At 67.7% G+C, this 57,671-nt stretch carries 51 protein-coding genes (2 of these 51 cut by a window edge); 30 read left to right on the top strand and 21 right to left on the bottom strand.

Translation table 11 applies throughout. From position 1 onward, the window contains the following. The 5 genes from rpoB to VFQ64_RS12150 all read left to right on the top strand — a co-directional run. Positions 1-3,173: the 3' portion of a DNA-directed RNA polymerase subunit beta gene (rpoB, locus tag VFQ64_RS12170; RefSeq protein ID WP_325103591.1), read on the top strand. The gene continues 1,006 nt to the left of window position 1, outside the view; 3,173 of the gene's 4,179 nt are visible here — the last part of the coding sequence; its start codon lies off the left edge, out of view; it ends in the stop codon at positions 3,171-3,173. Positions 3,174-3,330: 157 nt separating this feature from the next. Then, positions 3,331-7,620 carry a DNA-directed RNA polymerase subunit beta' gene (gene rpoC / locus VFQ64_RS12165; protein WP_325103590.1) on the top strand — a complete coding sequence of 1,430 codons (4,290 nt, stop codon included), beginning with the start codon at positions 3,331-3,333 and terminating at the stop codon, positions 7,618-7,620. Between the two features lie 173 nt (positions 7,621-7,793). Continuing rightward, positions 7,794-10,595 carry a TonB-dependent receptor gene (locus tag VFQ64_RS12160; RefSeq protein ID WP_325103589.1) on the top strand — a complete coding sequence of 934 codons (2,802 nt, stop codon included), beginning with the start codon at positions 7,794-7,796 and terminating at the stop codon, positions 10,593-10,595. Continuing rightward, the gene (locus tag VFQ64_RS12155) at positions 10,592-11,605 is read left to right on the top strand and encodes a phytase (RefSeq protein WP_325103588.1); all 1,014 of its coding nucleotides are present in this window, start codon (positions 10,592-10,594) and stop codon (positions 11,603-11,605) included. The genes VFQ64_RS12160 and VFQ64_RS12155 overlap by 4 nt, the downstream gene beginning before the upstream one ends. Positions 11,606-11,691: 86 nt before the next feature. Continuing rightward, positions 11,692-13,014 (top strand): alginate export family protein, encoded by a 1,323-nt coding sequence (locus VFQ64_RS12150; RefSeq protein WP_325103587.1) that lies wholly within the window; start codon positions 11,692-11,694, stop codon positions 13,012-13,014. 46 nt (positions 13,015-13,060) lie between these two features. Here the strand turns inward: VFQ64_RS12150 and VFQ64_RS12145 are convergent, their stop codons facing one another. After that, positions 13,061-13,522 carry a PaaI family thioesterase gene (locus VFQ64_RS12145; protein WP_325103586.1) on the bottom strand — a complete coding sequence of 154 codons (462 nt, stop codon included), beginning with the start codon at positions 13,520-13,522 and terminating at the stop codon, positions 13,061-13,063. A 47-nt stretch (positions 13,523-13,569) separates the two neighbouring features. Here VFQ64_RS12145 and VFQ64_RS12140 point away from each other — a divergent pair, with 47 nt between their 5' ends. Continuing rightward, positions 13,570-14,349, top strand: a complete 780-nt coding sequence (locus tag VFQ64_RS12140; protein WP_325103585.1) for an ion transporter — start codon at positions 13,570-13,572, stop codon at positions 14,347-14,349. 18 nt (positions 14,350-14,367) lie between these two features. Beyond that, a complete protein-coding gene (locus tag VFQ64_RS12135) occupies positions 14,368-15,666 on the top strand; it encodes an erythromycin esterase family protein (protein ID WP_325103584.1) in 1,299 nt (432 codons plus the stop codon). Between the two features lie 47 nt (positions 15,667-15,713). Here VFQ64_RS12135 and VFQ64_RS12130 read toward each other — a convergent pair whose 3' ends face one another. The 4 genes from VFQ64_RS12130 to VFQ64_RS12115 form a co-directional block, all read right to left on the bottom strand. After that, complete coding sequence (locus VFQ64_RS12130) at positions 15,714-16,493, bottom strand: metallophosphoesterase (RefSeq protein ID WP_325103583.1); 780 nt, start codon at positions 16,491-16,493, stop codon at positions 15,714-15,716. Positions 16,494-16,579: 86 nt separating this feature from the next. Continuing rightward, entirely contained in the window at positions 16,580-17,668 is a 1,089-nt protein-coding gene (locus VFQ64_RS12125) for a catalase family protein (protein WP_325103582.1), read from the bottom strand. 59 nt (positions 17,669-17,727) lie between these two features. Continuing rightward, positions 17,728-19,113 carry a DUF1501 domain-containing protein gene (locus tag VFQ64_RS12120; RefSeq protein ID WP_325103581.1) on the bottom strand — a complete coding sequence of 462 codons (1,386 nt, stop codon included), beginning with the start codon at positions 19,111-19,113 and terminating at the stop codon, positions 17,728-17,730. Between the two features lies 1 nt (position 19,114). Next, positions 19,115-20,821, bottom strand: coding sequence for a DUF1800 domain-containing protein (locus VFQ64_RS12115; RefSeq protein WP_325103580.1), 1,707 nt, complete (start codon positions 20,819-20,821; stop codon positions 19,115-19,117). A 280-nt stretch (positions 20,822-21,101) separates the two neighbouring features. On the opposite strand from VFQ64_RS12115, the gene VFQ64_RS12110 reads away from it, so the two are divergent. The 4 genes from VFQ64_RS12110 to VFQ64_RS12095 are packed head-to-tail and all read left to right on the top strand — an operon-like array spanning position 21,102 to position 25,291. Beyond that, a complete protein-coding gene (locus VFQ64_RS12110; RefSeq protein WP_325103579.1) occupies positions 21,102-22,454 on the top strand; it encodes an exopolysaccharide biosynthesis polyprenyl glycosylphosphotransferase in 1,353 nt (450 codons plus the stop codon). Next, complete coding sequence (gene fcl / locus VFQ64_RS12105; RefSeq protein WP_325103578.1) at positions 22,444-23,418, top strand: GDP-L-fucose synthase; 975 nt, start codon at positions 22,444-22,446, stop codon at positions 23,416-23,418. Before VFQ64_RS12110 ends, fcl begins: the two co-directional genes overlap by 11 nt. Further along, the gene (locus VFQ64_RS12100; protein ID WP_325103577.1) at positions 23,415-24,704 is read left to right on the top strand and encodes a WcaI family glycosyltransferase; all 1,290 of its coding nucleotides are present in this window, start codon (positions 23,415-23,417) and stop codon (positions 24,702-24,704) included. The genes fcl and VFQ64_RS12100 overlap by 4 nt, the downstream gene beginning before the upstream one ends. Beyond that, positions 24,701-25,291, top strand: coding sequence for a hypothetical protein (locus VFQ64_RS12095; RefSeq protein ID WP_325103576.1), 591 nt, complete (start codon positions 24,701-24,703; stop codon positions 25,289-25,291). The genes VFQ64_RS12100 and VFQ64_RS12095 overlap by 4 nt, the downstream gene beginning before the upstream one ends. On the opposite strand, the gene VFQ64_RS12090 is transcribed toward VFQ64_RS12095, so the two are convergent. Further along, on the bottom strand, positions 25,272-25,520 hold the full coding sequence (locus tag VFQ64_RS12090) for a hypothetical protein (RefSeq protein WP_325103575.1): 249 nt from the start codon (positions 25,518-25,520) through the stop codon (positions 25,272-25,274). The genes VFQ64_RS12095 and VFQ64_RS12090 overlap by 20 nt on opposite strands. Before the next feature lie 119 nt (positions 25,521-25,639). Here VFQ64_RS12090 and VFQ64_RS12085 point away from each other — a divergent pair, with 119 nt between their 5' ends. Further along, positions 25,640-26,974, top strand: a complete 1,335-nt coding sequence (locus tag VFQ64_RS12085; RefSeq protein WP_325103574.1) for a hypothetical protein — start codon at positions 25,640-25,642, stop codon at positions 26,972-26,974. Positions 26,975-26,981: 7 nt separating this feature from the next. On the opposite strand, the gene VFQ64_RS12080 is transcribed toward VFQ64_RS12085, so the two are convergent. The 5 genes from VFQ64_RS12080 to VFQ64_RS12060 all read right to left on the bottom strand — a co-directional run bounded on the left by VFQ64_RS12080 (position 26,982) and on the right by VFQ64_RS12060 (position 31,481). Next, positions 26,982-28,382 carry an RNB domain-containing ribonuclease gene (locus VFQ64_RS12080; protein WP_325103573.1) on the bottom strand — a complete coding sequence of 467 codons (1,401 nt, stop codon included), beginning with the start codon at positions 28,380-28,382 and terminating at the stop codon, positions 26,982-26,984. 118 nt (positions 28,383-28,500) lie between these two features. Beyond that, entirely contained in the window at positions 28,501-29,490 is a 990-nt protein-coding gene (locus VFQ64_RS12075; protein ID WP_325103614.1) for an inorganic phosphate transporter, read from the bottom strand. A gap of 28 nt (positions 29,491-29,518) precedes the next feature. Beyond that, a complete protein-coding gene (locus tag VFQ64_RS12070; RefSeq protein WP_325103572.1) occupies positions 29,519-30,631 on the bottom strand; it encodes a DUF47 family protein in 1,113 nt (370 codons plus the stop codon). 39 nt (positions 30,632-30,670) lie between these two features. Then, positions 30,671-31,027 carry a PilZ domain-containing protein gene (locus VFQ64_RS12065; RefSeq protein WP_325103571.1) on the bottom strand — a complete coding sequence of 119 codons (357 nt, stop codon included), beginning with the start codon at positions 31,025-31,027 and terminating at the stop codon, positions 30,671-30,673. A 76-nt stretch (positions 31,028-31,103) separates the two neighbouring features. Continuing rightward, positions 31,104-31,481, bottom strand: coding sequence for a response regulator (locus tag VFQ64_RS12060; protein WP_325103570.1), 378 nt, complete (start codon positions 31,479-31,481; stop codon positions 31,104-31,106). Positions 31,482-31,597: 116 nt separating this feature from the next. Here VFQ64_RS12060 and VFQ64_RS12055 point away from each other — a divergent pair, with 116 nt between their 5' ends. Next, the gene (locus VFQ64_RS12055) at positions 31,598-31,807 is read left to right on the top strand and encodes a hypothetical protein (RefSeq protein WP_325103569.1); all 210 of its coding nucleotides are present in this window, start codon (positions 31,598-31,600) and stop codon (positions 31,805-31,807) included. Between the two features lie 12 nt (positions 31,808-31,819). Here the strand turns inward: VFQ64_RS12055 and VFQ64_RS12050 are convergent, their stop codons facing one another. The 3 genes from VFQ64_RS12050 to VFQ64_RS12040 all read right to left on the bottom strand — a co-directional run bounded on the left by VFQ64_RS12050 (position 31,820) and on the right by VFQ64_RS12040 (position 33,719). Beyond that, complete coding sequence (locus VFQ64_RS12050; protein WP_325103568.1) at positions 31,820-32,398, bottom strand: PRC-barrel domain containing protein; 579 nt, start codon at positions 32,396-32,398, stop codon at positions 31,820-31,822. An 88-nt stretch (positions 32,399-32,486) separates the two neighbouring features. After that, complete coding sequence (locus VFQ64_RS12045; RefSeq protein ID WP_325103567.1) at positions 32,487-33,344, bottom strand: DUF2171 domain-containing protein; 858 nt, start codon at positions 33,342-33,344, stop codon at positions 32,487-32,489. Positions 33,345-33,449: 105 nt separating this feature from the next. After that, the gene (locus VFQ64_RS12040; RefSeq protein ID WP_325103566.1) at positions 33,450-33,719 is read right to left on the bottom strand and encodes a GlsB/YeaQ/YmgE family stress response membrane protein; all 270 of its coding nucleotides are present in this window, start codon (positions 33,717-33,719) and stop codon (positions 33,450-33,452) included. Positions 33,720-33,913: 194 nt separating this feature from the next. Between VFQ64_RS12040 and VFQ64_RS12035 the strand changes: the two genes are divergently transcribed. The 5 genes from VFQ64_RS12035 to VFQ64_RS12015 all read left to right on the top strand — a co-directional run bounded on the left by VFQ64_RS12035 (position 33,914) and on the right by VFQ64_RS12015 (position 37,726). Next, a complete protein-coding gene (locus VFQ64_RS12035) occupies positions 33,914-35,386 on the top strand; it encodes a PAS domain S-box protein (RefSeq protein ID WP_325103565.1) in 1,473 nt (490 codons plus the stop codon). Positions 35,387-35,469: 83 nt separating this feature from the next. Beyond that, entirely contained in the window at positions 35,470-36,066 is a 597-nt protein-coding gene (locus VFQ64_RS12030) for a sigma-70 family RNA polymerase sigma factor (protein WP_325103613.1), read from the top strand. Next, positions 36,063-36,743 carry an anti-sigma factor gene (locus tag VFQ64_RS12025; protein WP_325103564.1) on the top strand — a complete coding sequence of 227 codons (681 nt, stop codon included), beginning with the start codon at positions 36,063-36,065 and terminating at the stop codon, positions 36,741-36,743. The genes VFQ64_RS12030 and VFQ64_RS12025 overlap by 4 nt, the downstream gene beginning before the upstream one ends. Before the next feature lie 81 nt (positions 36,744-36,824). After that, positions 36,825-37,379 carry a fasciclin domain-containing protein gene (locus VFQ64_RS12020; RefSeq protein WP_325103612.1) on the top strand — a complete coding sequence of 185 codons (555 nt, stop codon included), beginning with the start codon at positions 36,825-36,827 and terminating at the stop codon, positions 37,377-37,379. A gap of 56 nt (positions 37,380-37,435) precedes the next feature. Then, positions 37,436-37,726, top strand: coding sequence for a hypothetical protein (locus VFQ64_RS12015; RefSeq protein ID WP_325103563.1), 291 nt, complete (start codon positions 37,436-37,438; stop codon positions 37,724-37,726). 8 nt (positions 37,727-37,734) lie between these two features. On the opposite strand, the gene VFQ64_RS12010 is transcribed toward VFQ64_RS12015, so the two are convergent. Next, positions 37,735-38,181: a GreA/GreB family elongation factor gene (locus tag VFQ64_RS12010; RefSeq protein ID WP_325103562.1), complete on the bottom strand. Its 447-nt coding sequence runs from the start codon at positions 38,179-38,181 to the stop codon at positions 37,735-37,737. A gap of 148 nt (positions 38,182-38,329) precedes the next feature. Between VFQ64_RS12010 and VFQ64_RS12005 the strand changes: the two genes are divergently transcribed. Further along, the gene (locus tag VFQ64_RS12005) at positions 38,330-39,643 is read left to right on the top strand and encodes a cation:proton antiporter (protein ID WP_325103561.1); all 1,314 of its coding nucleotides are present in this window, start codon (positions 38,330-38,332) and stop codon (positions 39,641-39,643) included. On the opposite strand, the gene VFQ64_RS12000 is transcribed toward VFQ64_RS12005, so the two are convergent. Genes VFQ64_RS12000 through VFQ64_RS11980 form a run of 5 tightly spaced genes read right to left on the bottom strand, consistent with a single transcriptional unit; the run spans position 39,633 to position 44,873 of the window. Then, positions 39,633-40,289 carry an HAD family hydrolase gene (locus VFQ64_RS12000; RefSeq protein WP_325103560.1) on the bottom strand — a complete coding sequence of 219 codons (657 nt, stop codon included), beginning with the start codon at positions 40,287-40,289 and terminating at the stop codon, positions 39,633-39,635. The genes VFQ64_RS12005 and VFQ64_RS12000 overlap by 11 nt on opposite strands. 35 nt (positions 40,290-40,324) lie before the next feature. After that, complete coding sequence (locus tag VFQ64_RS11995; protein WP_325103559.1) at positions 40,325-41,842, bottom strand: DUF3482 domain-containing protein; 1,518 nt, start codon at positions 41,840-41,842, stop codon at positions 40,325-40,327. Then, entirely contained in the window at positions 41,839-43,290 is a 1,452-nt protein-coding gene (locus tag VFQ64_RS11990; protein WP_325103558.1) for a DUF2868 domain-containing protein, read from the bottom strand. The genes VFQ64_RS11995 and VFQ64_RS11990 overlap by 4 nt, the downstream gene beginning before the upstream one ends. Before the next feature lie 6 nt (positions 43,291-43,296). Next, on the bottom strand, positions 43,297-43,542 hold the full coding sequence (locus VFQ64_RS11985) for a glutaredoxin domain-containing protein (protein ID WP_325103557.1): 246 nt from the start codon (positions 43,540-43,542) through the stop codon (positions 43,297-43,299). 47 nt (positions 43,543-43,589) lie between these two features. Then, entirely contained in the window at positions 43,590-44,873 is a 1,284-nt protein-coding gene (locus VFQ64_RS11980) for an MFS family transporter (RefSeq protein ID WP_325103556.1), read from the bottom strand. Between the two features lie 116 nt (positions 44,874-44,989). Between VFQ64_RS11980 and VFQ64_RS11975 the strand changes: the two genes are divergently transcribed. Beyond that, entirely contained in the window at positions 44,990-45,889 is a 900-nt protein-coding gene (locus VFQ64_RS11975) for a dienelactone hydrolase family protein (protein WP_325103555.1), read from the top strand. On the opposite strand, the gene VFQ64_RS11970 is transcribed toward VFQ64_RS11975, so the two are convergent. Next, positions 45,886-47,214: an MFS transporter gene (locus tag VFQ64_RS11970; protein WP_325103554.1), complete on the bottom strand. Its 1,329-nt coding sequence runs from the start codon at positions 47,212-47,214 to the stop codon at positions 45,886-45,888. The genes VFQ64_RS11975 and VFQ64_RS11970 overlap by 4 nt on opposite strands. 112 nt (positions 47,215-47,326) lie before the next feature. Here VFQ64_RS11970 and cyoA point away from each other — a divergent pair, with 112 nt between their 5' ends. The 10 genes from cyoA to VFQ64_RS11920 form a co-directional block, all read left to right on the top strand. Beyond that, on the top strand, positions 47,327-48,472 hold the full coding sequence (gene cyoA, locus VFQ64_RS11965; RefSeq protein ID WP_325103553.1) for a ubiquinol oxidase subunit II: 1,146 nt from the start codon (positions 47,327-47,329) through the stop codon (positions 48,470-48,472). Further along, entirely contained in the window at positions 48,459-50,456 is a 1,998-nt protein-coding gene (cyoB, locus tag VFQ64_RS11960) for a cytochrome o ubiquinol oxidase subunit I (protein WP_325103552.1), read from the top strand. Before cyoA ends, cyoB begins: the two co-directional genes overlap by 14 nt. Before the next feature lie 4 nt (positions 50,457-50,460). Further along, positions 50,461-51,114 (top strand): cytochrome o ubiquinol oxidase subunit III, encoded by a 654-nt coding sequence (gene cyoC / locus VFQ64_RS11955; protein WP_325103551.1) that lies wholly within the window; start codon positions 50,461-50,463, stop codon positions 51,112-51,114. Next, positions 51,111-51,446, top strand: coding sequence for a cytochrome o ubiquinol oxidase subunit IV (gene cyoD, locus VFQ64_RS11950; RefSeq protein WP_325103550.1), 336 nt, complete (start codon positions 51,111-51,113; stop codon positions 51,444-51,446). The genes cyoC and cyoD overlap by 4 nt, the downstream gene beginning before the upstream one ends. After that, positions 51,443-52,117 (top strand): SURF1 family protein, encoded by a 675-nt coding sequence (locus VFQ64_RS11945; RefSeq protein ID WP_325103549.1) that lies wholly within the window; start codon positions 51,443-51,445, stop codon positions 52,115-52,117. Before cyoD ends, VFQ64_RS11945 begins: the two co-directional genes overlap by 4 nt. After that, positions 52,117-53,430 carry an ATP-binding protein gene (locus VFQ64_RS11940; RefSeq protein WP_325103548.1) on the top strand — a complete coding sequence of 438 codons (1,314 nt, stop codon included), beginning with the start codon at positions 52,117-52,119 and terminating at the stop codon, positions 53,428-53,430. The genes VFQ64_RS11945 and VFQ64_RS11940 overlap by 1 nt, the downstream gene beginning before the upstream one ends. Then, positions 53,427-53,957: a response regulator transcription factor gene (locus VFQ64_RS11935; protein ID WP_325103547.1), complete on the top strand. Its 531-nt coding sequence runs from the start codon at positions 53,427-53,429 to the stop codon at positions 53,955-53,957. Before VFQ64_RS11940 ends, VFQ64_RS11935 begins: the two co-directional genes overlap by 4 nt. Before the next feature lie 13 nt (positions 53,958-53,970). Next, on the top strand, positions 53,971-55,839 hold the full coding sequence (locus VFQ64_RS11930; RefSeq protein ID WP_325103546.1) for an ABC-F family ATP-binding cassette domain-containing protein: 1,869 nt from the start codon (positions 53,971-53,973) through the stop codon (positions 55,837-55,839). A 107-nt stretch (positions 55,840-55,946) separates the two neighbouring features. Continuing rightward, on the top strand, positions 55,947-57,278 hold the full coding sequence (locus VFQ64_RS11925; RefSeq protein ID WP_325103545.1) for a surface lipoprotein assembly modifier: 1,332 nt from the start codon (positions 55,947-55,949) through the stop codon (positions 57,276-57,278). A 17-nt stretch (positions 57,279-57,295) separates the two neighbouring features. Next, positions 57,296-57,671 carry the start of a hypothetical protein gene (locus VFQ64_RS11920; protein ID WP_325103544.1) on the top strand. The gene runs 5,501 nt beyond the window's last position, so only the first 376 of its 5,877 coding nucleotides appear in the window; it begins with the start codon at positions 57,296-57,298; its stop codon lies beyond the right edge, outside the window.

Raw genomic sequence — 57,671 nt, 5'->3', positions numbered from 1 at the left:
GGCCGGAGAACCTCGAGAAGCTGGACAAGGCGGGGATCGAGCGCATCGAGCTGCTCGACATCGACCATGTCTCGACCGGTCCCTGGATCCGCAACACGCTGAAGGCCGACAAGGCCGAGGAGCGCGAGCAGGCGCTGAGCGACATCTATCGCGTCATGCGTCCCGGCGAGCCGCCGACGCTGGAGACGGCGGAGTCGCTGTTCGCTGGCCTGTTCTTCGATCCGGATCGCTACGATCTGTCGGCGGTCGGTCGCGTCAAGCTCAACATGCGCCTGGGCCTCGATGTCGAGGACACCGTGACGACGCTGCGCACGGAGGACATTCTGGAGGTCGTCAAGACGCTGGTCGGCCTGAAGGACGGCAAGGGCGAGATCGACGACATCGACAATCTCGGCAACCGCCGTGTGCGTTCGGTGGGCGAGCTGCTGGAGAACCAGTATCGCGTCGGGCTGCTGCGCATGGAGCGCGCGGTCAAGGAGCGCATGTCGAGCGTCGACGTGTCGACGGTGATGCCGAACGACCTGATCAACGCCAAGCCCGCGGTCGCCGCGGTGCGCGAATTCTTCGGCTCGTCGCAGCTGTCGCAGTTCATGGATCAGACCAATCCGCTCTCCGAAGTCACGCACAAGCGTCGCGTCTCGGCGCTCGGGCCGGGTGGTCTGACGCGTGAGCGCGCGGGCTTCGAGGTCCGCGACGTTCATCCGACGCATTACGGCCGTATCTGCCCGATCGAGACGCCGGAAGGCCCGAACATCGGCCTGATCAACTCGCTAGCGAGCTTCAGCCGCGTCAACAAGTACGGCTTCATCGAGACGCCGTACCGCAAGATCGTCGATCACAAGGTGACGCAGGACGTCGTCTATCTGTCGGCAATGGAGGAGGCCAAGCACACGATCGCGCAGGCGTCCGCCGAGCTCGACGGCGAGGGTCGTTTCACCGAGGAGCTGGTGTCCTCGCGTCAGGCGGGCGAGTTCCTGAACGCGCTGCCCGACACGGTGACGCTGATGGACGTCAGCCCCAAGCAGCTGGTCTCGGTCGCGGCCTCGCTCATCCCCTTCCTGGAGAATGACGACGCCAACCGCGCGCTGATGGGCTCGAACATGCAGCGCCAAGCGGTGCCGCTGGTCAAGGCCGAGGCGCCGTTCGTCGGCACCGGCATGGAAGAGACCGTGGCGCGCGACTCGGGCGCCGCTATCGCCGCCAAGCGCGCCGGCATCGTCGATCAGGTCGATGCCAGCCGCATCGTGGTGCGCGCAACCGGCGAGGTCGATGCCGGCCGCTCGGGCGTCGACATCTATACGCTGATGAAGTTCCAGCGCTCGAACCAGTCGACCTGCATCAACCAGCGCCCGCTGGTGAAGGTGGGTGACGTGGTGCAGGCCGGCGACGTCATCGCCGATGGTCCGTCGACCGAGTTCGGCGAGCTGGCGCTGGGCCGGAACGCGCTCGTCGCGTTCATGCCGTGGAACGGGTACAATTATGAGGACTCGATCCTCATCTCCGAGCGGATCGTGAAGGATGACGTGTTCACGTCGATCCACATCGACGAGTTCGAGGTCATGGCCCGCGACACCAAGCTGGGGCCGGAGGACATCACCCGCGACATCCCGAATGTCGGCGAGGAGGCGCTGCGCAACCTGGACGAGGCGGGCATCGTCTATATCGGCGCGGAGGTGGAGCCGGGCGATATCCTGGTCGGCAAGATCACGCCCAAGGGCGAGAGCCCGATGACGCCGGAGGAGAAGCTGCTCCGCGCCATTTTCGGCGAGAAGGCGTCGGACGTGCGCGACACGTCGCTGAAGCTGCCGCCAGGTGTGTCGGGGACGATCGTCGACGTGCGCGTCTTCAATCGCCACGGCATCGACAAGGACGAGCGCGCGATGGCGATCGAGCGCGAGGAGATCGAGCGCCTGAAGAAGGATTCGGACGACGAGCGCACGATCCTCAACCGCGCCACCTGGAGCCGCTTGCGCGAGATGCTGCTCGACCAGACCGCGACGGCGGTGCCTAAGGGGCTGAAGAAGGGCAGCAAGATCGATCAGGACCTGCTCGACAGCGTCGATCGCCACGAGTGGTGGAAGTTCGCCGTTGCCGACGACGCCGTCCAGGCGAACCTGGAAGCGGTCAAGGTCCAGTATGACGATGCCGCCAAGCTGATCACCGACAAGTTCCACGACCGTCGCGAGAAGCTGGAGCGGGGCGACGAGCTGCCGCCGGGCGTGCTCAAGATGGTCAAGGTCTTCGTCGCGGTGAAGCGCAAGCTGCAGCCGGGCGACAAGATGGCCGGCCGTCACGGCAACAAGGGCGTGATCAGCCGCATCCTGCCGCAGGAGGACATGCCCTTCCTCGCGGACGGGACGCCGGTCGATCTGGTCTTGAACCCGCTGGGCGTGCCGAGCCGCATGAACGTCGGGCAGATCTTCGAGACGCATCTGGGCTGGGCCGCGCGCGGCCTGGGCCAGCAGATCGCGGCGCAGCTCGACGAGTGGCGTGAAGCGAACCCAGACGCCAAGGCGGGGGCGATGCCCGATGCGGTCAAGACGCGGCTGCAAGAGGTCTATGGCGGCCATTATCTCGAGGACATCAACACTCGCTCCGCGGACGAGATCATCGAGCTGGCCGAAAACCTGCGCGGCGGCGTACCGATGGGCACCCCGGTGTTCGACGGCGCGGTCGAGAAGGACGTGACCGACATGCTGGCGCTGGCGGGGCTCGACTCCTCGGGTCAGTCGGACCTGTTCGACGGTCGCACCGGCGAGATGTTCGACCGCAAGGTAACGGTGGGCATCATCTACATGCTCAAGCTTCACCATCTGGTCGACGACAAGATCCACGCGCGTTCGATCGGGCCGTACTCGCTCGTCACCCAGCAGCCGCTCGGCGGCAAGGCGCAGTTTGGCGGCCAGCGCTTCGGCGAGATGGAGGTGTGGGCGCTGCAGGCGTACGGCGCCGCCTATACGCTGCAGGAGATGCTGACGGTGAAGTCCGACGACGTGGTCGGGCGCACCAAGGTCTATGAGGCGATCGTCAAGGGCGACGACACGTTCGAGGCCGGCATCCCCGAAAGCTTCAACGTGCTGGTCAAGGAGATGCGGTCGCTGGGCCTCAACGTCGACCTCAAGTCGATCGAGGACGCCAAGGACGACGACGGTCTCGCGATCGCGGCAGAGTAGCAGCGCCGCCTTGAATACTCCGTCACCCTGAACTTGTTTCAGGGTCCATGCGAGACAGCTGACGTCGGGTGTGACGCTGATGGTTCGCATGGATGCTGAAACAAGTTCAGCATGACGGAAGTGAAATTTACCTAAGCCCCAGGCTTCGGAGCAAAACATGAACGACATGACCCCCTTCGCCAATCCGGTCGCCAAGGCCGAGACGTTCGACCAGATCCAGATCGGCATCGCGTCGCCCGACAAGATTCGCTCGTGGTCGTTCGGCGAGATCAAGAAGCCCGAGACCATCAACTATCGCACGTTCAAGCCCGAGCGTGACGGCCTGTTCTGCGCGCGCATCTTCGGTCCGATTAAAGACTACGAGTGCCTGTGCGGCAAGTACAAGCGCATGAAGTACAAGGGCATCGTCTGCGAGAAGTGCGGCGTCGAGGTCACGGTGTCGAAGGTCCGCCGCGAGCGGATGGGCCATATCGAGCTCGCTGCCCCGGTGGCGCATATCTGGTTCCTGAAGTCGCTGCCGTCGCGCATCGGCCTGCTGCTCGACATGCAGCTCAAGCAGCTCGAGCGGGTGCTGTACTTTGAAGCGTATATCGTCATCGAGCCGGGGCTGACGCCGCTGGAGAAGTATTCGCTCCTCACCGAGGACGAGCTGCTCGAGGCGCAGGACGAATATGGCGAGGACGCGTTCTCGGCCGGCATCGGCGCCGAGGCGGTGCGGATCATGCTCGAGAACCTCGATCTCGAGGGCGAACGCAAGGAGCTGCTGGAAGAGCTGGCGGTCACCAAGTCCGAGCTCAAGCCCAAGAAGATCATCAAGCGGCTGAAGGTCGTCGAGAGCTTCATCGATTCGGGCAACCGGCCCGAGTGGATGATCCTGGAGGTGGTGCCGGTCATCCCGCCCGAGCTGCGCCCGCTGGTGCCGCTGGACGGCGGCCGTTTCGCGACGTCCGACCTCAACGACCTGTATCGCCGCGTCATCAACCGCAACAACCGCCTGAAGCGGCTGATGGAGCTGCGCGCGCCGGACATCATCGTCCGTAACGAGAAGCGCATGCTGCAGGAGGCGGTGGACGCGCTGTTCGACAATGGTCGCCGCGGGCGCACGATCACGGGTGCCAACAAGCGTCCGCTGAAGTCGCTGTCCGACATGCTCAAGGGCAAGCAGGGCCGCTTCCGCCAGAATCTGCTCGGCAAGCGCGTCGACTATTCGGGTCGTTCGGTCATCGTCACCGGCCCCGAGCTGAAGCTGCACCAGTGCGGCCTGCCCAAGAAGATGGCGCTCGAGCTGTTCAAGCCGTTCATCTACGCGCGCCTCGACGCCAAGGGTCTGTCCATGACCCTCAAGCAGGCGAAGAAGTGGGTCGAGAAGGAGCGCAAGGAGGTCTGGGACATCCTGGACGAGGTGATCCGCGAGCATCCGGTGATGCTGAACCGCGCGCCGACGCTCCACCGTCTTGGCATCCAGGCGTTCGAGCCGGTGCTGATCGAGGGCAAGGCGATCCAGCTCCATCCGCTGGTCTGCTCCGCGTTCAATGCGGATTTCGACGGCGACCAGATGGCCGTCCACGTCCCGCTGAGCCTCGAGGCGCAGCTGGAAGCTCGCGTGCTGATGATGTCGACCAACAACATCCTCTCGCCCGCCAACGGCAAGCCGATCATCGTGCCGTCGCAGGACATGGTGCTGGGCCTCTATTATCTGTCGATGATGAAGGAGGGTGAGCCCGGCGAGGGCATGCTGCTCGGCGACATGGCGGAGGTGCACCAGGCACTCGAGATGGGCGCGGTGACGCTGCACACCAAGATCACCAGTCGCGTTCCGCAGACGGACGAGGCCGGCAAACAGTACCTCAAGCGTTTTGAGACGACGCCGGGCCGCATGCTGCTGGGCGAGACGCTGCCGAAGTCGTCCAAGGTGCCGTTCGAGACCGTCAACCGCCTCCTCACCAAGAAGGACGTCGGCGACGTGATCGACGAGGTCTATCGTCACACCGGCCAGAAGGAGACGGTGCTGTTCGCCGACGCGATTATGGCACTGGGTTTCCGTCACGCCTTCAAGGCAGGCATCTCGTTCGGCATGGACGACATGATCATCGCGCCGGACAAGGACAAGCTGGTCGACGAGACCCGCGACTTCGTGAAGGACTTCGAGCAGCAGTATCAGGACGGCCTGATCACGCAGCAGGAGAAGTACAACAAGGTGATCGACGCTTGGAGCCGCTGCGGCGACCAGGTGGCGAACTCGATGATGAACGAGATCAAGGCTGTCCGCCGCTATGAAGATGGTCCCAACAAGGGCCGCGAGAAGGACATCAACTCGATCTACATGATGGCGCACTCGGGTGCCCGTGGCTCGCAGGCGCAGATCAAGCAGCTCGCCGGCATGCGCGGGCTGATGGCCAAGCCGTCGGGCGAGATCATCGAGACGCCGATCATCTCGAACTTCAAGGAAGGTCTGACCGTTCTGGAGTACTTCAACTCCACCCACGGCGCCCGCAAGGGTCTCGCGGACACGGCGTTGAAGACCGCCAACTCGGGCTACCTCACCCGCCGCCTCGTCGACGTGTCGCAGGATTGCGTCATCATCGAGGAGGATTGCGGCACCGAGCGAATGCTCGAGATGAAGGCGATCGTGCAGGGCGGCTCGGTCATCGCGTCGCTCGGCGAGCGCATCCTGGGTCGCACTACGGCCGAGGACGTGGTCGACGCCAAGACGAGCAAGGTCATCATCCCGTCGGGCACGCTGCTCGACGAGGCGATGGTCGCGCGGATCGAGGCGACCGGGCTGCAGGGCATGAAGATCCGCTCGCCGCTGGTCTGCGAGAGCAAGATCGGCGTCTGCGGCAAGTGCTATGGCCGCGACCTTGCGCGCGGCACGCCGGTCAACATCGGCGAGGCGGTGGGTGTCATCGCCGCGCAGTCGATCGGTGAGCCGGGCACGCAGCTGACGATGCGGACCTTCCACATCGGTGGTGCAGCACAGCTCAACGAGACGTCCAACCTGGAGGCGCCGGTCGACGGTACGGCGACGTACCGTGACCTGCGCACCATCACCGACCAGCGCGGCCGCAAGGTCGTGCTGAGCCGGTCGGGCGAGATCGTCATCTCCGACATGGACGGTCGCGAGCTGTCGACGCACCGCATCCCCTATGGCGCCTATATCCTGTTCGACGACGGCCACGTCGTCGAGCGTGGCGACCGGATGGCGGAGTGGGATCCCTTCACCATGCCGGTGATCACCGAGACCGCCGGTATCGTGAAGTACCAGGATCTGATCGAGAACAAGACGCTGACCGAGCAGACCGACGAAGCGACGGGCATCGCCCAGCGCGTCGTCATCGAGTATCGTCCGACGACCAAGTCGAAGGAGGATCTGCGTCCCCGCCTGACCCTGATGGGCCAGGAGGAGAGCGAGGCGGCGCGCTATATGCTCGCTTCGGGCGCGACGCTGTCGGTCGAGGACAATGCGCAGGTGCAGGCCGGCGACGTGCTCGCCCGCGTCTCCCGCGAGTCCGCCAAGACGCGTGACATCACCGGCGGTCTGCCGCGCGTGGCGGAGCTGTTCGAGGCGCGCGTGCCCAAGGATTCGGCGGTCATCGCCAAGGTCTCGGGCCGCGTCGTGTTCGGCAAGGACTACAAGGCCAAGCGCAAGATCGGCATCCAGCCGGACGAGGGCGAGGTCGTGGAGTATCTGATCCCGAAGTCGAAGGTGATCGACGTTCAGGAAGGCGACTATGTCAAGCGTGGCGACAACCTGATCGGCGGCAGCCCCGATCCGCACGACATCCTGGAGACGATGGGCATCGAGCCGCTGGCCGAATACCTCGTTAGCGAGATCCAGGAGGTCTATCGTCTGCAGGGCGTGAAGATCAACGACAAGCACATCGAGGTGATCGTTCGCCAAATGCTGCAGAAGGTGGAGATCACCGATGGCGGCGACACCACGCTTCTGAAGGGCGAGCAGCTCGACCGTGACGAGATGGATGCGGTCAATGCCAAGCTCGTGTCCGGCCAGGCGCCGGCGCAAGGCAAGCCGATCCTGCTCGGCATCACCAAGGCGTCGCTGCAGACCCGGTCGTTCATCTCGGCCGCGTCGTTCCAGGAGACCACCCGCGTCCTCACGGAAGCGGCGGTCCAGGGCAAGCAGGACACGCTGATGGGCCTGAAGGAGAATGTCATCGTCGGCCGCCTGATCCCGGCGGGCACCGGCGCGGGCATGAACCGGCTGCGCGTGGCGGCGACCAGCCGCGACGCGGCGCTGCGCGCGCAGCAGCGGGCGATGGCGGCGGTGCTGGTTGCGCCGGACTCGGCCGAGGAACTGCGGGCGGCGGAGAAGGCGCGGACTCCGCGGGAGGATGTCGGCACGGGCGACGATGCCCTGGCCGAGGTCGTCACCAGCGGCACCGGGACCGACGAGGATGCGGGCGAGTATCTGAACACCCCCGAATAAGTGGGGTTCTTACCCGAATTAGGCGAAGCCGCCGTCCGGGGAGACCCGGGCGGCGGTTTTGCGTCGGGCGCTTGCAACAACTCTGCAACGCCCAAGTCACGGACCCGACATGCCCGCCGCCTAGGCGGGCTCCCGAGAGCGCGCGGGGAGCGCGCCACCCCGGGGGACTAGCCATGATCGTTACCGTCGCGCGCCGGCGTCTTGCGCTGCGCTTTGCGTCCTTCGCCACCGTCTCACTTTCAGCCTTGTTGGCGGCCGAGGCGAACGCCCGGCAGGCGGCGACACCCGCGACTGCGGAGTCCGTCGCCGAGGCGCAGACCGGCGATGCGCAGGTTCAAGATGTCGTGGTCCGCGCCTCCCGGCCGATCGCCGAATCCGAGGCGGCGGCGCTGCGCATCCAGCGCAACTCCGACTCGCTGGTGACGGTCGCCGCCGCGGACGCGGTCGGTCGGCTGCCGGACCAGAATATCGCGCAGGCGACCGGCCGGCTGCCCGGCGTCAGCGTCGAGCGCGATCAGGGCCAAGCGCGCTACGTCAACCTGCGCGGCGCGCCCAAGACCTGGACGACGCTGTCGTTCGACGGCATCAACGTCGTCAGCCCCGAGGGCCGCGACTCGCGCTTCGACAGCATCCCGTCGGCGATCGCCTCGCAGATCATCGTGTCCAAGGCGGTGACCCCCGACATGCCGGGGGAGACCATCTCCGGCAATGTCAACGTCGTGACCCGCTCGGCGTTCGACTATCGCGGCTTCCATCTCGGCGCCAAGGTGGGCGGTGGACTGGTCGATCTCGGGAATCGCGAGGAGTTCGAGGGCGCGCTGGTCGTGTCGAACAATTACGACACGGGTGTCGGGCGGATCGGCTGGGTCGTGTCGGGCAGCTATTATCAGCGCAACATGATCACCGACAATTTCGAGAATGACTGGGAGCAGGTCGCGCAGGATCGACGCCCGGGCTTCGAGGACCGCTACTGGGTCCGCGAGACCGAGAACAAGCTGTACCGGTTGACGCGCAAGAACTGGTCGCTGTCGGGGCGGCTCGACTGGCAGCCGAGTGCGGACACCGACCTGTCGCTGCGGTCCATCTACACGATCTTCACCGACGATGAGGCCCGCGACAACTACATCTTAGATCTCGACGACCGGCAGGGCGATCTCGTCGCCAGCACCGCCCCCTGCCCAGCCGCGCCGACGCCGCCGACGACGTCGGCCTATGCGGATGTGTGCACAGGCAACTCGCCGGTGCTGGGCACCGTCTATGGCGTCGACATCAACCAACGTTCGACGCTGCGCGCGTTCCGGCAGTCGATCTTCACCAATACCGCCTCGCTCGACCAACGGTTTGGTGACGGCTGGGGGCTGAAGCTGACGGGCAATTACACGCGATCGATCGACGATCGTTCGGTGACGGGCGAGAACCGCTTCGATAGTCCGTCGACGCGGACCGCACGGCCGACGGTCGCCTATGACTTCCGCGATTCGCAGCTGGCGCGGGTGCGGCTGTTCACGTCGCTGCAAAGCGGCGGCGTGTTCTCCGCCGCGACGCCGGTGACCGACATCGACAGCTTTACCAAACCGCTGACCTCGTTCCGCACACTGGACGCGGTGGACACGACCGAGGCCTATACCGGCCGGGCCGAGCTGCGTCGCGAGATCGGCCTGTTCGGGGGCGAGGCGACGCTGCGCGCGGGCTTCCAGTTCGATCAGCGCACCAAGACCGCCGACGAGAGCGAGATCCTGCTCAGCACGGCAGCGCAATTCGCCGCAGCGGGCTTTCCGGCCACCACCTATCGGCCGCTGTCGATCGACGGTCCGTTCAAGGGCGAGATTCCGCTCGGCTATACCTTCCGCTACTTCAGCGTCGATGCGATGCGCGACCTTCAGGAGCGGGCGGAGAAGGCGTTCCCCTATACGCCCGTCACCGGCAACAACTATGCGGTGCGCGAGCGCATCTATGCCGGCTATCTGATGGGCACGGTGCGCTATAACTGGGGCAGCGTGGTCGGCGGTGCACGCGTCGAGAAGGTGGAGAACCGTGGCCGCGCGGTCGGGACGGTGGCCGGGGTGGTCGTCCCCGTGGAGGCGGAGGCGAGTTCGACGCTGGTGTTCCCGTCGCTGCACGTCAACGCCAATGTCGGCGCCAACGCCAAGCTGCGCGTCGGCTTCACCAGCGGCGCGGCGCGCGCCGATTACGACCAGTTGCGGCCCAACGTCGTCGTCAACGACTCCAACCTGTCGATCAACGGCGGCAATCCGGGCGTGAAGCCGGAGCGCGCCTACGGCGTCGACGCATATCTGGAATATTACGCCCAGCCGCAGGGCTTCTTCATGATCGGCGCCTATTACAAGCGCGTCGAGGATGTGCTGTTCAACTCCTCGCGCACCTTCGGCTCCGATGCGCTCAATAGCGGCGGCGTCGACCGCTCGGGCTATACCTTCAGCGGCATCGTCAATGGCGGCAGCGGCTATCTGCTCGGCGCCGAAGCGGCGGCGCAGCAGCAGCTGGAGCCCTATGCGGCAAAGCTCGGCCTGCCGGCATGGGCAGGGGGCTTCGGCATCTCCGCGAACGTCACGCTCAACAAGAGCGAGGTGACCAAGCCCGCGATCCCCGGCACCATCGGCGAGCGGAAGCTGCGGCTGCCGGGCACGTCGGACGTGGTGGTGAACGCGGGCGGTTATTACGAGAAGTACGGGCTGTCGCTGCGGCTGCAGTATCAGATGCGCACCGATTGGCTCGACACGGTCGCGGATACGCTGGTCGACGCCGGCGACACCTATTGGGCGCTCGACACCGAGCTGGACTTCTCCGCCCGGTACGAGCTGCGCCGCGGGGTCGAGATCTATTTCGACGCCGCCAACCTGCTCAACCAGCCGGGGCGCCGCTATTCCGACATCTTCCGGCGCGACCGCAGCCGCACCATCGAGTGGGAGCGGTTCGGGCGGCGGTACACGGGCGGCGTGCGGGTGACGCTGTGAAGCGCATAGCCCTGATCGCGGCGGCCCTGACGGGATGCACCACCCTCCCCGCCACCGCGCCGACCGGCACGGGCGCGGTGACGGCATTGCGCGAGACGACGGCGGTCGCAACCGCCAACGCGGACGCCGCCGACGATCCGGCGATCTGGGCCGATCGGCGCAATCCGGCGCGCAGCCTGATCGTCGCGACCGACAAGCGCGCAGGCCTCAATGTCTATGGCGTCGACGGGCGGCTGCGCTCGAGCTTCCCGGCGGGACGGGTCAACAATGTCGATCTGCGTGAGTGGCGCGGGCGGATCGTAGTCGCCGCCAGCGACCGCAACGATCCCGCCAACGGCAAGCTGGCGCTGTTCACGCTCGATCCCGTCGCTGCGACGCTAACGCCACTGGGGGTGGTACCCGCCGGGCCGGGCGAGGCTTACGGCCTGTGCATGACCCGGCGTGCCGATGCGCTGTATGCGTTCGTGGTGATGAAGGACGGGATGATCGTCCAGCTCCGCCTCGGCGCGGACGCACGCTCGGCCACAGTGGTGCGGCGGATGAAGCTGGCGACGCAGAGCGAGGGTTGCGTCGTCGATGACCGCAACGGGCAGCTGTTCGTCGGCGAGGAGAATGTCGGCATCTGGCGCTTCGACGCGGCGCCCGGCGGCAGCGTCGAGCCGATCGCCGTGGCGCGCGGCGACGGCATCCGGCTGATCCCCGACGTCGAGGGTCTCGCCATCGCCGCGCAGGGTCGTCGGGGCGGCTATCTGGTCGCGTCGAGCCAAGGCGATAACGCCTATGCGCTGTGGCGCCTGCCCGATCTCACCTATGCGGGGCGCGTCCGGGTCGTCGCGGGCGGCGCGATCGACGGCACCTCCGAGACCGACGGCATCGACGTGTCGACCGCGACTGTTCCGGGCTTTCCCGGCGGATTGCTGGTGGTCCAGGACGGCGACAACGCACCCGAAGCGCAGAACTTCAAGCTGATCGCCTGGCACGACGTGCTCAGCAGGGTGGAGCACCGCTAAGGGCAAGCTCCGCTAAACACCGCCGGTGGAACGCTTGCTGGCGATTTGAGGGTTAGCACGCCAGGACGGCCGGCGGAGGGGCGTCGATGCGGGTTGCGGGGGTGTTGGCCGGAGCGATGGCGGCGATGCTACCCGGCGTCGCCGAGGGTCAGGCGCGGCCCGACGGCTTCGACCTGAGCGCAACCACCCGGTTGCGCTACGAGACGATCGATGGGCAGGCGCGCGCCGGGTTCAACGAAGCAGACGATCTGCTCAATCTCCGCACGACCGTGCTCGCGGAATATCGCGACGGTCCCGTCCGCCTCGTGGCGGAGCTGTGGGACAGCCGGGTGTACCTGGCCGAGCAGGGTACGCCGGTCACAACCGGCGAGGTCAACACACTGGAGCTGGTGCAGGCGTTCGTGGAGGTAAAGGCGAGCCGCACGGTGGCGGTGCAGGCCGGGCGATTCCTGCTCAACCTGGGATCACGGCGGCTGGTCGCGGCGGATGATTACCGCAACACGACCAACGGCTATACCGGGTTGCGGGTAGACCTGGCGCCAGCGCTGGGGTGGAAGGGGACGGCGATCTATACTCTGCCGCAGCAACGCCGACCCGATGACCTCGGCTCGTTGCTCGACAACCGTGCCGGGCTGGACCGGGAAGGCACCGCCCAGGTCCTGTGGGGCGGCGTGATCAGCCGGGCGCGCGCCGTCGCGGGCGCGATGGTGGAAGCCTCCTTCTTCCACCTCGGCGAACGCGATGAGCCCGGGCGCCCGACGCGCGATCGGTCGTTGAATACCGCGGGCGTGCGGATCATGCGCGAGCCTGCGGCCAAGCACTTCGATTTCGAGACGGAGGGCATCCTCCAGCGCGGGCGGGCGGCGGCGGGGCTCGGCGCTGCCACGCCGGTGCAGGCGGTACGCGCGTGGTTCTTTCATGCGGATGCGGGCTATAGCTGGGGCGGTGGGTGGAAACCGCGGCTGTCGGTGGAGTTCGACGCGGCGAGCGGTGACAATCCCAGCGGACGCTATGGCCGGTTCGACACGCTGTTCGGGATGCGTCGCGCCGACCTGGCCCCGGCGGGATTGTACAACGCCATCGCGCGGACGAACATCGTCACGCCGGGCGTACGGCTGGAGGCGACGCCGGACGCGCGCACCGACTGGTTCGTCGCCTATCGACCGATGTGGCTGCAATCGCGCTTCGACGGCTTCTCGTCGACCGGCGTTCGCGATGCGAGCGGTCGGTCGGGGTCGTTCGCCGGGCATCAGCTCGACGCGCGGCTACGACATGCCTTGACCCGCAACCTGCGGCTGGAGGCGGACCTGGTGCTGCTCGCCAAGGGACGGTTCCTGCGCGACGCGCCGAACGCTCCGCCGGGGCGGTGGACGCGCTATCTGTCGTTAAACGCGACCGCGAGCTTCTGACGATTCGGGCGCGGCATGTGCCGCAGGTGCAGGCCCTGCCTGAGGACTAGCGGCGACCGACCTTCTTGATGATGCCGGTGAAGCTCAGCACCGGCCGGTCGTCGGCGGTGACGAGACCGCGGACGAACACGATCGACTTGGCCGCGCGCGTGATCTGCCCGCGCGCCTCGACGAACTCGCCGACGCGAGCAGAATCGAGGAAGTCGCCCGACAGATTCATCGTCACCCCGAACGACCCCTCCATCGCCGGCCGCGCGATGGTGAACAGCGCGGAATCGGCAAAGGTCATCAGGCAGCCGCCGTGCATGAAGCCGCCGCCGTTCATGTGCTCCTGGCCGGCACGAAAGGCGGTGATGCCCTCGCCGCCTTCGAACTTTTCGTAGAAGGGGCCGGCGCGCTGCTCGAAGGCGTCGCTGCGCCACATCGACCACCCTGCCCACTCGCCTTGCGTGATGAGCTGCAGCCGGCTGTCGCGTTCCATCTCCCCCGTGCCGATCTGCTCGCTCACCTGGCCCCCCTTGCGCGTTCCGCGACGATGCGGTCGAAGGCGCCATGATGTTGCGCGCAGCCCGACGCAAGCTTTACGTCCAGCTCGCCCCGGAACGCTGGCCGGGGGAAGGGCTGTCGCCGCTCAACGCGGTGATCTGCGTCGCGGTGCTGCTCGCCACGGCGGTCGCGATCGTCGAAACCGAGCCATTCGTTGCGCGCGGACGCGAACAGCTGTTCCGAACGGCGGAGATTGGGTTCGGGCTGTTCTTCGCCGCCGAATATCTCGGCCGGTTGTGGGTGGTGAGCGAAGCCGACGATCCCCGGGCGCGGTGGCGGCGGCGCGTCGGCTTCGTACTGAGCCCGTCCGGGCTGATCGATCTGGTGGTGATCCTGACCTCGTTCGCGCCGTTCCTGACGCAGAACGCGCAGATGCTGCGGCTGCTGCGGTTGATCCGCATCGTCCGACTGGCGAAGCTCGGGCGCCTGTCGGTTGCAATGCGCTATCTGGGTGAAGCGATCGGGGCCCGGCGGATGGAGCTGGGACTCACCGCCGGCATGGGGCTGGGCCTGATGGTGGCGGGTGCGACCCTGCTGTACTGGCTGGAGGGCCATGTGCAGCCGGACAAGTTCGGCAGCATTCCGCGCGCCTTGTGGTGGGCGGTCATCACGCTGACCACCACGGGCTATGGTGACGTCTTTCCGATCACCCCCGCGGGCAAGCTGGTGGGCGGCTTGATGGCGATCTGCGGGATCGGCGTGATCGCGCTGCCGGCCGGCATCTTCGCCTCCGCCTTCAGCGACGCGGTGCAGCGCGGCCGCGCCGACAAGGGGGAACCCAACGCCTGACCGCTCGTCCTACGGTGCATGGCAAGTCCTTCTGAAACCATCGCAAAGCTGGCCGAGCCGCTGCCCTCGCCCGATCATCCCTCCTTCGGCCGGATCGCCGACCGCTTCGCCGACGCGCGCCTGGTGCTGCTCGGCGAGGCGAGCCACGGTACGGCGGAATTCTATCGCGCGCGGGCGGAGATCACCAAGCGGCTGATCGCGGAGCACGGCTTCACGATCGTCGCGGTGGAGGCGGACTGGCCGGACGCCGCCGCGATCGACCGGCGGGTCCGGGGGCGGCCGGCGCGCGCGCTGGGACGACCGTTCGCACGCTTCCCCACCTGGATGTGGCGCAACACCGAGGTCGACGCGCTGGTCCGCTGGATGACCGGCTGGAACCGCGACAAGGGCCCGCAGGCGCAGGCAGGCTTTTATGGCCTCGACCTCTACAACATGGCCGACTCGACACGGGCGGTGATCGACTATCTCGACCGCGTCGACCCCGAAGCCGCGCAGGTCGCCCGCAACCGATATGGCTGCCTGACGCCATGGCGCGACGATCCGGCGCGCTATGGCCGGCGCGCGATGACGACGGGCTTCGCCGAGTGCGAGGACAAGGTGGTCGACATGCTGCTCGACCTGTTCTCGCGCAGCCAGGACTATGGCTCGATGGAGGATGACGACTTCCTCGATGCCGCGGCCAACGCCAAGCTCGTCGCGGACGCCGAGGCCTATTACCGGGTCATGTACCACGGTGCGGCGGAGAGCTGGAACCTGCGGGACACGCACATGGCCGACACGCTCGACCTGATCCTCGCCGCCAAGGGCGACGGGGCAAAGGTCGTGGTGTGGGCGCACAACAGCCACCTGGGCGACGCGCGCGCGACGGACATGGGACGGCGGCGCGGCGAACTGAACCTGGGTCAGCTGGCGCGCGAGCGGCATGGCAAGGGGGTGCGGCTGGTCGGCTTCGGCACCCATAGCGGCACGGTCGCGGCGGCGAGCGACTGGGACGCGCCGATGGAGGTGAAGACGGTGCGGCCGTCGCTGCCGGGCTCGGTCGAGCGGCTGTGCCATGACAGCGGCGTGGCGCGGTTCGCGCTCGACCTGCGCGCGCCGGAAACCGCGGCCGTGCTGGACGAGGAGCGGCTGGAGCGGTTCATCGGCGTGATCTATCGCCCCGAGACGGAACGCTGGAGCCACTATGCCGAAAGCGTGCTGGCCGAGCAGTTCGACCATTGGATCTGGTTCGATGAAACCCGCGCGGTGACGCCCCTGGACGATATGGTAGGGGCGACGGGAGAGGGTTCGGAGGAGATGTGGCCGTTCGGGGTTTGACCGGCTGATCGCGACGTCTCTCCTGAGGTCCTGCGCCCCCTGCCCGTCTAGACCGGCACATCCGCCCTGCCCTCTCCCAGCGTCTCCTTTGGCGCCGGCGACATCGTCCGGGCGATGGTCTCGAAATGGCGGCCCTCCGCGCGGATCTCGTTGAAGGCAGGCGGGCTGTGGCGCAGGCGCTTGGACAAGGTGCCGGCGCCGATCATGCGGACGGTGCGACCGGCGCGCTCGACGGGCGTGTCGAACGGATAATGGACGTGGCCGGTGAGCACCGCGTCGGCGCCGGCGGCTGCCAGCTTCTCCAGCGCCGCGGCGCCGCCATGCGTCCGTGTCGCCTCGGTCAGGCCGATGTCGAGCAGCGGGTGATGCGCGGCGACCAGGATCAGGTGATCCTTGGGCGCCGCCGCGATCTGGCGCACCGCCGCCGCCAGCGAGCGCGCGCTGACGATGCCCTTGGATTGGTCGACCCGCCATTGCAGGCGCGCGACGGTCTTGAGCGGGACCACGGTAACGCCCGGCACCGCCAGCGGTCGTTCGAGCATCCGCTCCACCGCGGCGTATCGCGCATAGGGATCGAGGATGCGGCGCAGGAAATCGGAATAATAGGGAACGTCGTGATTGCCGATCTCCACCGTCACCGGCACGTTTAGACCCTTGAGCCAGGCCGCGCCGGCCTCGAACTCCTCGGTCTTGGCGCGCATGGTCAGGTCGCCGGTCATCACCACGGCATCGGGCTTCTCCTCCGCGACGCAGCGCGCGAACCAGTCGAGCGCGTCGGGATCCTCGGCGCCGAAATGGACATCGCTGACGTGGAAGAGCTTGGTCATGGCACCCCGTTAGCCGCTGGCCGTCCGCAGTTGAACCCATCGGCTCCTGCCCAACGACCGCGTGCCGGCCGCACCGGCAGCACGGATCAAGCGACTTCCGCCAATGCGCGGGGCTCATGCATGGGACAGCCGTTGACCTTCCCCCGTCGCTCCGCGGACTGGCGATAGGTATCCCGCCGCGCGCGATTGATGTTGCCGAGCGGCTGGTGGGCTGCCAGCCCGTGCCAGATGTTGAACGCGAGCGCGTCCTCGGTCCCGGTGCTCTCGACGGGCTTCCACCCGATCTGCGGCGGCACCTCCAGCGTCGCCACGGTCACGAACGGGCTGTCCGCCTGCTTCCACTCGATCGTCGGATCCTCAACCGGCTGCGCCTCCAGGTCGCAGCAGAGCTGGACGCGCAGCTCCCAGGTGCCGCCATGCTCGACGAGACGCTCGTTGATCACTTCTCGCAGTGCTTCGGGGCGCCCTCTGGTATGGACGCGGGTGCCAGTCAACTCCGTGAGACCTACCGAGACGGGGAAGAGCGCCCACTTCGCGATGTGATCGCCATAGCGAAAAGCGGTCTGACTGAAGTAGGTCTCACCCAGCGGATGGACGGGCGGGGCGCCGCCCATCTGCTCGAGGTTCGGGGCGGGCATGCCGACCGCCTTCAGCCCCGCGGCAACCGGCTGCAGCACGGCGGACATCGCCTTTTTGACGCCCTCCAGCTTGTCGGTAGTCTTGGCCAGCATCTTGAGATTGCCGAGGAACAGCTTGGCGGTCGGAGCACCGAACGCCGGGCTGTTGACGAGGACAAAATCCTGCGTCGTGTCCTCCTCGGACCCCGGTAGCCGCTCGCCCTCAACGCCGAGCAACTTGAGCGCCAGCCCGCGCGGCGAGTTGACGGAGTCATCGAGGATGTCGCCCGGCTGGGTCGAGATGCGCAGGATCGCCTTGTAGCTGCCACTGTGGGCAAACAGTCCCTGCGCCACTTCGCTCGGCAGGCCGTGCCTGACGGTCAATGTGCCGCGCGCGATCCCGTGACCCTTGGCATGGACGGCGCGAACGCCGTGGCCGTAATCCTTGGCCGTGGTCTCCTGGATACCGCGGAACTGCTCATCGAGCTCGCCGATCGTCTCGCGCTCATCGGGCTGCAGCTGTTCGACGGCGGGACTGAAGCGGACGGGCGGGTTCATGGACGAGCTCCTCTGGCGGAGTTCGGTGAACCACCGGTCGAGGTCAGCGTTCCCGATGCTTACACAAAGCCCAGATTCCAGCTGCTTGGGTTGTAATTGCCTATATTGGGCAGCACCGTCGTCAACTCGCCGGTGGGCACGCCGAACCAGCTCGCCAGCGTCGCCGCATATTGGTCGACCGAGGTGGTGGGAAGCAGCCGTCCCTGCCCGACATCGTCCGCGGTGCCGTTCCCGATCGCCGGCGGGGTGCCATAGAAGCGCGCGCCCTTTACCGCGCCACCCATGACGAAGTGCATCGAGCCCCAGCCATGGTCGGAGCCGTCGTCGTTCGACTGCAAGGTGCGGCCGAAGTCGGAGCCGGTGAAGGTCGTCACCCGGTCCGACACGCCGAGCTGGACAGTGGTGTCGTAGAACGCCTTCATCGCGTTGCCGAGTGCGGTCATCAGCGTCGGATGCGAGGTCACGAGGTTGTCGTGGAGATCATGCCCGCCCTGGCTGACGAAGAACACCTGCCGCTTCGCGCCGAGTTCGGCCGAGACCGCGATCATCCGCGCGACCATCTTGAGCTGGTCGGCGAGGTTCCCCGCTGGGAAGAGGTTGAAGTTCGCAGCCGGCGCGCCGGCCAGCGCGCCGGTCACCTGCGTATAGGTGTCGAGGGCGCGTCTCGAGACCTTGGCGTGTTCGGCGGCAAACATGTTGGGGCCTTGCGTCGTCATCAGCGAGCGCAGCGTACTGGCCACCGTCTGCGACCCGAACAGGCTGGCGCTGTTGGACAGCAGGGCAATCGGACCGCCGGTGCCAATCGAATACTGCAGCGCCGAGCGGCCGGTCAGGTACACCGCATTGCCGCTGGCGTTGATGCAGGTCAGCGAGGCGGCGCCATTGCCGTTCTGGAACACGTCGCCGATGCGCCCGCCCCAGCCCGACGTTGCGCCCTCCGGGTTAGAGGCTTGGAAGTAGCTCTGCTGATCGTTGTGGCTGAACAGCTTGGGCGGCAGCTTAACCGATTGCTGCTGATATTGCTGCTTGGTGGTCGGCTGCACCAGCGTGCCCAGGTTGAGCACCGGCGCGAGCTTGCCGGCGTTGAAGATGGGCAGCAGCGCCGACAGGTTTGGTGCCAGCGCGTACTGCCGCCCGCCCGCCAGCGCGGTCGTCGGGTTGAGCAGCGTCGCGGCCAGCGCGTCGCGGTTCAATGCGATGTTCTGGCGCGCGGCGGCATAGGCGGCATAGCTCGCCTGGTCGTACGGCGGCAGGGTGTTGGCGTAATCGTTGCCGCCGTAGAGGAAGACGCACACCAGCGCCTTGTAGTCGGTGGCGGTCGCTGCCGCCGCCTCGCCGATCGCGCCGAGCGAGGTGACGAAGGGGGTGGCCACGCCGGCGAGGCCGAGCACGCCGGAACGCCGCAGGAAAGCACGGCGGCTTTGGTCATGTTCGAAGCAGCTCATGTCACCTCACCGTCAGGAAGTCGGGCGACGCGAGCGTCAGGACGATGGCAGCATTGACGCGGTTCTGCGACGCGTTGGTAGCCGTGGTGGCGATGCTGTCGATGGCGGCCTTCATCGCGGACACGGTGGCGGCGGAAAGCTGCCCGGCCGCGAGCAGCAGGTTGACCTCGTCGACCAGCGCCTGCGCGTCCCCGACCTTGGCGAGGATCGCCGCATAGTCGGCCTTGCTGTCGCCCGAACCATTGAGCACCAGCGCGTACATGTAGTTCACGTAGGCGATCACCGTCTGTTCGTTGGTGATCTGGAACTCGGGCGCGACCAGACCGGCGGCGCTGATCGTGCTGGCCGGCGGGGCATAGCCGGGGCGGAAGAAGTTGAAGACCGTCGGGCTGCGGCCCATTGTCTGGCCGAGCCTGGTTGTGGTGGAGGAGGTGTCGCCGAAGCTCCACGCATTCGACGGGGAGTTGACCCCGAAGGCGCGCGCCCAGGCGGTCAGGCGCATCACCGGCTCGCGCAGCTTGCCGCCGGTTGCCGATGCGAGCGCGGCGTCCGAGCGTGCATCGGTATCGAGCAGGATCGCTTTGACCACCGCCTTCATGTCGCCGCGGACGCCGGCGCCATTGTCGGCGAAGGCCGCGGCGACGCGGCCGACATAGGCGGGCGAAGGGTTGGAGGTGACGAGCCGCTGAATCAGCTGCTTCGACACGAAGGGAGGGACGTTGGGATGGGCAAAGATCGCGTCGAGCGCGGTCTTGATCGCGGCGGTGCCTTCGCCGCTGACGGTGGTGCCGAGGAAAGTCGCCGCGCCTGTCTCATGCTGGCCTGCGTTCATTACCATCGGCAGCCGATAGCGATCCGGCGTCGAGGACGTGTTGTTGGCGAGGTTGAGGCCGGTGAACACCCGCGCCAGCCCCGAGACGTCGGCCGGGGTATAGGTTTCGAGCGGCACCCCGCCGCTCGTCTTGACCGTGCCGTCCATGTTGAGCTGGGCGAGGCCCAGCGTGAACAGCTGCATCAGCTCGCGTGCGTAGTTCTCGTCCGGCACCGCCCCGGTGGTCGCGTTTGCCTTGCGATTGTTGAGGAAGGTCAGGAACGACCCCATCGCCGCGTTGAAGGTGACGGCTTCGAGGATCTGTCGGTAATTGCCGAAAGCGTTGTCGAGCAGCACGTCGACATAGGCGGCCATGGCGAACTGCCGCCAGTTCAGGTTGACGCCACCGATACCGACCACGAGCAGGTCGAGCAGCGCCATGCCGACGCGCTGGCGCAGCTGGTCCGGCTCGGCGATGAGCTGGCGCCACATTGTCGGATCGAAGCCGGCCTCGTTGTTGATGTTTCCAGCGACGTTGTAACCGTTGCTGGCGAGCCAATCCCAGTGCCTGACGGCGCGCGGCATCGCGAGTTGGTCGTCGATCCAGCCGTCGAACCCGCGCGCGACCACCGCGGCGATGCTGGCACTGCTCGCTCCCATCGTCGCCTGACCCAGGAAGCGACTGGCCTGGGTTGCGGTAAGCGTCTGCGGCACGACGATAACGGGCGGCGTAGCCGGAGGGGCCGCGCCGCTCGTCGCGCCGCCACCGCTACTGCCGCCACCGCAGGCTGCCAGCGCCAATGCCGAGGATGCCAGCGCCAGCGTGGCGGGCGAGAGCGCATGCGCCGATTCGCCGCCGCCGCCATCAGCCAAGCACAGATCCGTTCCGTCCAGCATGTACCCACCCCGCCGCAAAGCACCCGCGACCGCGCCCGCGCTGCTCCCCTGCGCGCCCTTTACCCTCTAACTGTTTGCCGTAACAGGTTAACCGGCCAGTCTTCATCGCAGCGAAGGCAGGGTTCGGCGCGAAAGAACCCGCGCAGGAGCGTCGTCGACAAAGATGGTGAACACACATTGCAAGTGCTTTCGCGATTTTGCTGCACCTGCTAACGGGCTGTTGGACAACCGGACGGGGCGGGAGGCGGTGGAACTCAGCGGATCAATCACCGCACCTGGAATGACCCGGGCGCGTTGGCGGCCGACGAAGGCGCGACTGCGCTGGCGGCTGTACCTCTTACTTCTCTGCACCGACGTGGCCATGATCCTGCTGGCCCACGCCGCAGCCGGCGCGCTTCGGTTCGGTAACGTACTGGATTCGTATACGATTCAGCTGCTTGTGGTCACGCTACCGCTCTATGGCGTCGCCGCGTTCGTCGTGAACGCCTATTCCGTACCCGTCCTGCTGGCAGGCTGGGAGAGCGTGCGGCGCGGCTGCAAGGCGTATGCGCTGGCGCTGACCGCAACGGTGTTCTTCTTCTTCCTGTTGCAGACCGGCGCGCAGATGTCGCGCTTTACCTTTCTTGCGGCTGCGCTGTTCGGCTTCATCGGTATCGCGATCGCGCGTTGGTTCGTCGGCAAGAATGCGAGCAGCATCTTGGGCGGCAGCGCTTACGACGTGATCGTCATCGCCGACGGCGTCTCCGGCTATCCCCGAAGCGGCTGCACCATGTTCGTCGATGCATCCGGCAGCGTCGATCCCGAACATCAAAGCCCGGCCAATTTCGCCAGGCTGGGCCGATTGGTGGGGAACGCGGACCGGGTCGTGATCGCCTGTGAGCCCGAACGTCGGCTCGCATGGGCGGCGGCGCTGCAGGGCGCCAACGTGCAGGCGGAGGTGATCGCGCCCGAGCTCGCGGCACTCCGCCCGCTCGGAATCGCGCGTCACCACGACCACCCCACCATTATCGTCGCCCAAGCGCCGCTGCTGCTGCGGGACCGCATTATCAAGCGCGCCTTCGACATCGTCGTCGCGAGCTTGCTGATGCTGCTGGCGGCACCGGTGTTTCTGCTGATCGCGATAGCGGTGCGGCGGTCGAGCCCCGGCCCCGTGCTGTTCCGCCAGCCTCGCATCGGCCGCCGCAACCAGCAGTTCGAGATCCTCAAATTCCGCAGCATGCGGGTGGAGACGACGGACACGGAGGGTCACCGCTCTGCGTCTCGCGACGACGACCGGATCACGCCGGTCGGCCGGGTCCTGCGCGCCACCAGCCTCGACGAGCTGCCGCAACTGCTGAACGTGCTGCGGGGCGAGATGAGCATGGTTGGGCCGCGCCCGCATGCCGTAGGTTCGCGCGCCGGCGAGCAGTTGTTCTGGGAACTGGACGCGCGCTACTGGCACCGGCATGCGATCAAGCCTGGGCTGACCGGCCTGGCGCAGGTTCGCGGCTTTCGCGGTGCTACTCCGGAAGGCATCGACCTGACCAACCGGCTGGAGGCGGATCTGGAATACCGCAGCGACTGGTCCATCTGGAAGGACATCCTTATCCTGCTCCGCACCGCCCCCGTGCTGCTCCACCGCAATGCATACTGAACATCCGACGCAAGGCTTCGCGCTCGCGGGGAAGCGGGTCCACGTCGCCGGCCATCGCGGAATGGTGGGCAGCGCGATCGTCCGCCGTCTGGAGCGTGAAGGCTGCGATCTGCTGACCGCTTCCCGATCAGAGCTCGACTTGCTCGACCAACGGGCGGTGCGCGATTGGTACGCGCGCGAACGGCCGGACGCGGTGTTCCTGGCAGCGGCGCGGGTGGGCGGCATCCACGCGAACAATCAGCAACCTGCCGACTTCATCCACGACAATCTCGTCGTCCAGTCCAACGTCATCGACTCCGCACATCGCGCCGGCGTGGGCAAGCTGATGTTCCTCGGGTCGTCGTGCATCTACCCGAAATTTGCGGAACAGCCGATCCGCGAGGAGGCGCTGCTCACCGGGCCGCTGGAGCCGACCAACGAGTGGTATGCGATCGCCAAGATCGCGGGGATCAAGACCTGTGCCGCCTATCGCCGGCAGCATGGCAGCGATTTCGTGTCGGTCATGCCGACCAACCTTTATGGCCCGGGCGACAATTTCGACCTGCAGAGCAGCCACGTCTTGCCCGCGCTGATCGCAAAGGCGCATGCCGCGAAGATCGCCAGGGCACCCGCCCTGACGATCTGGGGATCGGGAACGCCGCGGCGCGAGTTCCTGCATGTCGACGATCTGGCCGATGCATGCGTCTTCCTGATGCAGCGATGGTCGGCGGAACAGCATATAAACGTCGGTTTTGGGGACGATATCGCGATCCGAGACCTGGCCGAGCTGGTGTGCCGGGTGGTCGGCTATGACGGTCCGATCGCGTGTGACGCGAGCAAGCCCGACGGCACGCCGCGCAAGCTGATGGACAGCAGCCGGCTGCGCGCGCTTGGCTGGGCGCCGCAGATCGGCCTGGAGGAGGGCGTGGCGGGCGTCTACCAAGCCTTTCTCGCCGGCGACGGGCGAGGACGCGCGGCGGCGTGAAGGCGCTCATCATCGGGCTGAACTATGCGCCCGAAAAGGTCGGCATCGGCCCGTATACCACCGGGGTGGCGGAGGCGCTCGCCACCGCCGGTCACGACGTGCAGGTGGTGACCGCGCCGCCATATTACCCTGCCTGGTCGGTCGGCTCGGCCGATCGCGGCGGATGGCGGCGCGAAACGCGAAACGGGGTGCGGCTGGTACGATGCCCTTTGTATGTGCCCCGGCGCCCGAACGGCCTGAAACGGGTGCTGCATCATCTGAGCTTCGCCCTGAGCGTGCTCGGCCCGGTGCTGGTGGCGGCGGCGTGGCGTCGGCCGAGGCTCGTGATCGCGGTCGCCCCCTCCTTGGCTTCAGTGCCGATGGCTTGGGCCGCCGCGAAGCTGGCGAGGGCGCCGCTCTGGCTGCATGTGCAGGATTTCGAGGTCGAGGCGGCGTTCGCGACCGGGCTGATCGCGCGCCGAGGCTGGATGCAGCGGCTGGCGCTCAGCATTGAGAACCGTCTGCTGCGCAGTGCCGATCTCGTCTCTTCGATCAGCCCGCAGATGACGCGGAAGCTGGTCGACAAGGGCGTCGATCCCGACCGGGTGCGCGAGTTGCGCAACTGGGCGGAGGACAAATGGACGAGCACGCCGGCCGGCGTAGCGCGGTATCGAGAGGAATGGAGCCTGGGCGATCGCCAGGTCGCGCTGTACAGCGGAAACATCGCCGCCAAACAGGGCATCGGGCTGCTGATCGAGGCGGCGCGACTGCTGGCGGGGCGTTCCGACATTGCCCTCGTTATCTGTGGTGAAGGCCCCAATCGCGCGGCGCTCGAGGAAGCGGCGACAGGGCTTGCGAACGTACACCTTCACCCGTTGCAGCCGCAGGAACGCATGGGGGACCTGCTGGCGCTCGCCAGCGTCCATCTGCTGCCGCAATTGCCTGACGCCGCCGACCTGGTGTTGCCATCCAAGCTCGCCAACATGCTTGGTTCCGGCCGACCGGTCGTGGCGACTGCAGCGCCCCGCACCGGCCTCTACGACGAGGTTGCGGGCTGCGGGATTGCGGTGATCCCGGGCGACGCTCAGGCGCTGGCCGACGCCATCGCCGTGCTGGTGGACGATCCGCTCCGGCGCGAGGCATTGGGCAGCACTGCAAAGGCACGGGCTCGGAAACGATGGTCTCGCCGCGCCCTGCTTGCGCGCTTCGTCGACACCGCGCAGTCGCTGGCACACTACGGCCGGTTGCGCATTCCGGACGCCGACGATAGCGGAGCGGACGACGAGGCGGATAAGGCGACGGTATGACGGAAGCGACCCCCCCCAGGCGCCGGCGGTCCGGACAGAGCCGCTCGACGGCCGCGCCCTCGCTCACGTCGCCGCAATTCGGGCGCAGGCTCTTCATCCTGATGACCGTCGCCGGCGCGGCCTTTTTGTTGATCGGCGTCTATGTGGTGCAACGGGAGACCAGTTCCTCGGGGCTCGGCTTTTTCGGCATGAGCAAAGCCGAGACCCGTTACCTTTTCGGAGCACCGACGCGTGGCACCGACGGCGACACGGAGTGGCGTTATCTGGAGAACGGATCGGCTAGCGTGGTGCGGTTCGACCGCAATGGTGCGGTCAGGACCATGGGCTGCGCCGCGACAGTTCCTGACGGCGGAGCGGATTGCCCCACGTTGTTCGGCATTCGCATCGGTACCAGCGAAGACACTGTGTGGAGCAGGCTGGGTACCCCTCAGGCGCTGATCTTCCGTGAAGACGGCAAGATCCTCCACTATCCCGAGCTAGGGCTGCGCATCCTTCTGCGACGGCTTCAGGTCGTCGCAGTCGAGCGGCACGATCCGGTCGGTTCGCTGCCCCTGGTCGGGCGAACCCTCAGGATGCTCGCCCCGTGACACCGCGGCGGCGCGCGACGTCGAGCGCAAACCAGCAGCATTGTGCGAACACCACCCCGACGGGTGCGAAGATGCTCAAGCGCATCCACAACAGCCATGCCGCAAGCACGAACACACTCAGACCATGAGCCAGGACGAGGTGCATGGTACCCCGGACCGGCCATGGCAGGCGCAGCGTGGCTCGGCTGACGAAATAAGTCAGGAGAAACGCGGCAGTCAGGCGGATCATCAAGGAAATCATAGTGCCCGCGCCTCGTTCAACGTTGCGCCATGTAGCGAAGCGTTGGACTTCAGGGCAAGCGCATTGCGTGGCGCGGGTCTTTGAGCCGCCGCCGTATCGCATTGGGATTGGCCGCGAATGTCTATGACAAGCTGCTGATCGCCGGCATCCAACTGCTGATGGTGCCAATGCTGGTGCTGCATTGGGGCTTGCACCTCTATGGTTGCTGGCTCGTGCTGGCGACGATCCCGAGCTTTCTGGCGCTAGCAGATATGGGGTTTGGTGGTGCCGCCTATCTGCGCATGATCGCGCTGGTCGCGCAGGACAAGCGCGATGCGGCCGTGGTGGTGTTGCAGACCGCATGCCAGGTCGTCGCGATCGCCTCCGTGGTGGTGCTCATCCTTGCGCTGCTCGTCATCTATTCCGTGCCCGGCGGATGGCTGCCGAGCGATCCGGCCCTTTCGGCTGGCGACGCGCGGACCGTGCTGGCGGTGCTGGTCCTCTATGCGCTCGCCGTGTTCCAGAAGATGCTGCAGGGTGCGGGCTATGCCAGCGTGCAGCTGGCGCCGCTGTTCTCCCTCACCGCCGCGCATGTGGTGCTGCTGGAGAACGCGCTGTTAGTGGCCGCCGTCTTGGCCGGTTACGGACCGGTTGTCGGTGCCGCAGCCCTGGTTACGGGCCGGATCGTCGGGACGCTGTGCCAATGGCTGCTGCTGCGGCGGCGCGCACCCTGGCTGCGCTTCGGCATCGCACGCGCGGATGCGGCGGAGCGGCGGATTCTGGCGCGCTCGGCCGTGGGAATGATCGCAATCCCGCTTAGCGCTGCCACCGCCTTGCAGGGCAGCGTCCTGGCGTTGAGCGCCGCGGCCGGCCCGGTCGCGGCGCCGGCCTTCGTCGCCGCGCGGACATTGTCGCGGATCGGGCTGCAGGCGACACAGCTGTTGACGCACGCGCTGATGCCGGAATTCACCGCCGCCCATGCGCGGGGGGATCGCAACGGCCAGGCGGGCATGCTGCTCGCGGTGGTCGGTGCGGCCGCATTCGCCGCCCTGCCCTTCGCGCTTTTAATCGGCCTGGGTGGCGACTGGATCCTGGCGCTGTGGACGAAGGGGATGGTGACGGCTCCACCCGGATTGATGCCTGCCATCGCCTTGTCGGTGGCGTTCGGCGGGCTGTGGCCGCCTTTGTCCAACCTGATGCTGTCCATCGATCGTCATGGCTCATTCGCCTGGCCCTATCTGGCGCTTGCGACACTATCGGTCGCGGCGACCTACCTGCTCGGTCGCAGCTTCGGCGCGACGGGAGCAGCGTTGGCGTTGGCGGGGTTGGATGCTTGCATGTGCCTTGTGGTGGGCCGATTCGCGGTGAAGACGTGGTTGCATGGCTTGCCGCTCGGCACTGTGGCGCGGGCGCAGATGGCGGCCGTGCAGGGGCGGGTGTTCGGTCGTTCGGGCAAGGGTTGACGGCACGTCACGTCCCCGTGCCCACCGCCGGCAGCATGAACGTCGCGCGGCGCTTGAGGGGATCGACAGCGGCGAGTTGCACCTCGACGGTTTCACCCGGCTGGAGCCCTGGGGCCGGCAGACGCGCGGCGACGGCGACGTCGCGGAGCTGAATGCGAGCGCCGTCTTCATCGCTGGCGACCACCACGGCGGCGAAGCGTTCGCCGACCCGGTCCTTCAACATCGCGGCTTCGGCGAGGTCGATCACCGCGCGGTTGATCCGGCCGGCGATCGCGTCGGCACGGGCCATCACGGCGGGGAGCTTCTCGAAGGCCTGCGCCACCGGCTCCGGCACGGGGCGGCCGTTCGCGACCGCCAAGGCCGCCTGGACGACGTAGCGGTCGGCGAGACGGCGCAGCGGCGCGGTCGCGTGGGCATAGGTAGCGGCGACGGCGGCGTGCCAAGGCTTCACCCCGTGGCGAAAGGCTTCATAGGTCGCGCCGAAGCTGGCGCGGCGCAGCGCCAGCATGAAAGCGGCGTGCTTCGGGGCGCCCGCATCCAGCGTCCGCTCGAAAACATCGAGCGGCTGGTCGGCGGGCCAGGGAAGCGCCAAGGCCTGGGCGGTGTGACGCAGCCGCTGGACGGCGGGTGGCGCGGGCGCGGGCATGACTCGAAACAGGCCGGTGCCGTGCGCCGCCAGCGCATCCGCCACCGCCATGTTGGTGGCGAGCGACAGCGCGGCGTTCTGATCCTCCGACACGAGGCGCGGACGGAAGGCGAGCGTGTAACCACCGTCGGTGGCGCGCGCGACTTCCTGTTCCGGTGGATCGACGCGCGACGCGCCGCGGCCGGCCTCCGCGGCGGCGATGCGGCGGGAGAGTTCGCCGAAGCCGGCGGGCAACTGATCTTCGCGTACGCTGTCATAGGCGAGCTTGGCGCGACTGCGGATCACCGCCCGCTCGACCACATCGAGCTGGACCGCCCCGTCCGGCGCGACGCGGACAGTGAAGATCACAGCCGGGCGCGGACCGCTGGGGAGCAGGCTGGCGGCGTCCTCGCTCAGCGCGGGCGGGTAGAGGCCGGCGCGACCGTCGGGCAGGTACAGCGTCTCGCCGCGCTTCCAAGCCTCGACATCGAGCGGGTCGCCGTCGCGGACGAACCAGGCGACGTCGGCAATAGCGTAGTGGAGGAGCAGGTCGGCGCCCGTCGCTTCGATTGCGAAGGCCTGGTCGAGGTCGGTCGAGGTGGCGGGATCGAGCGTGACGAAGTGGCGGTCGGTGCGGTCGGCATGTTCGGTAGGCGGGCGCGTCGCGGCTTCTTTGGCTGCTGCAAGCACTTGCGGGGGAAAGCTCTCGGGAACAAGGAACTCGGCGCGGATCGCGGCCAAGCCTTGGGCGAGCGCGTTTGGTGGGTCGATGATGGTTTTCACGAGAGTGACGGTAGCGGCTTAGCGGCGGCCCGTCATGCCGTCCTTCAGCCGGCATCCATGCGCGGCATGCGACACACCCGTGGAGAGATGAACCCCGGCTCGAGCCCGGGGTGACGCGTTAGCCGGCGATCAGCGTCGTCAGATAGTAGGTGCCCGCCGAGATCAGCCCGGCCGCCGGCAGCGTCAGGAACCAGGCGATGACGATGCTGCCCGCGACGTTCCAGCGCACCGCCGACACCCGCCGCGCCGCGCCGACGCCGACGATCGCGCCGGTGATGGTGTGCGTGGAGGAGACCGGAATGCCGCCGACATTGGCCATGAACAGCGTGATCGCGCCGCCGGTTTCGGCGCAGAAGCCTTGAGCTGGAGTCAGCCGGGTGATCTTTGAGCCCATGGTATGGACGATCTTCCACCCGCCCGACAGCGTGCCGAGTGCAATGGCGATGTAGCAGGATAGCACCACCCAGAAGGGGACGTGGAACTCGCCGCCGAGCAGACCCTGCGAGTAGAGCAGGACGGTGATGATTCCCATCGTCTTCTGCGCGTCGTTGCCGCCATGGCCAAGTGAATACATGGCCGCAGAAACCAGCTGTAACTTACGGAAATGTTTGTCGACTGACAGCGGCGTCATCCGCAACGTTCCCCATGCGACGGCCAGCACCAGCACCAGCGCGAAAAACATGCCGGTGGCCGGCGCCACGAAGATGCCTGACACGGTCTTGATCACGCCCGACCAGACCACAGCGTCGATCCCGACCTTCGCCAGGCCCGCACCGAGCAGGCCGCCGATCAGCGCATGGCTGGATGAGGAGGGGATACCGAGCAGCCAGGTCGCGACATTCCAGCTGATCGCACCCATCAGCGCCGCAAAGATCACCGCCGGGTCGATGATCTGCGCGTCGACGATGCCCTTGCCTACCGTTTGCGCGACATGAACGCCGAACACCCAGATTGCGGCGAAGTTGAAAAAGGCGGCGAACAGCACCGCGTGATGCGGCTTCAGCACGCGCGTGGAGACGATCGTGGCGATCGAGTTCGCCGCGTCGTGGAGGCCGTTCAAAAAGTCGAACAGCAGTGCCACGCCGATCAGCGCGATCAGCAGGGTCATGGAAATGGTCACGGGGTGCGCCGCCTACCTAGGCGTGGTCGATCACGAGACCCTGGATCTCGTCGGCGACATCTTCGAACCGGTCGACCACGCGCTCCAGGTGCCCGTAGATTTCGCGCTGGATGATGAAATCCATCGGCGCGTTCGCCTTGGCCTGGAACAGCGCCCGCAGGCCGTCGGCGTGGATGGCGTCAGCATCGCCCTCGATGGTGATAATGCGGGCGGTGAGTTCGTGCAGGCGATGCGCGTTGCCGTTGACCGAGCGCAGCAGCGGCATCGCTTCCGCGATCAGCCGCGCCGCCTCGACAATAATGCCGGTCATGTCGCGCATCTGCGGCTCGAACGCGGTGACCTCGTACAGGCGTATGGTGTTCGCGGTCTGGTGCATCTGGTCGATGGCGTCGTCCATCACCCCGATCAGGTCGGTGATCGCGCTGCGGTCGAACGGCGTCACGAAGATGCGCCGGACGTCCATCAACACGTCGCGCGTGATATCGTCGGCGCGATGCTCCTGTTCGATGATCGCGGCGATGTGGCGATCGGCCTCTCCATCGGCGGTCAGCAAGCGGGCAAGTGAGTCGGCCCCCGCGGTGAGCGTCGCCGCATGCGCCTCGAACAGCTCGAAGAACCGCCCCGTCTTGGGCAGCAGCGCCTGAAACCAGCCCAACATCGGCACGCGTCTCCTCAATTTGGTCTGCAATCTCGGCAGGACCCGGTCCGACAGGGTGAGTCGAGGCGGCTCCCTGAAGCCGGCGATCAGCGATCGCAGCTCCGGCTCGGCGACCGCGAGCGCGGCATTCGCGAGATCGAACCATTGTGTGACACGTTGATGACGTTCGGGCCACTCGGCCGCCTGTTCGGTGACCAGAAAGCTATAAAGGGCGACGGTGCGGTGACGGGGCGCGCGCAGTCGACGGCGTTTCCAGTAGCGAAATCGGCCGAGCGGCGTGGGACAGACGATACCGCGGATGCCGGCCTCCTCCCACCCCTCCTCCGCGGCCGCCTCATGCGGCGCGAAGCCGGGCATGGGGTTGCCCTTGGGGACCACCCAGCGGCCGGTATCGCGGGAGGTGATGAGCAGCACCTCGACCTGCCCGGCGGCAGCGGTTCGATAGGGAAGAAGGCCAATCTGCTCGCTCACGCCCGCCGCATGGGCCGGCGACCGAGCAACGGCAAGGACTTAGCTGGTCGCCGCGTCCAGCTCCGCCGGCGTCAAAGGCTGCGTGAACTTGACCCCGCAGCGTTCACCCATGACCCAGGTTACACGCGCCTCGACCATCCGGTCGCCGATCCTCAAGGTGACGCCGCTCCAGACGCGGTGGGTACAGCGGGCGTGAACACAGGCGCCGATCGCCGACAGGTTGAGCAGATGGGCGCGGTAACGACCATCGACGGTGTCGAGCCATGCCGGACTGAAGACCTTCCGCCGGGTGGCGGCGCGGGGTGTCTGCGGACGGGAGGGTTCCGACCCCTGGCGACCGTACTCGGCCCGTCGTGCCCCCGCCGCCACGTCGATAGTCCTTGCTTCTTCCCGCATCGCCAGAGCCTCACCTGCGAAGACTCAAGGATAATCCGGGAAGGTTACCAAATCGCAACGGCGGCCCCTGCGGCGCTCAGCTGCCGCTGACCGCTTGCAACAGCTCCAGAAACTGACCCTCCCGATAAGGCTTGCCCAGGAACTCGCCGCCGCCGGGCAGCTCGTCGCGCCGCGGCCGCATCTTGCCCGAGGTGATGATCAGGTGGACATCGGGGCGAAGGTCATGGACCCGGCGCGCGAGATCCAGCCCGTCCATCTCGCCCGGCATGTTGATGTCGGTGAACAGCACCGTCACCTCGGGATGGGCCGCTAGCTGGACCAGCGCCTCGGCCGCATTGGCCGCCTCGATCGCAATCCAACCGGCATCGGCCAGCATATCGGCCGCGTTCATACGGATCAGCGGCTCGTCGTCGACCACCAGGACGACGCCGCCTTTGTTCGGGACGACAGACATGGCGCTCCAATGGCTCCGCTCCGGAGTTGTTCCCTCCATGCGGGATGATCGCGGTGGCGCCATGGCGGAACGTCCGCCCCCCGGCGACCGTTGCGGTGGCAAGAGGAGAGAAGAAGATGATGGGGGCGGAGCATCTGCCATGGGCGACCGAACCCGGCGCGCAGGGGCACACGGTGTGCGCCTGGTGCGACCGCGCGATCTACCTGCCGGCGGTGCCGTGCTCCGTTCAGCCGGTCGCGGGATTGCTGGAGATGGCGACGCAGCCGGGCCAAGGCGAGCGTTGCAAATTCGAGTTGAGCACGCGAACGCCGGCGGAGGGCCGCTGAAACCCCGCCGGGCTAGAGCGTGGCGGGCCAATCGCCGGGCGTGAGCACCGGGCGGGCGGCGAGGTCCTGCGCGCTGAGGTCGCTGCCGACGCCATTTTCGGAGAAGCGGAGCTCGCGCGGGTCGAGCGCGTGGAGCCGCTCGCCGACGCCACCGACACCGCCTTCGCTGACCACGACATAAGAGAGCTCGGCGCCGTTGCAGCGCATCATTGCCTCGACCACCGTGCCGAGCGGAGCATCGTCCCGGCCGGTGAGCTTCGCCCCCGCCAGGCTGCTGACCGCGAACAGCGTCGGGACGCGCCGCATGGCGCTGCGTTCGACCGCGGTCTTGCCGCCTTCCTCATACCGCGCCTGGCGCCCGAGCCAGCGCCAGATGCCGAGCAGGTTCACCGCGGTCAGAAATATATTGGAATACAGCAGCTGCGTCGAATCGCCCTTCAGCAGCGCGACGGCGGTCCAGCTCAGCGATCCCACCGTGAACACGATGAAGCCCAGGCCCGTGATCCGCGCGCCCAGATTGGCGGCCGTCATCGTCGCCGCGATGCAGGTCGCGGCCAGCGCGATCCATCCCGCAAGATCCGCGGAGTCCATGCGATTTCCTTCTAGTGTCGACCCTCACAACGAACGAACGCCGCGGCGGGGGGCACCCGGCGCGGCGTTCGCGTGACGAAGGGTTGGATCAGCGGCCGGTGACGACCAGCTCGGTCCGGCGGTTCTCCGCCTGGCCGCCGGTGGTGGCGTTGGTGTCGGCCGGAGCGGCCTCGCCGCCGCTGGCGGTCTCGATCCGCGCGGCATCGATGCCGGTGCCGACCAGCGCGGCCTTGACCGCCTCGGCGCGGGCCTGACCGAGCCTGGCGTTGGCCGGGTCGTCACCCCGGGCGTCCGCATAGCCCGCGATGCTGACCCGCGCGGTAGTGTATTGCTTCAACACCGCCGCGACCTGGTCGATCTCGTCACGATCGCTTGGGCGGATGGCGCTCGAGCCGGTATCGAAATTGATCTTCTCGAACGCGAAGCTGCGCGGCGCCGGGTCCGTGCCGGCCAGATAGCCGCTCAGTCCGGACACGCCCAAAGTCCCGGCGGCAGGCGCGTCGGGGTTGCCAGCGGCTACCGTCGCGGCAGAAGGAGCGGATTGGGTAGGAGCGACCGCGATCGCCTCCCGGTCGTTCGAACAGCCCTTGTACAGCAACAAGGCTACCAAGAGCGCGAGCCCGAGCAGCACCCAGGGCAGGTAACGCTTGCTCCGTGGCGCGTCGCCCGCGACGGCGGGGTTGGCAACACCGGTACCCGCGGTCGCGCCCGCCGTCGCCCCGCCGGCGCGGACGGCGCTCGCGGGAACGGAAAGGTGGACGTGCTCGTCGACGCGCGCGACCGAGGACAGAGGGACATAATGGTGCTGCCCGTCGGGCGAATCGTTCCTGGTCAGCTTGATGCGACCGGCGCCCTCGGCACCCTCGACCGCATCGACCGCGCCCACTCGCTCACCATCGCTGCCGATCACCGGCATGTGCGGCCGGATCATGCCGTAATCCACCATCGCTACCCTCCTGTTGGGGCCGACCCCCGGCCGGTCTTGATCAACGGCTCAAGCGCGCGCGGGTTCACCGCGCGCGCCGTCGCCATCGCTTCGGTATCGATCGGCTCAGCGCACCGAGCCGCGGCGCACCAGGTTGACGATCGCGAGCAGCACAATCGCGCCGAGCAGCGAGACCAGGATGCTCTGGATGTTGATGCCGCCCTCCATGATCGAGGTGCCGCCGATCAGCGGGGTGATGATGAAGCCAGCGAGCAGCGCGCCGACGATGCCGACCACGACATTGAGGATGATGCCCTGCTGCCCGTCGGTCCGCATGATCATGCTGGCGACCCAGCCGATAAGACCGCCGACGATGAGAAGAATGATGAGGTTCATGAGTTGGTGCTCCTGTTGATGCCCGCCAGCGCGGCACGACGCCGCTGGTTACCGCTGGTTCAGGTGCATCAACCCACATCGAGCCCGGAGGTTCATCGTTTCGGCTGCGGATATTGGTAGAGCTGTACGTTTTTGTTGGTTAACCCGTCACGCGCGGGCGGGAACCGGGGGGTGGTTACGCGTCTTATGCAGGCATGTCGCTCTCCAACTCACTCGCCGGCTCGCCGACCCTGCGCCACCTGGAGCAGCTGGTCGATGGTCTGACCGCGGGGGTGATCCTGGTCGACCCTTCCGGCACGATCCTCAGCGCCAACCCCGCCGCGCTGGAGATGCACGGCGTCCCGTCGCTCGCCGCGCTGGGCGAGACCGCCGATGCCTATTGCCACAACTTTTGTCTGCGCCACCGCAGCGGCGCGCGGCTGGCGCGGCGCGAATATCCGATCATCCGCATGCTGGCGGGCGAGAGCTTTCCCGATCAGGTCGTCGATGTCGCGCCTGCCGATGAGGAGCCGCGCTGGACCCACAGCGTTCACGACGTGGTGATGGACGAGGACGGCGGCGAGCCGGATGTGCTGGCGCTGGTCATCCAGGACGTGTCCGAACGCTATGACGCCGAGGCGCGGTTCGAGGCGATGTTCCAGGCGAACCCGGCGCCCGCGGTCATCCTGCGGCTGGAGGATCAGCGGTTCATCCGCGCCAATGCGGGCTTCCTCGAGCTGACCGGCCATGGCCACGACCGCGTCGTCGGCCGGCATCTGCGCGACTTCGACATCCTCGCCCGCGCCGAGCGCCGCGCGCATGTCGCCGAGCGGATGGAGGCGGGCGCGACGATCCCCCAGGTAGAGGCGGAGCTGTCGCTGCCCGACGGCGACAGCAAGCTCGTCATCCTGGCGGGGCAGCCCATCGAAGTCGCCGACCAGCGCTGCATGCTCTTCACCTTCGCCGATCTGGAGCCGCGCCGCCGTGCCGAACGGGCGCTGCGGGCCAGCGAGCGGCACTTCCAGGCGGCGTTCCGGATGGCGCCGGTAGCGATGGCGATCACGGCGGGCGAGGAGCAGCGCTTCGTGGAGGTTAACGAAGCGTTTCGTCGCCTCGTGGGCCGTTCGTCCGACGAGCTGCTGGGCCGCAGCGCGGACGAGGTGGAGGTGTGGGACGATCCGGAACAGCGGCGCACGGTCGAAGGCGAGATCGCGAAGCGCGGTGGCCTGCGCAACCGCGACGTGCGGCTCCGGCCCAAGGACGCTGCGACCGCGGACTGCCTGTTGTCGGCCGAGCGCATCGCGCTGCGCGGCGACCAATGTGTGCTTTGGTTGTACCAGGACATCACTCAGCGCCGCCACAGCGAGCTGGCGCTGGTCGAGGCGATCGAGGCGGTGATGAAGGACGCAAGCTGGTTCAGCCGCTCGATCATGGACAAGCTGGCGACGCTGCGCACCCCCACCGCGAACGCCCCACCGCCGCCGCAGTCTGACCTCAGCCGCCGCGAGCGCGAGGTGCTGGAGCTGATCGCGCTGGGACTGGACGATCGCGCGATCGCCGAGCGGCTGGGACTGTCGGGCAACACGGTCAGGAATCATGTCTCGCGGCTTTACGCCAAGATCGGCGTCAATCGGCGTAGCGCGGCGGTGATCTGGGCGCGGGAACGCGGGATCGGCGGCGGGGCGTAGAAGCAGACGGAGCGGGCGCTACCCCCGCGCAAACGACCTACCATTCCCTTGAGCAGCTCGACGTGCTCGCCACGAAAGCAGCATTGCCGGTCGGCGGCGCCTTTGCTAGCCATGGCGACGTGAGCACAGATGCCAGTTCCGCGCGCGCGCGATTGACCGAGGCACTCGTGCGAACCGGTGCGGAGGACCGCGCCGCCTTCCGTACCGTATATGATCTGACCGCCGCGAAGCTTTTCGGCATCTGCCTGCGTATCTGTGGTGAAAGGCAGGCTGCCGAAGACGTGTTGCATGACGTGTATCTCCTGGTGTGGCGACGAGCGGGCGCGTTCGAGCCCGGCCGCGCGAGCCCGATTACCTGGCTGGCGACGATCGCGCGCAACCGGGCGATCGACTGGCGTCGCGCGCAGGGAAGCCGCCCGACCGCTCCACTCGAGGACGCGCCCGACACCGCCGACGCGGCGCCACTCGCCAGCGACCAGCTGGAGGCAGCGGGTGAAAGCGCGCGGCTGCACGCCTGTCTGGACGGGCTGGAGGCACAGCAGCGCACCGCCATCCGCACCGCGTTCTTCGACGGCGTTACCTATGCCGAGCTGGCGGAGCGGCAAGCGGTGCCGCTGGGAACGATGAAGAGCTGGGTGCGACGCGGGTTGCAGTCGCTCAAGCGGTGTCTGGCTGCATGACCGAGGGCGAGCACGACATGACCGCCGCCGAACTGGCGCTGGGCCTGCTCGAAGGCGACGAGCGCGCGGCGGCGATGCGGCGTGTTCTGTCCGACCGCGCGTTCGCAGCCGAAGTGGAATGGTGGCGTGCCGAGTTCGCGGTGATGTTCGAGACCATGCCGGACACGCAACCGGCTGCGCATGTGTTCGAGCGCGTGGAGCGGAGCCTCGATGCCCCTGCGACGCCAAGGCAGCCGAACCGTTTGTGGCCGGCCATCGCCGGGCTGACCAGCATGGCCGCGGCGGCGATGCTGGCGCTGATGGTGTTGCGGCCGGAGCCGGCTCCGGTCGTGCCGCAGGCCCCTGCCCTGCTGGCCGCCGCGATCACGCCGACCAAGGCGGGTGAGCCGCTGAGCGCCGTGTACGACGAACGCGCGGGTACGCTGCGCCTGAGTGCGGCCGTGCTCGCGGACGCGCGGCACTCGGCGGAACTGTGGGTGATCGGCGGCGATGGCGTGCCGCATTCGCTGGGCATCCTGCGGCCCGGCGGCGTCACCGCATTGCCGATCGCACCGTCCGATCGCGCACGGATCGCCGCGGCGGCGGTGCTCGCCGTGACCGTGGAGCCGTTGGGCGGCTCGCCGTCGGGGGCGCCGACCGGCCCGATCGTGGCAAAAGGCGCGCTCGCGCGAACATAGGTTACATCGGCGCGTGCATCCGCGGCGCGGTGGTCGCCGTAGCTCTTCCGACGCCCCATCGGGCTCAGAGGAGAAACCATGATGTCTTATCTGTTCCGCACCTCGATCGCCGCCGCCGCGCTGGTGCTCGGCACCGGCTCCGCCGCCTATGCCCAGCGCAATCCGAATGTCGGTGGCGCGCCGATGTACGCCAACAAGAACATCGTCGAGAACGCCGTCAACTCCAAGGATCACACGACGCTCGTCGCCGCCGTCAAGGCCGCCGGCCTGGTCGAGACGCTGAGCGGCCCCGGTCCCTTCACGGTGTTCGCGCCGCGCAACGCCGCGTTCACGAAGCTGCCGGCCGGCACCGTGGACACGCTGCTCAAGCCCGAGAACAAGGGCACCCTGACCACCGTGCTCACCTATCACGTCGTGCCCGGCACGATGACGTCGAAGAGCATCGCCAAGGCGATCAAGGCGGGCCGCGGCAGCGCGACGCTGACGACCGTGCAGGGCGGAACACTGCGCGCGACCATGATGGGCAAGCGGCTGATGCTGACCGACGCGAAGGGCGGCACGTCGCATGTCACGATCGCCGACGTCATGCAGTCCAACGGCGTGATCCATGTGGTCGATACGGTGCTGATGCCCTGATCGGACGCGGGGAGCCTTCATAGGCTCCCCGCTGCCGCCCACCGGAGATCATCCCCATGACCCCGATCCCCTGGCGCGACGACGCCGCGTTGATCCGCACCAATGGCGCAAGCATCCACGACGGTGGCCGTGTCATCGTCGCGGAAGGACCGTTGTACCGCGTGCTCGACATCGCCGACCGCTTGGCGCCGGCCGAGCTCGGCCGCCACTTCATCACCCTGCCCGACCGGCGTACGGCGCCGTTCCGGTTCGAAGGCGAGGCGATCCGCAACCTGCTCGGCCGGCTCGACCGACCGGGGGCGTTGGAACTGCTCAATGCGCGCGGCGCCGCCGCGCTGCGCCGCTGATCGCGCGCTCAGCCGAGCTTGACCAACTCTACCTTGCCGCCGGCGAAAGCCACCTCTTCCCCCTCCATCGCACCCATCAGCGCCCGCGCCAACGGCGCGGACCAAGCGATGAGGCCGGCGGCGGGGTCTGCCTCATCGTCGCCGACGATGGTGTAGACGCAGGTGGTGCCCCTGACCCGCACGGCCACGCGGGCGCCGAAGCCGACCTCATCCGCGGGCGGAGCGGGCGCCACCACGGCGGTGACCGCACGGGTGTGCCAGTAGCGCAGGTCGCGCGCGATCGGCTCGCGTGCTTCGCCCTGAGCGGCGGCGAGCTGCGCCTCCAGCGCCGCGACGCGTTCCTCGATCATCCGCAGCCCGCGCCCGGTCACCAGGTTCGGACCGGGCGGGATCGGTAGCTCAAAGCGCGGCTCGCGATGCTCCTCATCGCTTTCGCGGCGGAAAGCGACGCTCATGCGGAGAAGCACCCATCAGCCATGCCGGGAACGTAGCGGTGCGCGGGCCCGTTTACCATCCGCTGCGGCTTACGCGAAAAGGGCACGGGAGATGAACAGCATAGATCGGCCGGACGGATCTTCGTGATGCGGCCGAGCTGACGCGCGCGTGTTCGAGGATTTCACCAAGGTACCCGATCCGTACATCCTGGCGCTGACCGGCGCTGGTTTGCTGATCGCGCTCGTCGCCTGGTTGCCGCTCGCACTGCGCAAGCTGCCGCTATCGCTGCCGATCGTTTGCATCGGCATCGGCGCCGCCCTGTTCAGCTTCCTGCCGATCCCGCTGCGGCCTCTGCCGGCCAATTACCCGAACTTCGTGGAGCATTTCACCGAGTTCGTGGTCATCATCGCGCTGATGGGCGCCGGCCTGAAGCTGGACCGGGTGTTCAACTGGCAGCGATGGTCGGTCACCTGGCGATTGCTGGGTCCAACGATGCTGCTGACCATCGCCGCGATCACTGCGCTGGGCGTCTATGTCCTGCATCTGCCGTTACCGGTCGCGATCCTGCTGGGCGGCGCGCTTGCCCCGACCGACCCGGTGCTCGCCGCCGATGTGCAGGTGGGGCCGCCTAAGACCGGAGAGGAGGACGAGGTGCGGTTCGGGCTTACCTCCGAAGCCGGCCTGAACGACGGGTTGGCTTTCCCGTTCATCAACCTGGCGGTCGTCCTTGCTGCGGCGGCGACCACCGGCGAGCCGTGGTTCGTCGGATGGGCGTTGCACAGCGTAATGTGGGAGATCGGCGCGGCCGTTGCCATCGGCATATTGGTGGGGAAGGCGTTCGGCTGGATCACCTTTCACATTCCCGCCGAAAGCAAGCTGGCAGCTAGCGGAGACGGGGTGATCGCGATCGCCGCGACGCTGATCACCTATGGCCTGTGCGAGCTTGCGCATTGCTATGGCTTTCTGGGCGTGTTCGTGGCGGCGCTGGCGATCCGTCATGCGCATCGCAGCCACGACTTCCAGCGAGAAATGCACGATTTCACCGAGCAGGTGGAGCGGATCACGATGATGGTCGGGCTGCTGCTGTTCGGCGGCGCGCTGGTCAGTGGCCTCCTTCAGCCAATCGGCTGGATCGAGGCGCTGGTGGCAGGCGTGATCCTGCTCGTCATCCGCCCGGTGACCGGCCTGATCGGGATGATCGGGCTCAAGGCGGATCTTAGCGAAAAACTGACGCTCGCCTTTTTCGGCATCCGCGGCGTCGGCTCCTTCTACTATCTCGCCTATGCGGTGAACCACATGCCAGTGCCCGGCGCCGATCGGCTCTGGGCGTTGATGGGACTGGTGGTGCTGCTGTCGATCCTGATGCACGGGCTGACGGTGACGCCGGTGATGCGCGGTATCGACCGGGCGCACGGACGCGATCCGGACGCCGACGCACCCGAAGCCGATCCGCCAAACGAAAGGGCACCCGCTAGCGGTTGAGCGGCGAGGTGTCGAAGTCGGTGAGCAGTGCCGCGACATCGTTATAGATCGCCACCGCCGCGCTCAGTGCCGCATCCGGGAACCCGCCCGATCGCACCGCGACGCCGGCGATGCCGCACTTGGCCGCCGCGGCGATGTCATAGGGCGTGTCGCCGACCACCAGCGCCTCGCGCGCGTCCACGCCATCGAGCTTGCCCAGCGCCATGGCGAAGATGTCGGGCGCGGGCTTGGTGCTCCCCACATCGTCGGCGGTCGTCGTGGCGACAACGATGTCGCGGGCCGCCAGGAGGTCGAGATAGTGGTCAAGCTCGGCGCCGGATGCCGACGAGGCGAACACCACCTGTCGGCCGGAGTCTCGGACCCGCCGAAGCAGGTCGGACGCGCCGGGAAAGGGACTTACCGTCTCGAGATAGTGCGCCTTGAACAGCGCGCCATGCGCTTCGCCCAGCCGTTCGGCGGTCGTCGCGTCGGCGCCCGGGATCAGCGCGGGGACGAAATGGTCGGCGCCCTTGCCGATCTGATCGTGGATTCGCCGCCGGTCGACCGCCACGCCTTCATCGCGAAAGACCTGCTCCCAGGCGAGGATGTGCAGGTCGTTGCTGTCGACCAGTGTGCCGTCGAGGTCGAAGAGGATGGCCTTGATCATCCCGGCCGAGCGAGCGGGCGGCCGCGATGTTCCGCTCAGCGAAACGCCAGGCCGGAAAGATCGGCGCGGAACGGGCCCGCCGCCTCCACCCGGGGCTCGTCGGCCACCGTCAATTCCGCCGCTAATATCGTCCGCGCCTGCGGATAGAAGCGCGCGAGCAGCTCGGCGGCGGTGCGGCTGAGCAGCCGTTCGAGGTCGCGGCGCAGCGCCTCCGCCGGCTCGCGCTTGCCGGCGTCCCAGATCGCCCGCACCGTGGCCTGGCGAGGGGCCAGCACCTCGGCGATCGCGTCCTGCCAGAAGCTGGGATGCTCGCCCTCCGCCCAGTCGCCCCGCCCCCGCCCCCAATGCGCGACGGCGAGGTAGCGGAGCAGCGCGGACCGCACGAGGCCCGAGAAGAACGCCTCCGACCAGCGCACGCCGGTGCCGTCCTCGCCGCGCGCGAGATTATAGGTGCGCGCGGCGCCGGTCGCTCCCAGTGCGCCGAGCACACCGCCGACCAGCATGCCGCCGCCCAGCGTCAGCCCGCCCGCCGCGATGTCCGCCGCCAGCCCGCCGACGGCACCGGACATCAGCCCGCCGAGCACCGCCGCATAGCCCTCCTTGGCCGGAGCCGACGCCGCGTAATCATCGCGCAGCCGTTTGAGCACTTCGCGGGTCGCGCGGCCCGACAGGCCGTGCGCGTCGATCAGCCGTTCGGTTGAGCGGCGCGTCCCTGCCTCCAGTCGTTCGGCGAGCTTGGCCATCGCGCGGCGAACCTCGGCCGGCTCCTCCTTGCGCATCGACAGGGCTTCGCCGACGCGGTCGCGCCAGTCGCGCTCGGGCGCTTCCTCGCGGTCGGTGGCGGCGGCGGCGAGGGCTTCGGCGAGGATCGCGACCGACTGGTGGAAGCGGGCGACGTTCTTGTCCTGCCACGCCCGGGACAGCTCGGCCATGGCGGGCTGCTTGTCGGGCGCGACCAGCGGCGCGACGGTGTTGAGCAGCGTCCCTTCCTGCACCCAGCAGCGTGCGAACGCATCGAGCGTCAACGCGCCCTCGACCACACCGGCATCCGCCAGCGCACGGCGCCACCGCTCCGCCTCGTCACCCGCGTCGGGGTTGGGGGCGCCGAGCTGATTGAGCAACAGCACCACCGGCTTGCCGACCCAGGCGAGCACTTGCATCTCCAGCGGGACATAGACCGCGTCGGCGGGATCCTCGGCGGCGTTGACCAGGTAGAGAATGACGTCGGCATGGTCGCGGACGTTCCGCACCGCCTGCTGGCTATGCCACAAGGCGCGTTCGCGGAAGCGATCCCAGACCTGCCCCAGGAACCAGCCGATCGGATTGCCCGATGCGCGTAGCCGGCGGAGCAGCCGCGCGGTGTCGCCGAAGCCGGGCGTATCCCAGAGCATCAGCGTGTCGCCACCGGCCTGCAGCATGAGATAGCCGGTCGCGGTGTCGGTGACGTGCGCGGCGTCGCGGACCTCGCCGACGTCCTGCGCCAACAGTGTGCGTACCAGCGTCGTCTTGCCGACGTTGGTATGGCTGACGAGGCTGAGGTTGATCGTGGTCATCGCTTCAGCCCCAGGGTCGGCGAGCGCACCAGCGCGCTTTCGAGGCGACGAACGAGGTTCGCGTCTCTGGCTTGCGAGAGATCGGCGGCGAACGGATGCTCGCCGGTCGTGGCCAGCATCCGCTCCCACGCCTGCCTGCGGACGTCGAGCCGGTCGCCGCCACCGGACCGTTCGCGGAACGCGGCTTCGTCGAGCACGATGCTGAGGGCGGTGCCCCTCCCGGCGAGCAGCTTCTGCACACCCGCCACCAGCGCGCCGTGGTTCTCGGCCTCCGGGGTCGAGCCGAGATTGAACAGGATGACGAGGTGGTCGAGGCCGTCGGTCAGCCGCGCGCGCGCGAGCCATTCCTCCTCCCCGCCATAGGGGATGGGTGCATCGACCTGTGTCCGGGTCCCATCGCCCAGCGCGGCGGTGAGCAGCTCGGCCAGCGTTCGGCGCGTGGTGTCGGGGGGCGTGAAGCCATAGGGCAGCACCCGCACCTCCGCCGCCCCGCCCTGCGCGGCGCGCAGCAGGCGGCGGACGTGGAAATCCTCTCGCCCCGGCACCGGCACACCACGTTTCAGCCGCGCGACATTGCCCCCGCTCGCCATCGCCAGCAGCAGGCGGGGCGCGACGATGAACAGCGCGGCGGTGGCGGCGTAGAGGTGGATCCAGGGGGCGGCCACCTCACCGGGGCCTTCCGACCAGCGCAAGCCGGCGAGGTGTTCGGGCGTCGGCAAGGCGATGCCGGTGACCGCGCTCGCCGGGCCCAGCGCGATGCCGAGCAGCGCGTGGACGGTCGGGGCCTGCAGGAAGGTGCTCTCCCACCCCGCGCGGTATTCGACGCCGAGTGCGCGGAGGTACAGATTGGCGACCACGCCGATCGCGAATGCCGCCGCGCCGAGGTGAAAGCTGCGGCTGACCCGGGCGGTGGTCAGCCGACCGGCGGCACCGATCCAATCGCGTCCGAACCGCGCCAGCGCGCGACCGAGCGGCTGATGTTCGTCGATGCGCGGCCCTGCCCAGCGCGCGATCCAGGCCCCCACCCGCGAGGGGCGCCTGCGCCTCAGCGCCGAGACGATCAGCCAGAGGTAGACCAGTGCGTTCCACGCCAGCATCCCGATCAGCGGAAAGGCGATCAGGTTGAGCCGCTTGCCGTTGCCGACCTCGTTGGTGGCGACGCCCAGCAGCAGCGCCACGCCGGGCACGGCCCACCCCAGCCAGCGCGGCCATTGCGACGCGCGACACGCCTGCTCGATCAACGGAAACCGGGTGGTGAGCCGCCCGAACGCGAACGCCGCGCGCTGCGCCAGGAATCGCTCGTCGCCGTTGCGCGAGGGATCGAAGCCATCAGCCAGTCCGGCCGCGGTCGCCGCCTGCCGGTCCTCGCGGGTCAGGAGGGCCTCGGCGCTATCCTCGATCTCGACCGCGCGGACGAGCAGCACCCGGCGGGCATCGTCCTCGTTCACGCGAGGTCAGGCGCTGGCGAGATACCGTTCGAGGTCATCGCTGCCCCCGATCCGCTCGCCGCCGATGAATATCTGCGGCGTGGTCTGCACGCCCTGCTCGGCCTCGAACGCATCCACCTCGTCGCGGCTCGACAGGATGTGCTCCTCGATCTGGAAGCCCTCGGACTCCAGCATCGCCTTGGCACGTACGCCGAAGGGGCAGACGTGGTCGGGAAGGACCATGCGGTACAGCGTCGCGGTCTTGTCGGTCATGATGCACTCCGTTTCCTTCTAAGCGAACCGCCCGCGCCCCTGTTCCCTCACCCCACGTCCTTCAACAGGTCGGCGCGCCGGGTGTCGGGCATCAGCAGCGCGGTGACCAGCGCGACCGCGCAGATCGCGGTGGCGTACCAGTAGAAGCCGCTCTCGACGCCGGCCTGCTTGAAGCGCAGCGCGATATACTCCGCCGAGCCGCCGAACAGCGCATTGCCGATGCCGTAGGCGAAGCCGACGCCGAGCGCGCGGACGTGGACCGGGAACAGCTCGGCTTTGAAAATGCCGCTGACCGACGTGTAGACGCTGGCGATGGTCAGCGCGACCAGCACCAGCGCGAACGCCGCTCCCGCGCTCTGCACCGTCGCCAGCATCGTCAGCAACGGCACGGTGACGACCGTCGCGAGGGCGGCGAAGATGACGATGTTGGTCTTGCGCCCGATCCGGTCCGACAGCGCGCCGAACAGCGGCTGCATCAGCGCGAACGGGATCAGCACCGCCGTCATCACCCAGTTCGCGGTTTCCTTTGGCAGGCCGGCGGTGATGACCAGGTATTTCTGCATGTAGGTGGTGAAGACGTAGAAGAAGAGCGATCCACCCGCGGTCAGCCCCAGCACGATGACGAAGGCGCGCCAGTGCGGCAGCAGCGCCCGCAGCGTGCCCGCCTCCGCGCCGGTGTTGGGCGCGGTCTCGGGCATGAAGCGGCGGAAGCGGATCACCCACAGCGCCGCAGCGGCGCCGATCGCGAAGGGGATGCGCCAGCCCCAGGCGCGCATCTCCGCGTCCGACAGGAACTGCTGGAGCAGCAGGATGACGGTGAGCGCCAGCAGCTGGCCGCCGATCAGCGTCACATATTGGAAGGACGCCCAAAAGCCGCGCCGCTCCTTGCTCGCGATCTCGCTCATGTAGGTGGCGGCGGTGCCGTACTCGCCGCCGGTGGAGAAACCCTGGATCATGCGGCCGGCAAGCAGCAGCACCGGCGCGCCGACACCGATCGCCGCATAGGTCGGCAGGATCGCGATCAGCGCCGAGCCCGCCGCCATGATCGCGATCGCGATCTGCATCGCATAGCGCCGACCCCGCCGGTCGGCGAGCCGTCCGAAATACCAGCCGCCCAGCGGCCGCATCAGGAAACCGACCGCGAAGATCCCCGACGTGCCGAGCAGCTGCGCGGTCTGGTCGCCCTTGGGAAAGAACTCGGCCGAGAAATATAGCGCGGTGAAGGCGTAGACATAGAAGTCGTACCATTCGACGAGATTGCCCGCCGAGCCGGCGACGATCGCCCGCGTCCGCTGTCCCGCCGTCAGCCCCTCGTTTGCCTCCCCCGTCACGCCGCCCCTCCCCATCGGCACGTCGTCTGTCGGAACGGCGCGAGCGTCAAGCGCGACACGGCTGGATTTGATCGGCTGATGCCCTAGGCTGCTCTGAAGCAAAGTGGAGCAGGACGATGACGGATGAGCGCAAGACGGCAGCGGATTTCCCCCGCGAGGTGCTCACCCTGTTCGACCACTATGTCCATGGCGGGCTCAGCCGTCGCGGGTTCCTGGACGGGTCGGCGCGGGTGCTGGGCAGCGCCGCGGCTGCGACGGCGGTGTTGGGCGCGCTCACCCCCGACTTCGCGGGTGCGCAGGTGATCGCGCCCGACGACAAGCGAATCACGATCGCGCGCGTCGAAATCCCGTCGCCCGCCGGCTCGGGCACGATCCGCGCCTATGTCGCCAAGCCGAAAGGCGCCTCGCGGCGCGCGCGCAAGCCGGTGGTGCTGGTGATCCATGAAAACCGCGGCCTCAACCCGCATATCGAGGACATCGCGCGTCGGCTGGCGACGCATGGCTATATCGCGGTCGCGCCCGACGCACTGACCGCGCTCGGCGGCTATCCCGGCAATGAGGACGCGGCGCGCGCGCTGTTCGGCAAGCTGGACCAGGTCAAGATCTTCGCCGATTTCCTCGCCTCTGCGGCTTGGGCACAGGCGCTGCCCGACGGCAACGGCAAGCTTGGGGCGACGGGCTTCTGCTATGGCGGCGCGATCGTTTCGCGGCTGGCGACGCGGGTGCCGACCTTGCGGGCGGGCGCGCCCTTCTACGGCTCGCCGCCGCCGCTCGACGGCATTCCGGCGATCAAGGCGGAGCTAATCGTCCACCTCGCCGGCAACGACGAGCGCGTGAACGCGCAATGGCCACCGGCCGAGGCGGCGATGAAGGCGGCGGGGACGGCGGCGAAGGTCATCATCTATCCCGGCGTCGAGCACGGCTTCAACAACGACACCACGCCGCGCTTCAACAAGGAGGCCGCCGACCTTGCCTGGGCGCGGACGCTGGCGCTGTTCAGGAAGCATCTGGGCTAGGCGCGGCGGGCATAGTCCTTGTTAATCGTCAGCGCCGCCAGCGTGCAGATCACGCCCGACAGCAGGTACAGCCCGACCGACCACAGCCCCACCCGGCTTGCCAGGAACAGCGCGATCAGCGGCGCGAAGCCCGCGCCCAGGAACCAGGCGGAATTGGCGACGATCGCAGCACCCGTATAGCGGCTGTGCGCCGGGAAGCGGTCGTTGACCACGCCCGACGACTGGCCGAAGGCGAGCCCGAGCAGCACGAAGCCGGTGCCCATGTAGAGGACCTCGCCCCACGGCCCGGCGTTCAGCAGCTGCGGCGCGAAGCCGCTATAAACGCCGATCAGCACCGCCGACACGCCCAGCACCGCCCGCCGCCCGACCCGGTCGGCGATCACCCCCGACGCGACCATCGCCAACAACCCGATCACCGCCCCGCCCGCCTCGATCAGCAGGAAGCGCTCGGCCGTGTCCTGCCCGCTCAGTGTCACCCAGGAGAGCGGGAACACGGTCACAAGGTGGAACAGCGCGAAGCTGGCAAGCGGCGCGATGGAGCCGAGCAGGATCGTCCGCCACTCACCGAACAGCGTCCGAAAGGCCGGCGACGGCTGTAGCTCGCGCGTCTCGAACAGGCGCGTGAACTCGGGCGTCGCGACGATCCGCAGCCGCGCGAACAGCGCCACCACGTTGATCGCCAGCGCCACGAAGAACGGATAGCGCCAGCCCCAGCCGAGGAAATCCTCCGGCGTCAGCAGCACCAGAAAATATGCGAACAGCCCGGCCGCCACGATCAGCCCGAGCGGCGCGCCGAGCTGCGGGATCATCGCATACCAGCCGCGCTTGTGCTCGGGCGCGTTGAGCGAGAGCAGCGAGGGCAGCCCGTCCCAAGCACCCCCCAGCGCCATGCCCTGCCCGAACCGGAACACACCCAACAGGACCGCCGAGGCGGAGCCGATCTGCGCATAGCCGGGCAGCAGCGCGATCGCCATGGTCGAGCCGCCGAGCAGGAACAGCGACACCGTCAGCTTGACGCCGCGGCCATATTTCCTGTCCATCCACATGAAGACCAGCGTGCCGAACGGCCGCGCGGCGAAGGCGATCGCGAACAGCCCGAACGAATAGAGCGTGCCGGTGACCGCATCGACATAAGGGAAGACCAACGCGGGAAACACCAGCACCGAGGCGATGGCATAGACGAAGAAGTCGAAGAACTCGCTCGTCCGCCCGATCACCACCCCGATCGCGATCTCGCTCGGTGCGATCTTGTGCTCGCGCGCGTTGACCAGTCTCGCGTCCCGCTCCAGGGGCGTGGAATTGGCTATCGCGGTGTCTGCGCTCATGTTGCCGATCCAGTCCGGTCCATGCCCGCCCCCATGCCCTACCGGGCGCGGACGCGGGATAGGACAAACTGTCCAATACCCGGCAAGTTCTCCAGGGACTAGCTCCCAGCCCATGCGCGGATCGCACCTTCTCCGCTGGGCCGCCGTGCCGCTCGGGCTATTGCTGGCCGGGTGCGATATGGTGGTGATGAACCCGACGGGTGACATCGCGGTCCAGCAGCGCAACCTGATCCTGATCGCCACCGCGCTGATGCTGCTGGTGATCGTGCCGGTCATGATCCTGACGGTGGTGTTCGCCTGGCGCTATCGGGCCAGCAACCGCGACGCGACCTACGACCCAGACTTCGATCACTCGACCTCGCTGGAGTTGGTGATCTGGTCGGTGCCGCTGCTCATCATCATCGTGCTCGGCGCGGTCACCTGGTCGAGCACCCACCTGCTCGATCCCTTCCGCCCGCTCGACCGCATCTCGGCGGGGCGGCCGCTGGCGAAGAACGCCCGGCACATGGAGGTGCAGGTGGTGGCGCTCGATTGGAAGTGGCTGTTCATCTATCCCGAACAGGGCATCGCCACGGTCAACGAGCTGGCGCTGCCGGTCGACGTGCCGGTGCGCTTCTCGATGACCTCGTCGAGCCAGATGAACACCTTCTACGCGCCCACGCTGGCGGGGATGATCTACGCGATGCCTGGCATGGATTCGAAGCTCCACGCGGTGCTCAACAAGCCGGGCGAGAGCTGGGGCTATTCGGGCAACTATACCGGCGCGGGGTTTTCGGACATGCGCTTCAAGCTGCGCGGGCTGTCGCCGGCTGACTTCGCCGCCTGGGTGCAACGGGTAAAAGCGGGCGGCGGTGTGCTGGAAGCGCGGCGCTTCATCTCCTTGGAGCAGCCGAGCGAGAAGGTGCCGCCGATGTATTTCGGCGCGGTCCAGCCGGACCTCTTCTATCGCGCCCTCAACCGCTGCGTCGCACCAGGCAAGCCGTGCATGACCGAGGTGATGAGGGCGGACATGCGGCGTGGCGGCGGCAACCCGCACGACACGCGCGCCGGCGCCGGCACCGCGCCGGGCCGCGCGTCCGCGCCAATGCACGGCGACAAGCCGACGCCGGCGCTGATGAAGGCGCCCCAGGACAAGGGCTCCGGCCCCAACGTCACCGCGCCGCCCAAGGCACGCGCGCCCGGCCAGACCGATCCGGGCCACGGCCACAACCGCGACATGTCGGCCCTGCCGCAACGGACCCATCATGCCCGAGTCTAGCATCTTCAAGACGATCTTCGGTCGCCTGACCTGGGAATCCTTCCCGATCCACGAGCCGATCCTGCTCGTCACCTTTGCCGTCGTCGTGCTGCTCGGGCTCGGCATCGTCGGGGCGGTGACGAAGTACCGGCTGTGGGGCTGGCTGTGGCGCGACTGGTTCACGACCGTGGACCACAAGAAGATCGGGATCATGTACCTGATCCTGGGCATCATCATGCTGCTGCGCGGCTTTGCCGACGCGCTGATGATGCGCGCGCAGCAGGCGATCGCGTTCGGCGGCAATGAGGGGTATCTGAACGCCCACCATTACGATCAGATCTTCACCGCGCACGGCACGATCATGATCTTCTTCGTCGCCATCCCGCTGATCGCCGGCATCATCAACTATGTGATGCCGCTGCAGATCGGCGCGCGCGACGTGGCGTTCCCGTTCCTCAACAATCTCAGCTTCTGGCTGACCGTCGCGGGCGCGCTGCTGGTCATGACGAGCCTGTTCGTCGGCGAGTTCGCGCGCACGGGGTGGCTCGGCTACGCGCCCCTATCGGGGCTGGCCTACAGTCCCGACACGGGCGTCGATTACTACCTTTGGGCGTTGCAGATCGCCGGTCTCGGCACGACGCTGTCGGCGATCAACATCGTCGCCACGATCATCAAGATGCGCGCGCCGGGCATGACGATGATGAAGATGCCGATCTTCTGCTGGACGGCCTTGTGCAGCCAGGTCCTTGCGGTCGCGATCTTTCCGATCCTCACCGCCACCTTCGGTATGCTGACGCTCGACCGGTACGTCGGCACCAACTTCTTCACCAACGAGCTTGGTGGCAATCCGATGATGTACTGGAACCTGGTGTGGATCTGGGGGCATCCGGAGGTCTATGTCCTGATCCTGCCCGCATTCGGCATCTATTCGGAGATCACGTCGACCTTCACCGGCAAGCGATTGTTCGGCTATTCGTCGATGGTCTATGCGACGGTGGTCATCACGATCCTGAGCTACCTCGTCTGGCTGCATCACTTCTTCACGATGGGCTCGGGTGCCACCGTCAACTCCTTCTTCGGCATCGCGACGATGGTGATCTCGATCCCCACGGGCGCGAAGATCTTCAACTGGTTGTTCACGATGTATCGCGGCCGCATCCGGTTCGAGCTGCCGATGATGTGGGTGGTCGCTTTCATGCTGACCTTCGTGGTCGGTGGCATGACGGGCGTGCTGCTGGCGGTCCCGCCGGCCGACTTCGTGCTCCACAACTCGCTGTTCCTGGTCGCGCACTTCCACAACGTCATCATCGGCGGCGTCGTGTTCGCGATGTTCGCAGGGATGGTCTACTGGTTCCCCAAGGCATTCGGCTTCAAGCTCGATCCATGGTGGGGCAAGGTCGGGTTCTGGGGCTGGGTGATCGGCTACTGGGTCGCCTGGACGCCCATCTACATCGCCGGGCTGATGGGCACGACGCGCCGCGTCCGCCACTTCGATGATCCCTCGTTGCAGATCTGGTTCGTGATCGCCGCGATCGGCGCGGTCATCATCGGCATCGGCATCCTGGGCTTCATCATGAGCATCGTCATGGGCGTGGTCCGCCGCGACCGCTTGCGCGACACCACCGGCGACCCGTGGGACGGCCGCACGCTCGAATGGTCCACCAGCTCGCCGCCCCCGGCCTACAACTTCGCATTCACGCCGGTCATCCACGATCTCGACGCGTGGTACGACATGAAGTCGCGCGGGTATAACCGCCCGGCCGACGGATACCGGCCGATCCACATGCCGAAGAACACCGCAACCGGCATGATCCTGTCCGCTCTCGCGTTGGCGGGGGGCTTCGGCATGGTTTGGTACATGTGGTGGCTGGCAATCGCCGCGTTCGTCGGGCTGGTCGGCGTCGTGATCTGGCACAGCTTTGATTATGCGCGCGATTACTTCATCTCTGCCGAGGACGTAGCGCGGATCGAGGGCGCCCGCGCGGCGCCAGCAACGGGAGCCTGAGGCGATGGCGACGCCGGCCCCCCCGATTGACGCACAGGCCGAGGCGCAGGCGCGCGAGATCACCTGGCACCTGACGGACGAGGACGATCACGGCCACACGGATAACAGTCCGACGGTGCTCGGCTTCTGGATCTACCTGATGAGCGACGCGCTCATCTTCGCCGGGCTGTTCGCGACCTATGGTGTGCTGTCGACCAGCTATGCCGGCGGGCCGGTGCCGCGCGAGATCTTCGCCCTGCCGCTGGTCGCGCTCAACACCGGGCTGCTGCTGGTGTCGTCGCTGACCTTCGGAATGGCGATGCTGGCCATGGAGGACGGCAAGCTGGCCGCCGTGCGCCTGTGGCTGGCGGTCACCGCGCTGTTCGGCTTGGGCTTCGTCGGTATCGAACTGTACGAGTTCGCGACCCTGATCGGCGAGGGCGCGACGCCGCAGCGCAGCGCCTTCCTGTCGGGCTTCTTCACTCTGGTCGCCACGCACGGGCTGCATGTCACCGCCGGGCTGATCTGGATCGCGGTGATGCAGGTGCAGCTCGCCCAACGCGGGCTGATCCCCGACAATCGCCGGCGGCTGATCTGCCTGTCGATGTTCTGGCACTTCCTGGACATCATCTGGATCGGCGTCTTCACCTTCGTTTATCTGTTCGGAGTGCTCCGGTGAGCGAGGTTCAAGCGCAACCCCATGGCAGCCGCCGCGGGTACCTAGTCGGCTTCCTGCTGTCGGTGGTGCTGACCGCGATCCCCTTCTGGCTGGTGATGACCGGGGTGCTCAATAGCGTATCGGCCACCGCGATCGCAATCTTCGCGTGCGCCGCCGCGCAGATCGTCGTCCATGTGCTGTGCTTCCTGCATCTCGACACCCGGTCGGAGGGGGGCTGGACGCTGATCGCCTTCCTGTTCACGGTTGTGATCGTCGCGATCACGGTCGGTGGCTCCGTCTGGGTCATGTATCACATCAACACCAACACCATGCCAGGCATGGGGCCGATGTGACCGGGCGCCGGGGGCTTGCGGTCCCGCTGGCGATCGGCGCGCTGCTGATCGCCGGGCTGCTGGCGCTCGGCACTTGGCAGGTGCAGCGGCGTGCGTGGAAGCTGGACCTGATCGCGCGGGTAGAGCGCCATCTGGCGAATGCGCCCGTCCCTGCCCCACCTGCCGCGCGAGCGGAGGAGGCGTACCGCCGTGTCTGGTTGAGCGGGCGGTTCCTGCATGATCGCGAGACGAAGGTGCAGGCGCTGACCGAGCGCGGCGCGGGGTTCTGGTTGCTCACCCCGCTGGTCACCGACCGCGGCACGGTACTGGTCAACCGCGGATTCGTGCCCCTGGAACGCGTCGCGGTGAGCCGCCCGGCCGGAACGGTACGCGTCACCGGACTGCTCCGCCTGAGCGAAGTCGGCGGCGGCTTCCTGCGCACCAACGATCCCGTCGCCGGCCGCTGGTATTCCCGCGATGTCGCGGCGATCGAACAAAGACAGGGGTTGCGACTCCTGCCCTATTTCGTCGACGCGGATGCGACGCCGAACCCCGGCGGCTATCCGGTCGGGGGCCTGACCGTGGTAGCCTTCCGCAACCATCACCTCGTCTATGCGCTCACCTGGTACGCGCTCGCGGCACTGACTGCCTGGGCGATGGTCCTTCTGGTGCGGATGCGGAGGACGGGCTGATGGACACGCCGTTGCTCGCCCTCACCCGCCGGCGGCTCAGCGGCGGTCCAACTTTGTCGTCGGCGGAGCACAACGACAACATGCGCCAGCTGATCCAGCTGCGCTGGCTGGCTGTCGCCGGCCAGTGCGCGACGGTGCTGGTTTGCGCGTATCTCCTACACATCCCCTTGCCGGTCACCGCGATGCTGGCGGTGATCGCCGCCGCCGCGGTCGTAAACCTGCTGAGCGCGCCTTTGCTGCGCCGGCACCAGGTGCGGCAGGGCGAGCTGCTGCTGGCGCTGCTGTTCGACGTCGGCACACTGACGCTGCAGTTGTACCTGAGCGGTGGCGCGAGCAACCCGTTCGTCGCGCTGTTCCTGCTGCAGGTCGTGCTGGGCGCGATCCTGCTCGAGCGCTGGGCGAGCTGGGTGATCGTCGGGGTGACCGGCGTCAGCTATGCGGGGCTGATCGCGTGGTACCTGCCGCTGCGGTACCCGCCCAACCTGCTGTCCGAGGTCGGCGGGTTGCGCCTGCTCGGCAGCTGGCTGTGCTTCGCGATGGTCGGCGTACTCCTGGTTCTGTTCGTCACCCGCATCATCCGCAACCTGCGCGTTCGCGACGCGCGCGTGGCGGAGTTGCGCGCCCGGGCCGCGCAGGAGGACCATCTCGTCCGCCTGGGCCTGTTCGCCAGCGGCGCGGCGCACGAGCTCGGCACTCCGCTGGCGACGCTTTCGGTGATCCTGAGCGACTGGCGGCGGGAGCCGGCGCTCGCCGCCGACCCCGCCCTGGCGGCGGAGATCGCCGAGATGCAGGCGGAGGTGCAGCGCTGCAAGGCGATCGTCACCGACGTACTTCACTCCGTCGGCGAACTGCGCGAGGACGCGCCCGACCGAGTCGCGGCCGCCGGCTTCCTGGCCGAGACCGTCGCGGCGTGGCGCGCACTGCACCCGACGGCGCGACTGTCGCACGAAAATGCGCTGGATGACCGGCTCGCCATCGCCGCCGACCCGGCGCTGCGGCAGGCGATCTGGAACGTCCTAGACAATGCCGCGGAGGTCTCGCCGGACGCGTTGACGCTGACCAGCAAGGTAGAGGACGATGTCATGATCGTCGCGGTGGCGGATCGCGGGCCGGGCTTTGCCGCCCAGGTCCTCGCGGAGGTCGGCAACCCCCAGCGCTCGCGTAAGGGCGCCGGCCACGGCGTCGGCCTCTTCCTGGTCGCCAGCGTGGTGCGCAAACTGGGGGGAACGCTCGCCGCCGCCAACCGACCCGGCGGCGGCGCTGCCGTCACCATCCGCCTGCCGCTCGCCAGCATCGGGATCGCCGCACCATGATCGACCGCAGCCTGTTCATCGTGGAGGACGACGCGACTTTTGCGAACGCCCTCTCGCGCTCCTTCATTCGGCGCGGCTATCAGGCGCAGGTCGCGAACAGTCCGGAGGCTCTGAACGCGCTACTCGCCACCGGTACGCCCCGCTTCGCGATCGTGGACCTGAAGCTCGGCACCGCCTCCGGACTGGAATGCGTCAAGCGGCTCCATGCTGCTGATCCTACGACGCTGATCGTGGTGCTGACCGGCTATGCCAGCATCGCCACAGCCGTGGAGGCGATCAAGCTCGGCGCCTGCCACTATCTCGCCAAGCCTTCGAACACTGACGATATCGAGGCGGCGTTCGGCAAGGCCGGCGGCGACGTGTCCGCCCCGATCACCCCGCGCGCGACGTCGCTCAAGACGCTGGAATGGGAGCGGATCAACGAGATCCTGGCGGAAACCGGCTTCAACATCTCCGAAACGGCCCGCCGCCTGGGGATGCACCGCCGTACGCTCGCGAGGAAGCTGGAGAAAAAGCAGGTGAGCTGATAGGAGCCCGCCCGTGCTCAACATCAACGACATCACCGTGCGGCTCGGCGGCCGCACCATCATCGACCGCGCCTCGGCCAAGCTGCCGCCGCGCGGCCGCATCGGGCTGATCGGCCGCAACGGCGCGGGCAAGACGACGCTGGTGCGCGTCATCGCCGGCATGCTGGAGCCCGACACCGGCTCGCTCGACATGCCGCGTGGCGCTCGTCTGGGCTATATCGCACAGGAGGCACCGGGCGGCGAGGCGACGCCGTTCGAGACGGTACTCGCCGCCGACACCGAGCGCGCGGCGCTGCTGGCGGAGTCCGAGGAGAGCGAGGATCCTGACCGGCTTGGCACCATCCACGAGCGGCTCAACGCGATCGATGCGCATTCCGCCGGCGCGCGGGCGGCGCGGATTCTTGTCGGCCTCGGTTTCGACGAGGAAGCGCAGCATCGGCCGCTGGAAAGCTTCTCCGGCGGCTGGCGGATGCGCGTCGCGCTCGCCTCGCTGCTGTTCTCCAAGCCCGACCTGCTGCTCCTCGACGAGCCCTCGAACCATCTCGACCTCGAAGCCGTCATGTGGCTCGAAAGCTTCCTGCGCGACTATCCCGCCACCATCGTGCTGGTCAGCCACGAGCGCGACTTCCTCAACAACGTCGTCGACCACATCCTCCATTTGGGCTCGGGCAAGCTGACGCTCTATCCGGGCGGCTACGACGCGTTCGAGCGGCAGCGCGCCGAGCGGCAGGCGCAGTTGGCGTCGGCGCGGGTCAAGCAGCAGGCGGAACGCGAGAAGCTGCAGGACTATGTCGCCCGCAACTCCGCCCGCGCATCGACGGCCAAGCAGGCGCAGAGCCGCGCCAAGATGCTTGCCAGGATGCAGCCGATCGCCGAGATGCTCGACGATCCATCGTTGCAGTTCGACTTCCCCAACGCCGACCAGCTGCGCCCGCCGCTGATCACGCTCGACATGGCGGCGGTCGGCTACACCGACACGCCCGTGCTGCGCCGGCTCAACCTGCGCTTCGATCCCGACGACCGCATCGCGCTGCTCGGCCGCAACGGCAACGGCAAGACCACGCTCGCCCGCCTGCTCGCCGCCCAGCTGACGCCGATGGAGGGCGCGATGGCGGCGTCGGGCAAGATGCGCGTCGGCTATTTCACCCAGTATCAGGTCGAGGAGCTCGATCGCGACGAGACGCCGCTCCAGCACATGACGGCGCTGATGCGCGGCGCCAACCCCTCGGCGGTGCGCGCGCAGCTCGGCCGCTTCGGCTTTTCGGGGCAAAAGGCGACGACGGAGGTTGGCAAGCTGTCGGGCGGCGAGCGCGCGCGCCTCGCGCTGGCGCTGATCACCCGCGACGCGCCGCACCTGCTGATCCTGGACGAGCCGACGAACCACCTCGACGTCGACACCCGCGAGGCGCTGATCCAGGCGCTCGCGGGCTTCGAAGGCGCGGTGGTGATCGTCAGCCACGACCGTCACATGATCGAGACCGTCGCCGACCGGCTGGTGCTGGTCGACGGGGGTGCTGCGACCGAGTTCGACGGCACGGTCGACGACTACGTCCAGATGATCCTGTCCAAGGATGGTGGCGGCGGCAAGAAGGTATCCGCCGCCGATCGCAAGCAGGCGAAACGCGCGGCCGCCGAGGCGCGTGCGGAAAGCCATGCGCTGGCACAGCGCGCCAAGGTCGTGGAGACCGAACTCGCCAAGCTCAACACGCAGCGCAGCGCCGTCGATCGCGCGATGTTCGATTCCAGCAGCGCCGACCCGACCCTCGCCAAGCTGACCATGACCGAGTTGATGAAGCGCCGCGCCGAGCTGGACAAGACGATCGGCGGGCTGGAGGCGGAGTGGATGGAGGCCAGCGAGAAGCTGGACCGCGTCGCCGCCTGAGAAATCCGCGCTAGCGCCAAACCTGTCCGCCTTTGTAAGTCGAACGGCACGGCGGTCCGAAATACAAGCTGACCCGAGGCCATGGGGATGGCCGGGAGGGGACGCTTGTGCAGACCAGAGCAATTCTTCGCGCGTTGACGCTTGCCGGCACCGGGCTGGCCGCGTGCGCGCTCGCCGCGCCGGCGCGGGCGGAGGTGGACGAGACCGTCAAGCAGGCGCTGGCGCTGCACGGCGCCGGCAAGGCGGAGGAGGCCTATCGCCTGCTCCAGCCGCAGGCGGAGAAGCGGGCGGGCGATCCCGACTTCGATTACGCGCTGGGCCTCGCCGCCGCCGATAGCGGTCATCGCGGCGAGGCGCTGCTGGCGCTGCAACGGGTGCTGGCGCTGCAGCCCAACAACGCAGCCGCGCGCGCCGAGATCGCCCGGGTCTATGCCATGTCGGGCGATGTCGACACCGCCAGGGCGCAGTTCGACACCGTGCTGCAGGACCCGTCCCTGCCCGATCCCGTCCGCCAGCGGTTCACGCGGATGGTGCGCGACTATGACAAGCAGATCGCGGGCGGCGGCTCCGACCTGTCGGGTTTCCTCGATGCGTCGGCCGGATACGACAGCAACATCAACTCCGCGACCGACCTGACGCAGATCACCATTCCGCTGTTCGCCGTGTTCGGCCCCGGCGCGCTCGGGCCCGGCAGCCGCGCCAGCGAGGACGGCTATTACGAGATCAGCGGCGGCCTGTCCGCGGTCACCGCGGTCGGCCGCCAGGACCGGCTGTTCGCGAGTGCGCTGGGCAGCTGGCACGACAATTTCGAATCCGGCGGTTTCGACCAGGGCAGCGTCACCGGTACGGCCGGGTTCGCGCACAGCTTCGCCAATCGCGATACCTTGTCGCTGTCCGGCCAGGTGCAGCAGTTCTGGCTCGGCACCGACAGCTATCGCCAGGCGTTCGGCGCCATCGGCCAGTACACGCACCTGCTCGACGGCGGCCGCGCCCTGTCGGTCTCCGCGCAATATTTCCGGCTCAACTTCGACCGCCAGCCGCTGCTCGACGCCCACCGCGTCGGCGCCGCGATCACCTATGCGGAGCGGACCTTTGTCGCCTCGCTGTCGGGCGGCCATGAGGAAACGGTGCGCCAGGCCGGCGATGCGCAGTCCAACAGCTATGCCGACGCCAGCATCGGCATAGAGCAGCCGCTGGGCAGACGACTGGCGTTCGTCGGCGGTGTCGCGCTCAACGCCCGGCGCTACGACGACATAGACGTGCTGTTCCTGCGCAAGCGCCACGACGAGCGGATCGACGCGTCGGCGGGGCTGAAGCTGCTGGTCGCGGACAATGTCTATATCCGCCCGCGCGTCACCTACACTCGCAATTTCAGTAACATAGCACTGTACGACTACGACCGGCTGACCGCCAGCGTCGGCGTCCGCTTCGAATTCTAAGCCGAGGATCTTCGCTCATGAACCGCTCTTTCGCCCGGATCGCCAGCGCCTCCCTGCTCGGCGGTGCCTCGCTGCTGACGCTGGCCAGCGCAGCCAACGCGCAGACCGTCATCTTCTCCTCGACCGACAGCGTGCCGACCGGACCGATCGAGCCCGGGACGGAAGTGTCGGTCAGTGGCGGCACCGTGCAGGTGCGCCTGCCGGGCGGCTCGGTCGCCTCGTTCGTCGACGCCGCGCAGTTCTCGATCCGGACGGAGGGGGGCGTGGACCTGCGCAGCGGCGAGGTCACGGTTGTGACGCCTGACGGCGCGGAAGCGCAGGTCCACCTGCCTGAAGGCGTGCGCGGCACCGTCGCGCGGAGCAGCGCGGCGAGCTTCAGCGCCACGCCCACCG

Origin of the sequence: Sphingomonas sp., from assembly GCF_035714405.1 — a bacterium.
In the GTDB taxonomy this organism is placed as follows: Bacteria; Pseudomonadota; Alphaproteobacteria; order Sphingomonadales; family Sphingomonadaceae; genus Sphingomonas.
This window is presented reverse-complemented; position numbering and strand designations above follow the sequence as displayed.

Bases quoted from the DNA above. Each gene is read 5' to 3' on its own strand.
- VFQ64_RS11995 (WP_325103559.1), bottom strand. From the start codon at position 41,842: ATGACCACGATCAACCTCAGCCTCGTCAGCCATACCAACGTCGGCAAG.
- VFQ64_RS12065 (WP_325103571.1), bottom strand. From the start codon at position 31,027: ATGCGGGAAGAAGCAAGGACTATCGACGTGGCGGCGGGGGCACGACGG.
- VFQ64_RS12120 (WP_325103581.1), bottom strand. From the start codon at position 19,113: ATGAGCTGCTTCGAACATGACCAAAGCCGCCGTGCTTTCCTGCGGCGT.
- VFQ64_RS11975 (WP_325103555.1), top strand. From the start codon at position 44,990: ATGACGGATGAGCGCAAGACGGCAGCGGATTTCCCCCGCGAGGTGCTC.
- VFQ64_RS12095 (WP_325103576.1), top strand. From the start codon at position 24,701: ATGACGGAAGCGACCCCCCCCAGGCGCCGGCGGTCCGGACAGAGCCGC.
- VFQ64_RS12050 (WP_325103568.1), bottom strand. From the start codon at position 32,398: ATGGACTCCGCGGATCTTGCGGGATGGATCGCGCTGGCCGCGACCTGC.
- VFQ64_RS12140 (WP_325103585.1), top strand. From the start codon at position 13,570: ATGTTGCGCGCAGCCCGACGCAAGCTTTACGTCCAGCTCGCCCCGGAA.
- VFQ64_RS12115 (WP_325103580.1), bottom strand. From the start codon at position 20,821: ATGCTGGACGGAACGGATCTGTGCTTGGCTGATGGCGGCGGCGGCGAA.
- VFQ64_RS12000 (WP_325103560.1), bottom strand. From the start codon at position 40,289: ATGATCAAGGCCATCCTCTTCGACCTCGACGGCACACTGGTCGACAGC.
- fcl (WP_325103578.1), top strand. From the start codon at position 22,444: ATGCATACTGAACATCCGACGCAAGGCTTCGCGCTCGCGGGGAAGCGG.
- cyoB (WP_325103552.1), top strand. From the start codon at position 48,459: ATGCCCGAGTCTAGCATCTTCAAGACGATCTTCGGTCGCCTGACCTGG.
- VFQ64_RS12035 (WP_325103565.1), top strand. From the start codon at position 33,914: ATGTCGCTCTCCAACTCACTCGCCGGCTCGCCGACCCTGCGCCACCTG.
- VFQ64_RS12020 (WP_325103612.1), top strand. From the start codon at position 36,825: ATGTCTTATCTGTTCCGCACCTCGATCGCCGCCGCCGCGCTGGTGCTC.
- cyoA (WP_325103553.1), top strand. From the start codon at position 47,327: ATGCGCGGATCGCACCTTCTCCGCTGGGCCGCCGTGCCGCTCGGGCTA.
- VFQ64_RS12090 (WP_325103575.1), bottom strand. From the start codon at position 25,520: ATGATCCGCCTGACTGCCGCGTTTCTCCTGACTTATTTCGTCAGCCGA.
- VFQ64_RS12010 (WP_325103562.1), bottom strand. From the start codon at position 38,181: ATGAGCGTCGCTTTCCGCCGCGAAAGCGATGAGGAGCATCGCGAGCCG.
- VFQ64_RS12110 (WP_325103579.1), top strand. From the start codon at position 21,102: ATGACCCGGGCGCGTTGGCGGCCGACGAAGGCGCGACTGCGCTGGCGG.
- cyoC (WP_325103551.1), top strand. From the start codon at position 50,461: ATGGCGACGCCGGCCCCCCCGATTGACGCACAGGCCGAGGCGCAGGCG.
- VFQ64_RS12135 (WP_325103584.1), top strand. From the start codon at position 14,368: ATGGCAAGTCCTTCTGAAACCATCGCAAAGCTGGCCGAGCCGCTGCCC.
- VFQ64_RS11985 (WP_325103557.1), bottom strand. From the start codon at position 43,542: ATGACCGACAAGACCGCGACGCTGTACCGCATGGTCCTTCCCGACCAC.
- rpoC (WP_325103590.1), top strand. From the start codon at position 3,331: ATGAACGACATGACCCCCTTCGCCAATCCGGTCGCCAAGGCCGAGACG.
- VFQ64_RS12025 (WP_325103564.1), top strand. From the start codon at position 36,063: ATGACCGAGGGCGAGCACGACATGACCGCCGCCGAACTGGCGCTGGGC.
- VFQ64_RS11940 (WP_325103548.1), top strand. From the start codon at position 52,117: ATGGACACGCCGTTGCTCGCCCTCACCCGCCGGCGGCTCAGCGGCGGT.
- VFQ64_RS12075 (WP_325103614.1), bottom strand. From the start codon at position 29,490: ATGACCCTGCTGATCGCGCTGATCGGCGTGGCACTGCTGTTCGACTTT.
- VFQ64_RS12045 (WP_325103567.1), bottom strand. From the start codon at position 33,344: ATGGTGGATTACGGCATGATCCGGCCGCACATGCCGGTGATCGGCAGC.
- VFQ64_RS11935 (WP_325103547.1), top strand. From the start codon at position 53,427: ATGATCGACCGCAGCCTGTTCATCGTGGAGGACGACGCGACTTTTGCG.
- VFQ64_RS12150 (WP_325103587.1), top strand. From the start codon at position 11,692: ATGCGGGTTGCGGGGGTGTTGGCCGGAGCGATGGCGGCGATGCTACCC.
- VFQ64_RS11970 (WP_325103554.1), bottom strand. From the start codon at position 47,214: ATGAGCGCAGACACCGCGATAGCCAATTCCACGCCCCTGGAGCGGGAC.
- VFQ64_RS12015 (WP_325103563.1), top strand. From the start codon at position 37,436: ATGACCCCGATCCCCTGGCGCGACGACGCCGCGTTGATCCGCACCAAT.
- VFQ64_RS12040 (WP_325103566.1), bottom strand. From the start codon at position 33,719: ATGAACCTCATCATTCTTCTCATCGTCGGCGGTCTTATCGGCTGGGTC.
- VFQ64_RS12160 (WP_325103589.1), top strand. From the start codon at position 7,794: ATGATCGTTACCGTCGCGCGCCGGCGTCTTGCGCTGCGCTTTGCGTCC.
- VFQ64_RS12130 (WP_325103583.1), bottom strand. From the start codon at position 16,493: ATGACCAAGCTCTTCCACGTCAGCGATGTCCATTTCGGCGCCGAGGAT.
- VFQ64_RS12060 (WP_325103570.1), bottom strand. From the start codon at position 31,481: ATGTCTGTCGTCCCGAACAAAGGCGGCGTCGTCCTGGTGGTCGACGAC.
- VFQ64_RS12055 (WP_325103569.1), top strand. From the start codon at position 31,598: ATGATGGGGGCGGAGCATCTGCCATGGGCGACCGAACCCGGCGCGCAG.
- VFQ64_RS12125 (WP_325103582.1), bottom strand. From the start codon at position 17,668: ATGAACCCGCCCGTCCGCTTCAGTCCCGCCGTCGAACAGCTGCAGCCC.